The following is a 57671-nucleotide window of genomic DNA, read 5'->3' on the forward strand; positions in this document are numbered from 1 at the left end:
GCCTTGGCCAACGACATCACGACGACCCCCGCGGCCTGATTCACCTGATCGCGCGCGACCAGCAGGCGCGTATACGGTTCGGCCAGCGCGCGATTGGAGTCCGACACCCTCGCGACTTCCTCGACCGATCGCGCTTCCGGCGACGCCGCATGCGGATTGGCGGCCGCGATCGCCGACATCGGGGCGAACAGTTCGGCCATCGACCGCGCGTAGTCGGCGCGGGACAGTCCCCGATGGTGCCGCCGCGCGTTCTCCAGCAGTGCGTACTGGGTGATCGGCTCGAGGAGCCCATGTCGCGCCTCCTGCACCGAGGTGAGGCCCTTGAGCCCGAATCCGCGGTCTTCGTGATCGCCGGGCACCGTCTCGGAGAAGTCGGGGCGCGCTTCGGCGGGGAGAGACTTGAGCGCGTGCCGAACCGTCGACATCACCTCCGAGCCGAAGATCAGCACAGCGTCAGCATTGCCGTCGGCGATGGACTGCGCGAACTCGTCGACCAGTTTCTGCGGGCTCTGTCCGCCGACCACCTCGGTGACCGCGCGCCGCGGCGTGACCCCGATCCGGCCGGCGACCGCGCGCGGCATGTTGTCCGGACGGCCCAGCGGCGACGACGAGAGCGGACTCGACACCTCGAAGGATCGCACCGCGACGACGGTGTCGACGGCCCGTGCCACGTCGGTGGGTCCGACGCCGGTGTCGGTCAGCGCCGCATCGAGCGCGCGGGCGGCCAGATCGGCCTCACCCAGACCCCGGTAGTCGTCGTCGGTGATGCGTTCGGACGCCTGCCCGACGCCGACGATGACGGGGGTGCGCGGATCGAGGTCGTGAAGCTGGGCCCCGTGGGTCATGCGGTGTCCTCCCGGTCACATGAGACATGTGCTCACCATCGTTCCATGTGACCAGGCGGCGCTACCGATGCGCCTGTGAGAATGCACGATCGACGGGCCGTGGGGAAGGGCGTGACCGTACGCCGCGGCAACCCCTCTGTGCCGCGGCGTGCGGGGCCGTGATGTGGATCGCCCCGCGGTCAAGCGCCAGCGTGCGGCTGTTTGTCGGCTGCCGGTCGACGACATGGCACCCCCCGATGCCACGCCGATCACGTGCGGGAAATGGTCTCTGTCTCAGAGTCCACCCGAACGCGGTCAACCACTTGGGGTATTGACAACAATAGAATGACAAACGACGCTCATCGATATCGGATATGTTGTCTTCCAACAAGGCGACCTTGAGGGTGGGGCGAGAAAGGCGGTAGGCCGGTAATGCGCGATCTCGATCTTCGACGGCTGCGGATGTTCATGGCGGTGGTCGATGCCCCGTCGTTGCGGGTGGCGGCCGAGCGGCTCTACATCTCCCAGCAGGCGCTTTCTGTCGCCATTCGCGAACTCGAGCGGCAACTCGACGTCGAGTTGTTCTCTCGGTCGCGACGAACTCTGACGCCCACGCCGGCCGGGGTTGCGCTGTACGAGGGGGCAATCCCGTTGCTGGCGGGCGGGTCGAATCTCGCGGCCGAGGTCAAGATGATCGACGACAACAAGCCCGACCCGTTCTCCATCGGGCACACGCCGGGGTTGGCGCCGTCTGAGGTGTTCCAGGTCATCGAGGGTGCTGTGTTGGCCGATCCGTCGTTGCTGATCACGGTCAAGCCGCTGTGGCCGGGTGACATCCGTGACGCCATCATGTCCGGCGATGTCGACATGGTGCTCGCCCGCTCGCACACTGCGCCGACCGATCTCGCCGGTGCCATCGCCACTCGGCACGAGCTACGGCTGGCGGTCAATGCCGACAATCAGCTGTCGAAGAATCCGACGTGTGCGATGCGCGATCTCGCCGATCATCCGATCGTGGTGTCCGAACTCGAGGACGACTACAAGAACATGATCGTGTCGTACTGTCGCCGAGCCGGTTTCGAGCCGGAGATCGTCGTGTCGAATCTGCGTGGCACCCCACCACACATGTCGGTGATCACCCATCCGGATGCGTGTGCGTTCGTCACCAATCAGCCGGGATGGTTGTACCAGAACCAGATTCGCGTCGTCTCGTTCGACGATCCGCCGATGACCCCGGTGATGGCCATGTGGCTGCCCAACACCGCGTCGAGGATCCGTAACGCCATCCTCGACGCGGTCGGGATCACTGACGAGACAGAATGAGCTCCAGGTTGGTGCCGGTGGGTAGGGCCCCGTACTCGAATCCGCGGTCGGTGCCGAGTCGCGCGGCGATGAATGCCTCGGCGACCTCGGTCGGTGAGAACCGCACGAGCAGAGACGCCTCCAGTGCCAGCGCCATCGATTCGATGACCCGTCGCGCGTTGCGCTGAGCGGCTGCGGCATCGAGTCCGGCGAGTTCGCCGAGCTGGGTGCGCAACCGGTCGAGGTGGGCGTCGAGGTCGGCGTGCGCACCGCGTGCCAGGTTCACCTCGGCGTCGAAGGCGCCGACCGATTCCGGTTCACGGGTCATGGCGCGCAGCACGTCGAGGGCGATGACGTTGCCCGAACCCTCCCACACGGCCATCACCGGTTGTTCGCGGTAGCGCATGGCGAGTGGGAAGTCCTCGGTGTATCCGTTGCCGCCCAGGCATTCCAGGGACTCGTAGGCGTGATGCGGGCCGCGTTTGCAGATCCAGTACTTGGCTACAGCGGTCGCGAGGCGGCGGAAGGCACGTTCGGTGTCCGAGGCATCCTCGTCGTGGGCGCGCGCCAGGCGCATCGCGGTGACCGTGGCCGCCTCGGATTCCAGTGCGAGATCGGCCAATACGGCCATCATGGCCGGCTGGTCGGCCAGCGTCGCACCGAATGCCGCGCGATGGCGGGCATGCCACACCGCTTCGGCGACGGACTGTCGCATCCCGGCGGCACTGCCCAGCACGCAGTCCAGTCGGGTCTGGGCGACCATCTCGATGATGGTGCGCACTCCGCGGCCAGGCTCGCCGACCATCAGCGCGACGGTGCCGTCGAGTTCGATCTCACTGGACGCGTTGGACTTGTTGCCCAGCTTGTTCTTCAGCCGCTGGATGCGGAAGACGTTGCGGGTTCCGTCGGGCAGAACGCGGGGGAGCAGGAAGCACGACAGTCCCTCCCCGCCGGGGCCCTGGGCCTGCGCAAGCACCAGGAACGCATCCGACATCGGCGCCGAGCAGAACCACTTGTGTCCGGTCAGCAGGTACTCCGCGCCCGGGCCGCCCGCGCCGACCGGTCGGGCGACGGTGGTGTTGGCGCGGACATCCGACCCGCCCTGCTTCTCCGTCATCGACATCCCGAAGATCGCCGATGTTTTGTCGGCGGACAGTTCGGGAGAGTAGCTGCGTGACAGTGCTTTCGGTACCCAGGCGGCAGCGACGTCGGGTTGCAGTTCCAGTGACGGGATCACCGCATGCGTCATCGATACCGGGCAGGCATGGCCCGGCTCGATCTGACCGAAGAGCATGAACACCGCGGCTCGGGCGACATGCGAGCCCGGCTGCGGGTCGGCCCAGCAACGGGTATGGGCGCCATGGGAAATCGACGCGGAAAGGATGCGGTGATACGACGGGTGGTACTCGACCTCGTCGATGCGGTGGCCCCACCGGTCGAAGGTGTGCAGTTCGGGGGTGATGGTGTTGGCCAAGTGCGCGTCGTGCTGGAACTCCGCGCTGCCGACGAGTGCGCCGACCGCACGCAGCTCTGCCTCGGCCCATCCCGCGTCGTGACGCACAACAGCCTCTTGCAGAACAGTATTCAGCTCGTACTCGTTGACGTCGACGCGTGGTGTGGACTGATTGAAGACCGTGTGGGTCAGATGTGGCTGAGGGTGGGCCGATTCGGTGGTGGCGCTCGGGTCGGTAGTGGTCGGGTCGGTCGAGGTCACGGCGATGCCTTTCCGGTGGGGGTCAACGGCTGGTCGAGCACGCTGTCGGGGATACCCATGTTGGTGAACAGAACAGTGACGGCCTCGGCGACGGATGTCCCCAATTCGTCTCCGGTGGCGGCATTTTGGACGGTCAGACCGAAAATCGCCGACCAGAAGGCCCGGGCCTCGACGCCGATCTCGGCCCGCAGCTGCCATCCGGTGCGGACCAGGGTGTCGAGGAGTGCGGCCTCGCCGCTGTCGTGCAGGGTGGACAGCGTTTCGGTGATGTGGGGGCGCAGATCGGTGCGACGTGACACCAGCAGCATGGCGGTGGTGAACAGCTCGACGTTGCGCGACTGCGGTCCGAGGAGCGTCTCGACGAGGGTGCGGGTGTAGTCACGCACCGTTGTCGCCGACGCCGCGGCATGCTCGGCATGGCGACCAGCGCGCAGCACCGCCGCACACGCCACCTCGACGAACAACTGCTCCTTGGACCCGAAGTAGTAGGTGACCTGGTTGGGAAAGGCGTCGGCCCGGGCGCAGATCTGCGCCACCGACGCGGTTTCACCGGACTCGGCGAACACCTCGCCGGCCGCATGCAGCAGTGCGCTGCGGGTGGCCTTGCCCGCCTCCCGGCTGGCTCGACGTGTGGCGGCCATGGCTTCTCCCTGATGTTTGTATGAAAAACAATAAATAGGTGAGACAAATCCTGCAAGCGTGGATGCGATGAGAGTCGGCGGCGGCGCTCCAGTGGACCACCTCTGCACACCGAACTTGATTGTCGCTACAGCGCGGCGAACGCCTCGTCGAGGAGTCGACGCGACTGGAGCGCCTCGATGGCAACGCCGTTGAGAAGGTCGTCGAGTCCGCGTTGGAAGATTCCGTCGAATGTCACATATGCCAACGATTCCGACATTCTCGAAGGCTCGCCGCGCAACTCGCAGTAGCGGTCGATGACGTTCCAAATCATTTGTGCACGACGGGTTTCGATCTCGGCAACCTCAGCCTGCAATGAGGACTCGAACCGTGTCTGGTTGCGGAGGTCATACCACAGACGATGCAGATGTGATTCCGAGGCGAGCGTGGTGAAGAACATCTCGGTGAACTGACCACGCAATTCTTCGGCTGTCGCGGAGGTGGCAACAGCCTCGTCGTAGCGTGTGACGCACATCGCCTCGAAGATGGTCACCGCTTCGGCAATGAGGTCCAGCTTGTCCTGGAAGTAATAGTGCAGGACGCCGTGGGAGTAGGGGGAGTTCTGGGCGATCTCACGCAGGCTCGTGCGCGCGTATCCCAGCTCCGCCAGGGTCACCAGAGTTGCGTTTGCCAGCTCGCTGCGGCGCGCCTCGAACTTGTCTGTACCACGCACGCCAGAACGCGACTCGGAACGCGCGGTCGTGGTCGTCATCACTCGATCCTACGGCTCATTCGGCACCCAGTCACGGTGGGGCATGGCTCTCCCATCAGGGCTTGACAGTTGTCCAAGAAACTCTTGACACCTGTCCAATGTCTTTCGTACTGTGATCCACATCGCATTACGGCGACCCGGTCATCAGTGACCCGGGATGTGACTTCCCGATTGAAAGGCAATGAGATGACGAGCTATGACCTGAGTGGCCGGATTGCACTTGTTACCGGTGCAGCGCAGGGCTTGGGTGCCGGAATGGCCTCAGCCCTGGCCGCCGCGGGAGCTTCGGTGGCTGTCGCCGACATCAACACCGACCTGGGACAAGAGACCGCAGACAACCTGCGCGCCGCGGGTGCCAAGGCTGAATTCGTCCACCTCGACGTCCGGCAGGAATCGGACTGGGAGACCGCTGTAACCTCGGTCGTGGGCGCCCTCGGCGGCCTCGATATCGTCGTCAACAACGCCGGCATCGAGATCACCGAGTTGCTCGTCGACTTCGACCCCCGCGCCGCATCCGACCTGCTCGCGATCAACGTCCTCGGCACCGCGCTGGGGATCAAGCACGCGTTCCGCGCCATGCGCCCAGGCGGACCGGCCGGAGTGGGCGGCGCGGTTGTCAACATTGCCTCAGTGGCTGCGACCATCGCCTTCCCCGGCATCTCCCTTTACTCCGCATCGAAGTCCGCCATTGACCGGCTCACCCGCGTCGCGGCCGCCGAGTCCGGCAAACTCGGCTACGGCGTGCGTGTCAACTGCATCTACCCGGGTCTTACTCCGACCGCCATGGGCAACAAGCTTGCTGTGGAGACCGCGGGCCTTGGATTATTCGAATCCCCCGAGGCCGCCGCTGGTGCGGTCGCCGAGCTCACTCCGCTGGGCCGACTCGGCCAGATCGATGACATGGCCGACGCGGTGGTCTTCCTTGCGTCCGACGCGGCGAAGTTCATCACCGGTGCGGGTCTGCCCGTCGACGGCGGAATGGGCATGTGATCGCGTGACCCTCGCCTTCTATCTCGACAAGGGTGCTTCCCTCGGTCCAGATGCGCCATGCCTGACATTTCACGGAGAAAGCCGGTCCTATGGTGAGGTCGTCGAACTCTCATACTCGGTGGCCAAAGCTCTGCGCCGCTCAGGAGTTCGCCCGGGAGACAAGGTAGGGATCCTCTCGGCCAATCATCCGACCTCGTTCACATGCGTCTTCGGCATCGCCCGCGCAGGCGCGGTCTGGTGTCCGATCAATCCCCGCAACGGGGTTGCCGAGAACGCTGAGTTGATCGATCGATTCGACTGCACCACCCTGATTTACCAACCCTCCTTCGATCCGCTCATCGCCGAGATTGCGCCCACGCTCCCGTCACTGGTGAACCTCATCCGACTCGGTGAAAGTAACGATATCGCAGTCGGATTCGACGAGTGGATCGCCGCGGCGAACGCCGACGATCCGATCGACGACGAGCCGCCCGATGACGTGGTTGCCCTCGTCGGAACCGGCGGCACCACCGGCCGGCCCAAGGGGGTGATGCTCACCAGCCTCAACCTGCAGACCATGTCGTCGGTGGTGCTCATGCGCTACCCTTTCGCCGGCCGTCCCCGCTACCTGGCGCTGGCTCCGCTCACCCATGCCGCCGGCGTGCTGTGCTTCCCCATCCTGGCGCTCGGTGGCGAGATCGTCGTGATGGATCACGCCGATGTCGGCGATTTCCTGGAATTGATTGCACTGCATAGGATCACACACACCTTCTTGCCACCGACGTTGATCTACATGGTGCTCGGTCACCCGTCGCTCGACACCACCGACCTCTCGTCGCTTCAGTGTTTCTGGTACGGAGCCGCCCCGATCTCAGCCGACCGGCTGGCTGAAGCCCTCGACCGAATCGGTCCGATGGGGCAGTTGTTCGGACAGTCTGAGGCGCCGATGATGATCTCCACACTGGCACCTGCCGATCATCGATCCCCCGATGGCAGTATCGATCGCACACGACTGGCCACCGCCGGAAAGCCGTCTCCGTTGGTGACTCTCGCCATTCTGGACGAGAAGGGTGCGCCCGTCGCTGACGGTCAGCGCGGAGAGGTCTGCGTACGCGGGCCATTGGTCATGAAGGGGTACTACGACAACCCTGAGGCGACGAAGGAAGCGTTTGAATTCGGTTGGCACCACACCGGGGATATCGGATTCCTTGACGAGGCCGGCTACCTCCACATTGTCGACCGCGCCAAGGACATGATCATCTCCGGCGGTTTCAACGTCTACTCGGCAGAGGTCGAGCAAGCGCTCATGGCCCACGACGCGGTCCGCGACTGCGCCGTCGTCGGCCTCCCCGATGACAAATGGGGAGAACGCGTCACCGCGGTGATCACCACCGCGGACGGCGCCGACCTCGACACCGGCGAACTCATCGACTTTGTCAAGGCGCGCATCGGAAGTGTCAAGGCTCCCAAGCAGATCGAGATCTGGCAGGACCTCCCGCGATCCGCTGTTGGAAAGATCCTCAAGCCCAGCATTCGCACCACGCTCACCGCCACCTGAAACGACATGGTCTCAACAGAAGGATTCATCATGGAACTTGCCCTGTACCTGCCCAACTTTCGCGAGCAGATCACCGTCACCGAACTCGAAGAACTCACCGCCTTGGCAGAAGATCTCGACTTCTCCTCGGTGTGGACGCTCGACCGTGTCATCGTCCCGGAATCCTCGGACCGAGCGGAGATGGAATACGCGTTCGGAATGATGCACGAACTTCCCAAGCAACTCCCGGTGTCCTCTCGCGGTCAGTTTCTGCAGGGATTCCCTCTGCTTCCGTGGCTGGCGGCCAAGACTTCCAAGGTTCGGATCGGGATGAGCATCATCGACACCCCTTACCGTGCACCCGGCGTGCTCGCAGCCGAGCTGGCCACCATCGACCACCTCAGTAATGGGCGCCTTAATGTCGCGCTCGGATCAGGCTGGATGCCAGAGGAATTCGCCGCCTCCAGCGCAAGTCACATCTTCCCCAGACGCCATCAACACCTTCGCGAGACGATCGAGATCCTGCAGGGGATCTGGGCGAACGGCGTCTTCGAGTACCATGGCGAGTTCGCCGACTTCGGTCCGAGCGGATTCGGCGCCAAGCCATTGCAGGCTCCGCGACCACCGATGTACTTCAGTGGGCTCAAGGATGCCAAGCGGGCCGCGAAGCGAGTCGCCACGTATGGGCTCGACGGCTGGATCGGTATCCAGGACTCCCCGGAGGAGATCGCTCAGTGGCGCGCGGGTATCGCCGGCGAGCTCAGCGAGCTTGACACCGACCGCAGCATCGATGATCTCGACATCGCCACCATGATCTGGACGGTGATCACCGATGTCGACATGGATCAGACCCCGGCAGGCAAGGCGAGCAACCTGCTGGTCGGTTCCGAACGGCAGGTGACCGACATGCTCAAGCGCTACCGCGAGGCTGGCCTGACCACTCTGCTGCTATGGCCGCCGTTCGCCGACGTACCGACCGCAAAGACCATGGACGACATGAAGCGACTCAAGAACGACATCCTCCCCACCATCGAAGCGATGTGACCCACGCCGGAATCGACGCCGTGGGACCTCGATTATTACAACCAACGTGACCGGCGACTTCGACGCTGCTCTGGGGCTGCGCATACAGGGGCTTCTCCGAAATGATCGCGCAACAGAAGCGACGCTCGGTTGGCCGCGATTCGCTCGGAGTTGACCGGTGAACCCGGTCGCCGAAGCGACGAAACCGCGCCCGGGCGGTCCGGAGTGCTGGCACCGGGCGATCGTCAGTCAGCACAAGTGCGCGTGCCGAATCCTTGCATGCTCCTGGTGAATTCCAGCGATTCGTTATTCGCGAAAGTGTCGGGCGAGAATGCCGGGTCGGTCATCACACCCCAAGCTCGGCGGCGTTGCATGGCAAGGTTTCCGGCATCGTAGAGGGGAAAGACGATAGCTTCCCGGTAGAGCTTGGCCAGGGGAAAGCGGCGGTCGAGGGCGTTGACGCCGACAACGCGCATGCAGTCGTACACCACGCTGTGCATCAGGTCGCCGCAATAAGTCTTGTTCATTCCCGCGATGGCATGGCCTTGCCCTGGGTGGGTGTCCATATAGTGGGCAGTCTTCCAGCTGAAGTATCGCCCGGCTTCAATGCGGGCCGCGATCTCGGTGAGAAGGTTGCCGACTGCTTGGTGATGGATGATGGGCGCGGTTCCTCCGCCGGTGTAGGTTCTGGCCCACTTGAGCGTGAAGTCGTATGCGCTGCGCGCAACAGCCACTGCGGCGATGCTCGCGATGGGTGCCGACCAGGTGAAGTTGCGATGTATGAGCAGGTCACCGTTGGTGGCGGTCAGTATGTTCTCTTCAGGGACGCGAGCGTTGCGAAAGGTCATGGTGACGTTCTGGCATGTGCGATGAGCCATCTTGTCGATGACCTCGTAAGTGATGCCCGCGGTGCCGCGCTCGACCACGAAGACACCGAGTGCGTCGACGGCGCCGCGGGTGGTGTCGGTGCGTGCGACACACACATTGATATCGGCTCCTCGGAGGTCCCATCCGCCGGCGTTGGCCGGCCAGTGCTTCTCTCCGTTCACCATGTACTCGCCATGGCGTGCTTTGTGTTCAGCGAGAAGTTGTATGCCTGCAATGGGATTGGGATGGTCGAAGTTGGCGGTGCCGCCACGTTCGCTGACGACCCAGCCGGCGAGGAAACTGCCGGTCTTGTCCTCGGTCGCTTTGGTGATCCAGCGTTCGCGTTGTTCTTCGGTGCCGAGCCACAAGATCGGCATGAGCGCGAGCCCGTTGACGAGCAGAATCGTGGGGAATCCCGGGTCGGCGGCGCAGAGTTCTTCGATCGCGACGAGAAAGTCGACGTTGCTTGCGCCGCCACCGCCGTACTCGCGAGGCAGAAACATTGAAGTGAAGCCGTTCTCGGCGGCGATCCGATAAATCGGCTGCATCGCGCGGAACGCCTCGTGCGGATCGGCGATCGTGTCGGCGTGCTCGGCAGCGGGACGCAGAACGTCGACGGCGAACTCGCGCGCACGCGCTTTGAGTCGCTGTTGCTTCTGCGTCAGGTCGAACCCGATAGCCACTTACTACCTCCGAAGGGAGCCATCACAACACGGACGGCAGATGGGTCGGGGAGAGAAGGCGCGGTGACGTCTAGGTCAAGCGGTCACGCGACCGGGGGTCCACTGTGCGTCATGCCGAGCGCACCGAGCAAGCCGTAATCATTGGTGGCGATGTCTGCCAGCGTGGCCCGATCGAGGACCTCGAAATACGCATCGAGAGCTTGTGCAAAGACACTACGAGCCCCGCACACTCCCGCGATGCGGCAGTAACGCACCGGTCCCAGACACTCCACAACGGCGAAGTCGGACTCCATGATTCGCATGATCTGCCCGACAGTGATGGTGGCCGGATCTCGCACCAGATGCACTCCACCGCCCCGGCCTCGTGTCGTCTCCACAATCGCGGCGCCGGCCAGCTTCTGGACCACCTTGTCCAGGTGGTTACGCGAAATGTGGTGGGCCGAAGCGATGTCGGCGACTGATCCACGACGTTCGGGTGCGACACGCAGATACAGCAACACCCTCAGGGCGTAGTCGGCGTGGCTCGTGTGCTTCATGGTGGCCTCCAGCGGCAACGTGTTCACCGATCGTACCGGCCACCAGCGGTCGCCGCGGTTCGCACGAGTGGGGGTGCGGCGGGGCCGGGCCGTCGGACCGCTTGCACCGCACCCCCGTGTGCGTCAGCCTGCGATGGTGCCGATGCTCTCGTGGTGCTTGCCGAACTTCACGTATTCGTCCTCCATGATGGCGCGCGGATTGAAGGCAGGATCTGCGATGATGCCGTGGACGCGGCGACGTTGCATACCCATGTTGCCGCCATCGTAGATCGGCAGGACCGCAGCTTCGCGCAACAGTTTTCCGAATCCGTACTTCGTTTCCAGGCTGTTGACGCCCACGATCTGCATGCACTTGTAGACGCAGTCAAACATCATCTCGGTGACCTGGATCTTGTTCATGGCGCCGACCAACTCCGCATGCTGGTCGTGCTTGTCGAGATAGTCCGCAGCCCGCCACGAGAATGAACGGGCCATCTCGATCTTCGATGCCACGTCACCGAGCACGTAGCCCACGTTCTGGAAGCCGATGATCGGCTTTAGTCCACCTGCTGTGTTCGTCTTGGCCCAGTTCAGCGCGGTTTCGTATGCAGCGCGCGCCATCCCGACTGCAGCAATGGCCGCCACCGGGCCGGACCAGGCGAAGTTGCGGTTGATGACCAGATCACCGTTCCCGGCTGCGCCGGGCAGGAGATTGGCGGCGGGGATTCGCGCGTTGTCGAACACGATCTCGGCGTTGGAAGCGAGTCGGTGGCCGATCTTGTCGAGATGGCGGTAGCTGACACCGGGAGTGTTGCGTTCGAGGATCAGGGCCGACAAGCCCTCGGTGCCGCCCTTGTCCGAATCGGTGCGAACGATGAGCGTTCCGGCGTTGGTGCCCCGTTCATCCCACCCAGCCGAAGAGGGCCAGTACTTGCGGCCGTTGACGATGTAGTCGTCACCGTCGCGCACTGCGGTGAGCCCCACGCCCGCCGGGCGCGACAGCTGGATATCGAAGTTCGCCGTGCCGGCGGGGTGTCCGGGCGGCTCGCTGGCCGTCCACCCACCGAGGTACTCGCCGGTGGGATCGGATGTCGCCGCGGAGAGGAACTTCTCCTTCTGCTCGTCGTTCCCGTACCAGGCAATCGGCATGAGTCCCAACCCGTTGCATAGCACCGTGCAGGCGAAGCCGGGATCGACCACGCAGATCTCCTCGGCGGCGATGACCAGGTCGACGCAGGAGACGCCGCCCCCGCCGTACTCGGACGGCAGCATGCACATGGCGATCCCGGCGCGGTAGGCCTCGATGTAGGCGGGCTTGGTGAGTTGAAAACCCTTGAGCGGATCGGGTTCTGCGTCGGCTTCGATGATGATGGGTGCCAGGACGTTCTCGGCGAATTCGCGGACCTCGTGCTGCAGTGTGCGCTGCTCCGAGGACATTGTGAAATTGATGGACATTGGGTGTCTCCAGTTCTGCAGGGTTTTCACAGACGACCACTGCTTGGCCCCGTTGCACGAGCTGCGATCGACCATGACAATCCCAAACCGGTATTTCCGATACCGGTTTAATTCTGTTACCGGCGGGCTACCGCGCGTTGCCGATTCCTCACCGCGCAGTTGGGCGACTGTGAGATCTGAGAAACTCCCGGATGCGTTGCGGCCGTCGGTGCTGATCGACGTCGCGGCGTGGGTTGCCGATATCGCAGCGGGAACTGGTGGCGAGGAGGTCATGGGCCTGCAGCCCATCATGTCGGGGCCGCGTCCGGGCCGGTCGGGCTGATCGACGACGTCGGGCACCTTCGATAGTGTCGATGGAGTCGTTCTAGGGCCTGGTGCGCGATGCCACTGCTCTACAGACTGCCGGGCCGGACCGAGCGGGTCGGTGTGGTGGGGTTGAGGTTCGCTTGTTCCGAGAGCGCCGCCACAGAAGTCGAGTTCGCTCGTCATATCGGTACTGCACGAGCCGCGGCCGGTGTCGCATGCCCCAGGATCTCGGTGCTGCGATCAGCGTGCCGTGGCCGATTGTGCTGCTCAGATCGCGGACTCCACGTCTTCGTTGGCAGGCGTCGGTGTGCCGATCGTCGGCCGGGCCGTGGTCCGTGCACGCTTTCGGAATGTGGTCTTACCGGAACGAACGAATTCTGTGGGGCGGATCGAGTGCTCGTACAGTCCTCGCGTCTCGGTGGCCACCACCATGACGTGATTATTGCGACCAGCCTGTTTCGCCTCGAGTAGAGCATTGTCGGCGGCCGACATGGCATCGTCCAATGACGCCGGTGAGACACTGAACTCGCCATAAGCCACTGCCCCGACACTGACGGTCACGGGAATACCGCTCTGGATCTCAAGTGGCAGATGGATTCGTTGGATCAGTGCGCGCGCCTGATCTGCCGGCATCCGCATGACGGCGGCGAACTCGTCACCTCCGATGCGTCCGATGGCGGCGTCGGGCAGGGCGAGGTCCGCGATCCGTCGAGCGAGGTCGCACAGGATGCCGTCTCCGACTGCATGCCCGTGCTCATCGTTGATGTGTTTGAACCGATCGACGTCGATCATGATCAGCGTCACCGGACGCTGAGAGCGGAGGATCTCCGAGGCCGCGATGGAGAAACTACGACGGTTCATTACGCCGGTCAGCGGGTCGGTGTTGGCCCAATCTGTCTGCATGGCCAACGCTTTTTTGAACGTGGATGAGTACGACCGCAGCAACATCACGACCCCGTTCGCGGATATGAGTGAGGCTGTGGCTAGCAGGACGGATGTGCCGTCGTGGGCTCCATGCCGGATGGCGCCCACTGCTAGCCAGATGATGATCGAACTGCTTGCCAGGATATGGCCGAGAATAACGCGTAAGCGGACAAAGTGCGCGACGTAGGCCCCGATGATGGCGAAGAGCACGGTCGCCAGTAGCGCGGTCAATGGATTTCGTAGTAGCAGAAGTGTGATGATCATTCCGACATCGGCGTACGCGACGAAGAGATTGTTCATCGAGGTCGGTCGATGAGCATGCGGTTCCACCGACCACCACGAACGAGCAACCCGCAAACGGGTGATCAGGGCCGCGGCGGGTACTGTGGATACAGCTATTGCCAGAACAGCGACACTCCGCGAGGTCGATCCCTGTGTTCCGTCCGGCGTCGTGGTGGTTAAGAGAGCTAAGATGCCGAAACACACTGTCAGCGCGGCGATGCCCCACCGGGCGACGTAGACGCTGCCGCCACTGAGTGCGATCGATCCACGTGCTGCAGTCCAGACGCTTTTGTCGCGAGATGTTGTGCCGCGTGCGAGGGTGTCGTCCTGCGCCGCATCCTCAGGCGCACTACTGTTCTTCTGGGTGAGCAATCGAAGCACACGCGATGGCACCGTCGGGTTACCTCTCCTTATTGCAGTTGGCGCTGCAATTCTGGTTTCTACACCCCCGATTAGACCTTCTGTATGGTATCCATTCTCGCGCCGCACTTCATGTCTGGTGCGAAAGAATATTCGAGATGATTCTCAAGCAGAAAGTGTCAAACGTCGGCAATTATCGTTGATGGTGCGACATACGTGGAGTGTGCCCAGGGGCTTGCTGATCAACGGCGCACGGTGTACGGCGCCGTCGGTCGTGGGCCGAGCGTTTGCGACGTTGATGAGGAGCGGATAGGCCCGAAAACTCGAGTCTTCGATCGCGCATTTGGGTGCGGAAGCGTATCTGATTGCGGTCGTACAGCCAGGTGCTGGCAGTCTCGGGCGATAGGGCTTGTGCTCACGATTGGCGACTCTGAACCCCGGTGGGGAGTGCTCGGCCCCGGTGCCCTGACGAGGTCTGGGTCGTAGGTGGCGGCGGCCCGGCGGGACCGTGCGGCGCGGACGGATGTCCGTTGATGTCCCGCCGATGTCGGTGACGGCGGCGGGCGTGATCGTCGCGGACAGCATCCGGCCGTCTAGCATCGGAGCCGATCACGAACACACAGCAACCGAACGCTCGTAGACGATGGGGAGGGGCAATGGGCCAGGCCACACCGGTGTACGCCCGTTCGGCCGTGGCCGTTCCCGTCGACGACTGGCGGCACTATCCGCCGCTGGCTCTGCCGAAGATCCTCGACGTCGCCCTCACACAGATCGTCGAGCACGGCTATGACGCCACCAGTGTGCGCACCATCGCCGCCGAGGTCGGCGTGACGGTTCCGGCGCTGTACTACCACTACGAGAACAAGCAGGCGATCCTCGTCGCGCTGTTCGACCACGCGATGAGCACGGTCAGCGCCCACATCGACGCCGCGCTCGCCGAGGCCGGCGACGATCCGGTGCGCCGGCTCTCGGCGCTGGTCGAGGCGACCGCGTTGTATATGGCCAACTACCGGGACCTGGCCTTCTTGGACTCCGAGCGCCGCTCACTGACTGCTGAGAACGGCCGATGGTATCGTGAGCATCGCGACACCATCGACGGACAGTTGCGTGACGCAATCGAAGACGGTTGCCGCGCCGGGGTTTTCGCGACGTCGGTGCCCGACTCTGCGCGGCGGGCGATCTTGTCCATGTGTCAGGGGATCGCGAGCTGGTATTACCCCGACGGGCCCAAGACACCTGCGGAGACGGCAGCGGAGTATGTGCGGATCGCGCTCGCCGCAGTAGAGTTCGGCGCCGCCGACGACAGCTGAGATCCAGGGTTCGGTCAGCCGGTCGACACCTGCTCGACCACTTCGGTCGTCCGGTGGACCGGACATCCGGGGGCGAAGGTACCGAGCTTATCGACCTCGAAGCCGTTGGGGTAGCTGCGGATTCGTGGCATGTTGCGGACCAGGCGGGGTGCGCGCCGGGAGGGCAGCAGTGCGACGACGCGGGCGCGCACGCGGAGTCCGGCGACAGAGAGCTTGCGCGCCAACGCATTCGGCTTGTGGTAGTGGAATGCCTGCAACAGCGGGTCGTCCATCACCGACCGGCTGAAGATGTCGATGAGGGGCGCCGCCGGTTTCGGGTAGAAGGTCGTCATCAGGTGCATCGTCGAGTCCGCGACGCGCCGTGCCCCGGCGTCGAAGGCGAAGTGCGCGGCCTCGTAGTCATCGAGCAGGCGTGCGAAGCCCTCGTAGGTTTCCGGGATGCCGGTGATCCCCATGTGCTTTCCGAGCGAGCGGTAATAGAGCACCGACGCGCGCACTTCCTCGTAGGTCATCCGGCGCCACCCGTAATCATCGATCCACCGTTTGGGAACAACGACGAATGTTGCCAGGACATAACGCATGTCGTCGTTGGTGATGTCGTACATCTTGTGCATCTGGTTGATGCGGCGAATGGCCGCCTTGCCTTGCGGACTGGAAATCCCCTCCAGTAGAGGAACTTCCAGGAGTAAGCCGGTGTCGTCGTAGCGCTTTTGCACGCGTTTGGTGAACTCGCCGGTCTCGTCGAGCAGTCGTCCGATACTCGGTACGGCGTAAGTGCGGAAGAGGGCGAAGCTCAGTGCCTGGTTCATGTCCCAGGGGAACTCGTAGGTGACGAGATTGCGGTAGATCTCGCCGAAGTCGGTGTCGGGGTCGAAGCCGTGGTTGCGGTCGATCCTGAGCATGACTGCCTCCTTGCGTCGTGGCATCGACTATAAGACGACTTATAGTTTTGTGCAAGGGGTCACACAAGGCGCGGGGTGTGGCTCAGCCGGGGAGTCCGAAAGGACGGGCAGAAGTCAGTGGCCGGGGGGCTGGGGTGGGGTCCTGGCCGCGTCGCCGAGTTCGCCGAGCGGACCGATCGCGCTTTGCAGGAACATCCGAAATCCCAGGTCGAGGGCCTCGTAGGAGCGCAGCGTCCCGCTTTCGTATCCGACGAGCAGATACATCGAGATGGTGGCGTACTCCTCGGCGGCGAAGTCGTCGCCGAGGGCCTCGCGGTAGGTCTCGGCGATGAAGTCGCGCCGTTCGAGGTCGACTTCCTCCTGATGCTTGCGGACCTCCGGATCCTGGGCGGCCCATACACGGATGGCCCGCTCGGAATCGTGGGGCAGGGTCAGGCCGACGTCCATCAGTGCCGTGAGGCGTTCGACCGGGTCGGTGACCTTGCGCGCTTCGGCGATCGGCCGCTGGCTCTTCTCCTCGCGCCAATAGGTGATCAGCGCCGAGGTGAACTCGGACCAGTTGTCGAACGCGTGATAGAAGCTGCCGGTGGTGGCGTCGGCGCGGGCGCAGACCGCCGCGAGTTTGAGCGTACCGAATCCGTCCTCGGCGAGGACGGTGAGACCCGCCTCGAGGAACCGCACGCGCGCGTATCGCGACGGCGTCGATCTCCTCTCGCGGGCCATAGGGTCCGATCCTAGTAGCGCCGATCATGTACGCCGTCCGAACATCCAGACGCGGGTGGTGGACCGTCGGCGTCGGCAAACTCGCGGGCCGTCCGGGCCTGCGACATTGTTGATCTGCATCACACCGCCGTGTTACAAACTTAGCGAACGATCAGTCGGTGGTTTGGGTTCTTGCGTGGGCGCACACGCCTCGCCGCAACCCGGGCGCCGTGAATCCTCCGGAGGTTCTCCCCATGCCCGAAGCCGTCATCGTCGACGTCGTCCGCCTTGCCTCCGGCAAGGGCAAGCCCGGCGGCGCACTCTCGCAGACCAAGCCCGTCGAGCTGCTCGCGCACGTGCTGCGCGCACTCGTCGAGCGCAACGACCTCGACCCGGCCCTCGTCGACGACGTCATCGGTGGCTGCGTCGGCCAGGCCGGGGAACAGGCGCTCAACATCTCGCGCACCGCACTGTTGTCGGCCGGATTCCCCGAGTCGGTGCCCGCGACCACCGTCGACCGGCAGTGCGGGTCGAGTCAGCAGGCGGCGCACTTTGCCGCGCAGGGCGTCATCGCGGGTGCGTACGACATCGTGATCGCCGCGGGCGTCGAGTCCATGAGCCGGGTACCGATGGGCTTCACCACCGTCGGGCAGAGCCCGTACGGACCGAGCATTGCCGCTCGTTACCCCGAAGGGCTTGTCGGCCAGGGTATTTCGGCGGAGCTGGTCGCGGCGAAGTGGAAGTTCGACAGGGATGCGGTGGATGCGTTCGCTGCCGAGTCGCATCGACGTGCCGCGCAGGCCGCCGCGGATGGTTTCTTCGCCAAGGAGATCCTGCCGATCGAGGTCGCCGACACCGACGGCAACCGGGTCACCCACGCCGTCGACGAGACGGTGCGCGCACAGACCACCCAGGAGGGTCTGTCCGGACTGAAGTCGTCGTTCTACAGCCCCGAATACGCCGAGCGCTTCCCCGAGATCAACTGGCACATCACCCCCGGCAACTCCTCGCCGCTGACCGACGGTGCCTCCGGGGCGCTGATCATGAGCGACACCATGGCCGCCAAGCTCGGCCTGACGCCGCGTGCCCGCTTCCACGCCTTCTCGCTGGCCGGCGACGACCCGATCTTCATGCTGACCGCGCCGATCCCGGCAACCCACAAGGTGCTCAAGCGCTCGGGCCTGTCGATCGGCGACATCGACGCCTACGAGGTCAACGAGGCTTTCGCGCCGGTGCCGATGGCGTGGGCGCACGAATTCGGCGCCGACCCGGCCAAGCTCAACCCGCGCGGCGGGGCGATCGCCCTCGGCCACGCACTCGGGTCGTCGGGCACCCGACTGCTCTCGACGCTCGTCAATCATCTCGAGGCCACCGGCGGGCGCTATGGTCTGCAGACCATGTGTGAAGGCGCCGGAATGGCCAACGCCACCATCATCGAACGGATCTGAATCCATGAAACGTACAGTCTTCGAGGCCGAGCACGAGCAACTGCGCGCATCCGCCCGCGAATTCCTCGCCCGCGAATGCGCGCCCAACGTCGAGAAGTGGGAGGCCGCAGGGCAGGTCGACCGCGAGGCCTACAAGAAGGCCGGCGACGCCGGACTTCTCGGCTTCAACATCCCCGAGGAGTACGGCGGCGGCGGGGTCACCGACGACTTCCGTTTCAATGCTGTCATCGTCGAGGAATTCGCCCGCTTCGGTAGCGCCGCACCCGGTCTGAGCCTGCAGAACGACGTTCTCGTCCCCTACTTCCTGCACCTGGCCAACGAGGAACAGCGCGCTCGATGGATGCCCGGGATGGCCACGGGCGAAACGATTCTCGCGGTCGCCATGACCGAGCCCGGCGCCGGTAGCGACCTCGCCGGGATCAAGACCTCGGCCCGCCTCGACGGCGACCACTACATCCTCAACGGCTCCAAGACCTTCATCTCCGCCGGCATCAACTCCGATCTGGTGGTGGTCGTGTGCCGCACCAATCCTGATCCGGGCGCCGGCCACAAGGCATTCTCGCTACTCGTCGTCGAACGCGACATGGAGGGCTTCGAGCGGGGCCGCAAGCTCGACAAGATGGGCCTCAAGGCAGCCGACACCGCCGAACTGCACTTCACCGACGTCCGGGTGCCCCGGGAGAATCTCCTCGGCGAGGAGAACAAGGGCTTCTACCACCTCATGCAGAACCTGCCGTCGGAGCGGCTCTCGATCGGCATCGGGGCCATCGCCGGCGCTCGTGCCGTCTTCGAGGAGACGCTGCAGTACACGAAGGACCGCAAGGCTTTCGGGCAACCCATCGGTGCGTTCCAGGCGAATCGGTTCTACCTCGCCGAGATGTCGACCGAACTCGACATCGCCGAGCAGTACATCGACCGCTGCCTGCGCGCCGTCCTCGACGGTGACCTGACCGCCGTCGACGCCGCCAAGAACAAGTGGTGGTGCACCGAACTGGCCAAGAGGGTCATCGACCGCTGCGTGCAGCTGCACGGCGGCTACGGATACATGAATGAGTACAAGGTGTCTCGCACCTACACCGACTCGCGCATCCAGACGATCTTCGGTGGTACCACCGAGATCATGAAGGACCTCATCGGCCGGGATATGGGCCTGTAGGCCCTTCCCCTGGTGGTCGAGGTGCCCGGCGCTCCAGGCGCCGGGCCTCGAGACCTCTTGCGCCGATGCTGGTTTCGTACCAGCGTCGGCTGTCGGTGGTCTCGAGGTTCCTCGCCCCAGGGGGCTCGTCACACCTCGACCATCGGACCAAAGTCCGCCCGGCTCGATCGTGGACCTAACCCACCACGATCCCCGCGACGAGGTTGATCGTCGTCGCCAGGATGACTGCTCCGAAGACGTAGGACAGCAGGCAGTGTCGTAGGGCTACCGACCGGATCTCGCGGTCGGAGACCGAGGTGTCCGATACCTGATAGGTCATTCCGAGGTTGTAGCTGAAGTAGAAGAAGTCGCGAAAGGCCGGCGGGTCGTCGGAGTTGAAGTCGATCCCGCCGGCTTTTCCCTTGGCGTAGTAGAGAAATGCGTATCGGGTTGCGTACATCAGGTGCAGACTCGCCCAGGACAGAAACACCCCCAGTAGGGCGATCGCCGCGGGTATCCAGTGGGCGTGCGAGCCGCCGTCGATGAGTAGTCCGACGATTCCGCCGAGCGCCGAGAGTGCCGCGACCACCACGATCACCTCGTCGACGATGGGACGGAAGTCCTCCCGTCCCACGTGCGCTCGGGTGTCGGCGGCGTCCATGGGCCACAACGCCACCCAGCCGAGAAGGACGAAAACCCCGGCGGTCGTCGCGATTCCGGCGAGGACGCCATGCCCGGCATCCCGGGCGAGTAGGCCGACCCCGACCCCGAGGGCGGCGCCGCACACCACCGACACCAGGACCCGGGGCGCAGCTGTGTTCGGAACGAAGCGCATCACCCCACCATCAGTAGCACCACTGCGTCTGCGCCACTGGCACAACCCGCGACGCCTTCGATGTCACCCGCAACCCGTCCGGTCACGTCGGGTTCGGGATGGGCATTCATCGCGGCACCTCGCCGACCCCACCCACCTGACCATCCCGCCCGGACCACCGGGCACCCTGTAGCCATGTCCACCTGGGAGCTCGTCGCCGTCCTCGTCGCGGGAGTGGGGGCGGGTGCCATCAACGCGCTGGTCGGCAGCGGCACGTTGATCACCTTCCCCACACTCGTGTCCTTCGGGGTGCCACCGGTGACGGCCACGATCTCCAACGCGATCGGTCTGGTCGCCGGCGGGGTGTCGGGAACCTGGGGCTACCGCCGCGAACTGCAGGGACAGTGGCCTCGGCTGCGCTGGCAGATACCCGGCTCCTTCCTCGGCGCATTGCTGGGGTGCTTCCTGCTCCTACATCTGCCGGAGACGGTGTTCGAGAAGGTCGTGCCGGTCCTGCTGGTCGGGGCGCTGATCCTGGTCGTCGCAGGACCACGCATCCAGCGATGGTCGCTGAGTCGATCAGGGATCGTCGGGCATGCCGGAGCCGTCACCGAGGCGTTTCCGCTGAGCCCCACCAGGATCGCAGCAATGACCGCGGCGACCTTCGTGGTCGGCATCTACGGCGGGTACTTCACCGCCGCGCAGGGCATCCTGCTGATCGGGGCGCTCGGCGTGATCGCCCCCGACGACCTCCAGCGCCTCAACGCCGCCAAGAACCTGCTCTCGCTGATCGTGAATGTGGTTGCGGCGGTGACCTACACGATCGTGGCCTTCGACCGCATCGATTGGACCGCGGCCGGGTTGATCGCCGTCGGGTCGCTGGTCGGTGGGGTCCTCGGCGCCCGATACGGGCGTCGGCTCCCGCCGACGGCGTTACGGATCCTCATCGTCGTGGTCGGGCTGATCGGGCTGTGGCGGCTGCTGGCCTGAGCCTGTTCTGCAGCAGTCTGTTCCACATCAGTTCTGTTCCGCTGCGCCGCGATCCGGCGTAGCGTCATTCTTCGATTGTGTTCGACGAGACGAAGGTGAGTGACGACGATGTCCGCAGTGATCGTGGTGGCAACGATTTCCCCGCAACCCGGTAAGGAAGAGGAGGTCCGTGCGGCCATCCTCACCGCCATCGACAAGGTGCACCAGGAGCCGGGCTGCGAGCTGTACGCGCTGCACCAGTCGGCCACCGGCAACGAGTTCGTGATGATCGAGAAGTGGGAATCCGCCGAGGCGCTCCAGGTCCACGGCGGCGCCCCCGCGCTGACCGAGCTCGGAGGCGCGATCGGCGGATTGCTGGCCGGGCCGCTCGACGTCAAGACCTTCACCGCTGTGCCCGCGGGTGATGCGGACAAGGGCGCCCTCTGACCAGGTCCCGCTGACCGCGCCGACAGCGCTCAGTATCCCGCCGACAGCGCCCGTCAGAGCGCTCTCGACGCCCAGCTGGGCGCTGTCGGCGTTGTGACGGGCGCTGTCGGCGGGTTTCGGACGCTCAGTCGCGGGCTGGGACCCGGTCCTCGGCCGCTTCATCGATCACTGCCTCGGTCTGCATGATCTCGGTTTGCACGGCGGCGAATTCCGACGAGCCGGCCTCAGCGTCACGCGCCACGCGTGCGCGCAACCCCAGCACCGAGTGTCGACGACCGTAGAGGGCGTAGACCACGATCCCGACGAGCATCCACACCACGAAACGAATCCAGGTCTCGACGGACAGATTGATCATCAGCCAACCGCAGGCCACGATCGCGACGATCGGCACGAACGGGCTGCCGGGCACCCGGAATCCGCGTTTGAGATCGGGGCGGGTCTTGCGCAGGACGAGGACGCCGGCGCACACCAGGACGAAGGCGAACAGGGTACCGATGTTGACCATCTGCTCCAGGGTCTCGATGGGGAACACCGCGGCGATCACGGCGACGACGACACCCACGATCATGATGATACGCACCGGGTTCCCGGATTTGTTGGTGGTGCCCCACGACCGCGGGATCAAGCCGTCGCGCGACATCGCGAACAGGACTCGGGTCTGCCCGAGCATCATCACCATGACAACGGTCGTCAGACCGGCGAGCGCACCGACGTTGATGGCGGTCTCGGCCCACGTCACCCCATGTGCCTCGAAAGCCGTTGCCAGGGTCGCACTTCCGTCGCTGACCAGCGGGCTGCCGGTGCGCAGTTGCTGATAGTTCACCATGCCGGTCAGCACGATGGTGACCGCCACGTACAGCACGGTGACGATCGCCAGAGAGCCGAGAATGCCACGGGGAATGGACTTCTGCGGGTTCTTGGTCTCCTCGGCGGTGGTCGCTACGACGTCGAATCCGATGAACGCGAAGAACAGCAGGCTCGCCGCCGCCAGCAGGCGTACCACCCGTAGTTGCTGCCGTCGGATCCGCTCAGCATGGCGAACAACGTCTGGTGCAGACCTGACGCCCCGCTCGTGTTTGGTTCGGCGGCAGGCACATACGGACGGTAGTTGTCGGTGTCGATGAAGAAGGCGCCGACGATGATCACCAGCAGCACGACAGCCACCTTGATGGCGGTGATGATGGTGGACACGCGCGAGGACAGTTTCACGCCGAAGGTGAGGGTCAAGGTGATCGCCGCGATGATCAGCACCGCGCCCCAGTCGGCCTTGAACCCGCCGATCGCGATGGTGGTCGACGTGCCGATGAAGTCGGCGAGGTAGAGCGACCACCCCTTGGCCACCACCGAACTGGCCAAGGCGAATTCGAGGATCAGGTCCCAGCCGATCATCCACGCGATGAACTCGCCGAAGGTGGCGTAGGAGAACGTGTAGGCGCTGCCGGCGACGGGCACCGTGGACGCGAACTCCGCATAGCACAGGGCGGCCAGCCCGCAGGCGACCGCGGCGAGGATGAAGGCCAACGAGACCGATGGTCCAGCCAGGTCGCCCGCGGTGCGGGCGGTGAGCGTGAAGATGCCTGCGCCGATGACCACGGCGACGCCGAAGGCGGTCAGGTCACGTGTCGTCAGATCCTTGCGCAACTTGCTGCGCGGTTCATCGGTCTCGGCGATCGATTGCTCGACGGATTTTGTCCGCCATATCCCGGTTCCGGGCATGGGTGTCTCCTCACAGCGGGTTCGCTAGGCGCAGAGCGCATCTGGCTACCGACCCCCAGGGGTGGGCTGTCGGGGCGGGGCGCGCGGGGTCACCGCGTGCACTGTCGCCCGGTCTCGTCGGACAGTCGGAAGCCGGTAGTGCCGTTCATGCAAGCAGTGTGACGTGGGACACGTCGAGAAGAATCGTCGAATCCGCTCGTGAACGCAAAAGATTCAACGAATCCGGGTGATCAGTTCATGTTCTTTGCGCTCACCGATGCCAGGAGCCGAGCACGATCATGGTCTTCGTGCCGGTGGCCTTGCCGCCGCGGCGCAGGTGATTGATCACCTGCTGGAGGTGGCTGTGGTCGCGTGCGCGCACCTTGACGAGCATGTCGGGATCGCCCGCGATCGTGTAGACGGCCTCGACCTCCGGGATGCGCGTCATCTCGGCCATCATCTCGTCGGGCTGCGACGTCCCGACATAGCGGACCTCGGTGAACGCCTCGACGGGTCGGCCCAGCGCCGCGTGGTCGATGGTGGCGGTGAATCCGGTGATGACATTCTGGGCCCGTAGCCGGTCGACGCGACGTTTGGTCGCGGCCACCGACAGATTCACCCGTGACGACAGATCGGAGAAGGTGGCGCGGCCGTCGTCGGACAGCAGTGCCAGCAGCTGAAGATCCACATCGTCGAGCTCGACCATACGCAACAATTTATCGCAGCTGCGGCATAGCTGACAAAGATTTGCGTTGTGAGCGGTAGTTTGCGCCAAGTCCTTGTGGGCCCGTTGTCTGGCTCACTACCGTCCTGCGCCATGACCACAGCATCTTCGGCAGACATCCTCGACGACTTCTCCAACCGCGACTTCGAGCAGATCGTGCTCTGCCGCGATCCCGAAGCCGGCCTCGAATCGGTTATCGCCGTGCATGATACGACCCTCGGCCCATCGCTCGGCGGTGTGCGTATGCGCGCCTACCCCACACAAGCCGACGCGATCGCCGACGCGATGAACCTCGCGCAGGCGATGACCTACAAGGCGGCACTGGCCGGGTTGCCGCTCGGTGGCGGCAAAAGCGTGATCAACGTCGATCCCCGCGTGGCCAACCGTGACGAAATCCTGGTAGCCCACGCGAAATACATTGCCGCCCTGGGTGGCCGCTACATCCCCGGCGTGGACATGGGCACCTCGGTGCGTGATCTCGAACTGATCGGACGCCACGTCGAGGTGGTGTCCAGTCAGCGCGGCGACCCGTCGTATTTCACCGCTCGCGGAGTGGTCCGCAGCATCGAGGTGGCATTGGAGGCATCCGGCCGGTCGGTCGACGGGGCGCGTGTCGCCATCCAGGGTCTGGGCAATGTCGGTCTGCACGCCGCACGCATGCTGGCCGGTGCCGGGGCCCAGGTGTTCGGCGCCGACATCGATCCGCAGCGTGTACGCGGCGCCATGGACGAGATCGGCATCACCGCAGTCGATCTCGACGAGATCCTGCTCTCCGACGTCGACGTCGTCGCACCGTGCGCCGGTGGCGGGGTGATCGACGAGCGGGTGATCGCCGGGATGCGCGCCTCGATCCTGGTGGGAGCCGCCAACAACATGCTCGCCCATTCGGCGCTCGCACGGGACCTGCGCGACCGGGGAATCGTCCACGTCCCCGACTTCGTCGCCAACGCGGGCGGGCTGCTCGCCGTCGAGGCCGAGATCCACGATGGGGAGCAAGGACTGGAAGGCCGGGTCGACGCGATCGCCGACACCGCCCGCGACATCCTTTCTCGCGCAGCATCGACCGATACCGACAGTGTGAGCGTCGCCCTCGCGATGGCCATCGAGATCGTCGAGGGCAAGCGGAAGTACCGGCCGTACTTCGCCGCCGCGCGGTAGTCGCCACCTTCCGATGGTGGCCGTGGCTACCTTCCGATGGCCGAGGTGCACCGAGTCAATTTCGGTGGCCGACGTGCACGTCCGGCCGTGAGTCTGGTTATGTCGATGTCAGAGGTGCAAGCCATGTGACCTCGGAAAGGACTCGCCATGACTCCCGCGCATGATGTCGAAGCAGCACAGATCTCCGTCGACACGGGGCCGCTGACGATCGTCGGCGACCGGTGGGGCGCTCGGGGTGAGTCGGCTCCGATCGTCATGCTCCATGGTGGTGGTCAGACCAGGCATTCGTGGGATCGGAGCGCGAAAGCGCTGGCTGAGCAGGGGCGCGAGGTGTACACCTTCGATTCCCGGGGGCATGGTGACAGTTCTTGGGCGCCCGATGGCAACTATGCGCTCGACGGCTTTGTCGACGATCTTGTCGCGATACTCGCCACCCTGCCGGCCAAGCCGGTGCTGATCGGCGCGTCGCTGGGCGGGATCACCAGCCTGTGCGTCGCCGGCGAGCATCCCGACCTCGCCTCGGCACTGGTGATGGTGGATGTGGTCGTCGACGTCGAACCCGAGGGGATCGACCGGATCAAGACGTTCATGACCGACCACATCGACGGCTTTGCGTCGTTGGAGGAGGTCGCCGACGCGATCGCCGCATACAACCCGACGCGTCGACGCCCCAAGAATCTCGACGGGCTGCGCAAGAACGTCCGGCTGCGTGAGGACGGCCGCTGGTACTGGCATTGGGACCCGGCGTTCATTGCCTCCGATGACGATGAGCCGCGCCGGCACACCGATCCTGCTCGACTCACCGCGGCGGCACGCCAGGTCACGATCCCCACGTTGATCGTGCGCGGCGGAAAGTCGGACGTGGTCAGCGATTCCGGAATCGAGTCCATGAAAGCCCTTGTCCCGCAGGCGGAGATCGCCGACGTCAGTGCGGCCGGACACATGGTCGCCGGTGACGACAATCAGGTGTTCGCCGGGGCGATCGAGGAGTTCTTGGTGCGGCATCAGCTCTGAGAGACTGCACACCGTCCCCTACTCGGCGGTCGGAATCAGTGATTCGATCTCTCCCGCAAGCCGATTCATTGCCTGCTCCAGCGCCGCGGTGTCGGATCCGAGGTTGCTCTGCTCGAAGCCGACGAGCAGATAGACGGCCCAGTGCGCGAACAGATCACCGGCGTCGCGGTCGCCGGTGATCTCGGCGACCGCGGATGCCACCGCATCGAAACGTTGTCGGTCCACGTCTGCCTGTACTCCGCGGACGGCGGTATCGAGGCGACTCCACGTCCGAATGGCGGCTTCGGCGCCATGGGGGAGTGACACCCCGATCTCGATGATGTGTCGCAGCCGAGCCCACGGATCGGGTTCGCTGTCCAAGCCGGCGATCAACCGCACCGTCCGATCCTCCCGCCAGTACTCGATGAGGCCGGTCGTATAGGCCGACCATTTCGGAAAGTAGTGATAGAACGACCCGGAGGTGACGCCGGATCTCCGGCATACCTCTGCGAGCTTCAGGCCGCCGAAGCCCAGGTCGGAGAGGATCGCGAGCCCCGTCTCGTAGTACGCGTCGGGGGAGTGATTTGTCGACACCGCGGCTCCTCGTGTGTTCGGCCCGAGATCGGGGCTTGTCCATAAGTGAACTTATGCTATGGTCTTTGTGACTCAGCTCATAGTCAAGCCCTGAAGATTTCCGCAGCGCAGGGACGGTCTGTGGACTGTTTTGAATCGAAGTTATATTTTAATCAGGAGGACAGAGTCATGGCGTTCGCAGACGCGGCAGAGGTCAGGAAGTACATCGGCGGGATCTTTGAGACCGCATTCGACGATGCGGAGATCGGGCCGAAGCTCGTCGACAGCGGGCTGGTGTTCGCCTTCGACTTCACCGCACCGGAGGCGGTGGTGGTCGTCGACGCGGTGAACAAGAAGGTCTATGACGGTTTTGAGGGAAGCCCTGAGCCACACGCCACCATGGCGATGCCCGCCGACACGGGGAACGCCTACTGGCAGGGCAAGGTGAATCTCCCGCTGGCCATGGCCAAGAAGAAGATCTCGGTCAGTGGCAACGTCGCGAGTCTGCTCAAGCTGGCTCCGCTCGGCAAGAAGCTGTTTCCGGTCTACATCGACAACCTCACGACCGACGGCCGCAAAGACCTTCTGGTCTGAGAGCGCCCACCCGAGGTCATCGGTGGCGAAACGGTCGAGTTGCAACAAGGAGGAATCTGAATGTATCCCGGCACTCATGCTGCGGTGAATCCCGACAAGCCGGCGATCATCATGGCGGGTAGTGGACACACCGTCACCTACGGCGAGCTGGAACAACGGTCGGCGGCACTCGCGGCAGCACTGCGCGACAATGGACTTGCCAAGGGCGACGTCATCGCCGTGCTCTCGGAGAACACCGCCGAGGTACTGGAGCTTTACTGGGCAGCGATCAGGTCAGGGCTCTATATCACCGCGGTGAATCGGCACCTCGCACCCGGCGAGGTTGCCTACATCATCAGCGACAGTGGTGCGAAAGTGCTGTTCGCATCGGCGAGGCTGGGTGAACTGGCGACCAAGGCGGTGGCCGAGGTCGGCGAGACGGATCTGGCGACGTTCGCCTTCGGTGGGCAGATCGACGGTTTCGGACGGTACGACGACCTGCTCGTCGCCGACGTGAACCCGTTGGTCGATCAGCCCAGAGGCTCGGAGATGCTGTATTCGTCCGGAACGACCGGCCGACCCAAGGGGATCAAGCCCACCTTGCTTCCCATCCAGGTTGACCAACCCGGCGACCCGATCACCGGCCTCGTTCAACACGTCTTCAAGGTCACCGACGCCGACGTGTACCTCTCGCCGGCCCCGATGTATCACGCTGCCCCCCTGAAGTGGTGCGGAGCGGTGCATGCGCTGGGTGGAACCGTGGTGGTGATGGAGAAGTTCGATGCGGAAAAGGCGTTGGCGGCCATCGAGAAGTACCGGGTCACCATCACCCAGATGGTGCCGACGATGTTCGTTCGGATGCTACAACTACCGGCGAGAACGCGTGATGCCTATGACATCTCGAGTATGCGGGTCGCCGTCCACGCCGCTGCACCGTGTCCGCCCGAGGTGAAGCAGTCGATGATCGACTGGTGGGGTCCCATCCTGGTCGAGTACTACAGCGCCACAGAGCAACACGGCACCACGATCATCACCACTCAGGAGTGGCTGACCAAGCGGGGTTCGGTGGGCAAGTCGGCGCTCGGCCCGGTGCACATCTGCGACGACGGCGGCAACGAGCTGGCGACCGGAGAAGTCGGCCAGGTGTATTTCGAACGGGAGACGCGGCCGTTCACGTATCACAATGATCCCGAGAAGACCAGAGATGCGCAGCATCCGGAACACGAGAACTGGACCACCGTCGGCGATCTCGGATATGTCGACGAGGACGGATATCTGTTCCTGACCGATCGCAAGGCGTTCATGATCATCTCCGGCGGCGTGAACATCTACCCGCAGGAGATCGAGAATGTCCTGACCCTGCACCCGAAGGTCTTCGACGTCGCAGTGATCGGCGTGCCCGACGCCGAGATGGGCCAACAGGTCAAGGCGGTGGTCGCACTGCGCGACGGTGAAGTTCCTTCCGACGATCTCGCCGCCGAGATCATCGAGTACACGCGAGAACGGATCGCACATTTCAAGGCTCCCCGATCGGTCGATTTCGTCGACGAGCTGCCGCGAACCGCCACCGGAAAATTGATCAAGCGGGATATCGAAAAGAACTACCTCGTGGAAAGTGGTGCGTGACATGACCAGTACTCTGCACAGCCCGGCTCGGCCCTATGACGAACTGAGTATCTCGGGTCTCGACTTCTGGGCGCAGACCGCCGAGGAACGAGAGAAGACGTTCGCCCTCTTGCGGGCGCAGCGCCCGATCAGTTGGCACGCACCGCTCGAGGGGGCCATCATGCCCCCGGAGAACGACGGCGTCTGGGTGGTTACTTCCCACGAACTCATCTCCGAGGTGAGCAAGCATCCGGAATTGTATTGTTCTGGACAGGGTTTCCAGTTCGAGGAGATACCCGACGACGTGCTGTCGGCTGCGGGTTCGTTCCTGGGTATGGACGACCCGCGGCATGCGGCTCTGCGCAAGCTGGTCAGCTCGGCGTTCACGCCCAAACAGGTCAAGAAGATTCACGAGCAGATCAAGAACCAGTCGCGAATCATCGTGGACCAGTTGATCGAGAAGGGCGAGGGCGACTTCGTCGACGTCGTGTCCAAGCGTCTACCCATGTGGACCATCTACGAAATGATGGGTCTGGAAGACCTCGACAAGCGTGAAGAGGCCGCTCATCATGCCGATGGCATGGTGTCGTGGGCCGACGAGGACGTCGCCGCCGGACGGGAACCGGGAGAGGTTCTCAACGAATCCCTGGTCGGGCTGCTGTCGATGGGATTCGAATTCGCCGAAGAGCGCCGCACGCATCCGAAGGCCGACCTCATGACCGGGCTCGTGCAGGCCGAGGTCGACGGCGAAGCACTCACCGACGAGGAGATCGCCTCGTTCTTCGTGCTGTTGTCGGTGGCAGGCAACGACACCACACGCAACACGATCAGCCTCACCACCAAGGCCTTCCAGGACTTCCCCGATCAACGTACGTACTTGCTCGACGATTTTGCGGGACGCATCAAGCCGGCGGTCGAGGAGTTCGTGCGGTGGGCTTCGCCGGTGATGACCTTCCGTCGCACGGCCACTGAAGACACGGTGCTCGGCGGTCAGGAGATCAAGGCGGGCGAGTGGGTGGCGATGGTGTACTCCTCCGGCAACCGTGACGAAGCGGTATTCGAGAACCCAAACCGGTTCGACATCAAGCGCTGGCCCAACCCGCACGTCGGGTTCGGTGGCGGAGGACCACATTTCTGCATGGGCAGCTTCGTCGCGAAGATGCAGTTGACCGAGCTCTTCGATCAACTGCTGCACCGTGCGCCCACCTTGCGCGTCGGCGAGCCGGAGTACCTCACCGGCAACTTCGTCCGCGCGGTCAAGTCCATGCCCTACACCCTCTGACAGGAGTTCCTCTCATGACCGATCTCTCCAACAAACGAATCGTGGTCACCGGAGCGGCATCCGGAATCGGTGCCGCCACCGCCGAGCGACTTCTGGGTGCCGGCGCCGAAGTGCACAGTCTCGATCGCAACACTCCGACGGTCGCGGTCACCAGCCACACCGAGGTGGATCTCGCCAATCCCAACAGCATCGATGCCGCTCTGGAAAAGCTGGACGGCTCCTTCGACGGTCTGTTGAACATCGCCGGTATCCCGGGAACCGCCCCGTCGGATCTGGTTCTGGCCGTGAACTCGCTCGCTGTTCGCCACCTGAGTGAGGCCTTCTTCGAACGCCTCAACCCCGGTGGATCGGTGACCATCGTGAGCTCCACCGCCGGCTTCGGCTGGGCCGATCGTCTCGAGCAGATCCGAGATCTGCTGGCCACCGACACCTTCGAGGACGGCGTCGCCTGGTTCAAGGAACACCCCCAGCAGGGCAACACCTACAACTTCTCGAAGGAGGTCACGACCGTCTACACCATGTCGATGGGATTGGCCTTCGCGGAGATGGGATTCCGCATCAATGCCGTGCTTCCCGGCCCCGTGGAGACACCGATCCTCGTCGACTTCGAGGAGTCGATGGGCAAGGACACCCTCGACGGCTTGCGAAACCTGTTGGGACGACACGCAGAACCGGGTGACATCGCCGACGTACTGGTGTTCCTGGCGTCAGACGATGCCCGATGGATCAACGGGCAGGCGATCGCCGTCGACGGCGGTGTGACAGGTGCCGTGCTCTCCGGCGTGGTTCCGGCGCCCGAGATCTGAGACGCGACATGGCCACTCCTCTCACCGCCCGACAGTCCACCGCATCCCCGGTTGCCGAACAGGTCGACGCCTTGCGTTCGACGTTCGCGTCCGGCACCACACGTCCCTATGCTTGGCGTATCCGGCAGCTCGAAAGCATCGAGCGGTTGCTCGCCGAACGTGAGTCCGACATCGCCGCAGCGCTGGCCGCCGACCTCGGACGCAGCGCCGAGGAGGCATGGCTCGGCGACATCGCCTCCACGGCCGGAGAGGCGTCCTACGCACGCAAGCACCTCAAGAAGTGGATGAGGAAGCGGCGAGTGCGCTTGCCGCTCAACCAGTTGCCGGGGCGCGGATGGGTGCAGTACGAACCACTAGGCGTCGTTCTGGTGATCGGCCCGTGGAACTACCCGGTGTATCTCACCCTAGGTCCCTTGATCGCGGCAGTCGCGGCAGGCAACTGCGCGGTGCTCAAGCCGTCGGAGCTGGCGCCGGCGACATCGGCTTTGCTGGCTTCGCTGGTTCCCCTGTACCTCGACCCGTCCGCGGTGAGTGTCATCGAGGGTGACGCCGCGGTCACCCAGGAGCTGCTCTCACTCGGCTTCGACCACGCCGTCTTCACCGGTGGTACCGAGATCGGCAAGAAGATCATGGCCGCGGCGGCGCCCACATTGACACCGGTAACCCTCGAACTCGGGGGGAAGAGTCCGGTGATCGTGGCCGAGGACGCCGATCTGGACGTCGCGGCACGACGCATCGCATGGGTGAAACTGCTCAACTCCGGGCAGACCTGTATCGCACCGGACTACGTTCTTGCGCATCGGTCGATCGCCGAGCAACTGATCGCGAGAATCACCGCAACGATTGCCGAATTCCGCTCGGACGCATCGGATGACACTCTGCCGATCGTCAACGAGCGACAGCATGCGCGTCTGACCGGCTATCTCTCGCAGACCAGCGGTCGGGTCCTCGGCGGTGCCGCTGACGAATCCCGACGCCGACTCCAACCCACGGTGGTCGTCGATCCCGATCCGCAAGAACCACTGATGACCGACGAGATCTTCGGACCGATCCTGCCCGTTCTGACCGTCGACTCCATCGATGCCGCAGTCGAATTCGTGAACGCCAGGCCCAAACCGCTGGCGATGTACGCGTTCACGTCGTCGAAGCGGACTGCGTCACACCTGACGGAGTCGATCTCCTCCGGCGGTGCGGTCATCAATCACATCGCCATGCACTGTCTGGTGCCGGCATTGCCGTTCGGTGGGGTCGGTGACTCGGGAATCGGTGACTATCACGGTAGTTGGGGATTCGAGCGACTGAGCCACCGCAAGGCGGTGCTCTCGAAGTCGGCCAAACCCGATCCGCGCCTGGTCTATCCGCCCTACTCGGCGCGTGACCTCAAGCTCATGCGCAAGCTGTTCTGATCCCAGCGCCGGCCGCTCAGACGCCGTCCACTCAGCCTGCGTCCAAGGAGGAATCAATGAAAGTACATCTCGACAGAACCAAATGCACCGGCCTAGGAATCTGTGAGTCGTTGGCACCCGAATTCTTCGAAATCGGTGATGACGGAACGCTGTTGATACTCAAGGAGGAGATCTCCGATGTCGAGCTACAGGAAGTCGAGGAAGCCGTGGCCGGCTGCCCCACCGAAGCCCTCCGGATTGACAAGGACTGAGAGATGCTGAGTCTTGATGGGCGCGTCGTCGCAATCACCGGGGCCGGCGGCGGCCTGGGCCGGGAATATGCGCTGACCGCGGCAGCGCAGGGTGCTCGCGTGGTGGTCAACGACCTCGGTGGCGCGCGGGACGGATCCGGCTCCGGCTCGTCGATGGCGGATACCGTGGTCGAGGAGATCCGCTCCCGCGGCGGGACGGCGGTTGCCAACTACGACAACATCGCGACCCATGAGGGTGGCCTCGCCTTGATCGGTACCGCTCTCGATTCCTTCGGCAGCATCGACGGCGTCGTCCACAACGCCGGCATTCTTCGCGACAGCAGCTTCGCGAAGATGACGGAGGAGAACTGGGATGCGGTACTCAAGGTGCACCTGTACGGCGGCTTTCACGTGATCAGTGCGGCGTGGCCGCACTTCCGGAGTCAGAAGCACGGCCGGATCGTGGTCGCGACGTCGACGAGCGGGCTGTACGGGAATTTCGGGCAGGCCAATTACGGAGCAGCCAAAGCCGGGCTGTTCGGTCTCGTCAACACCCTCTCGATCGAGGGTGCCAAGTCTGGCATCACCGCGAATGCCGTTGCACCGCTGGCCGCGACCCGCATGACGGCCGACGTCGCACCTGCCGAGGTGCTGGACAAGCTCCCGCCTGCGCACGTGGCGCCGGTGGTGGTGCACCTGCTCGGAGATGCGTGCACCGACTCCGGAGAGGTGTTCGTCGTCGGGGGAGGTCTGGTCCAACGAGTGGAACTCTTTGCGAACAAGGGAGTCACCTTCGCCGAACCCCCGACCGTCGACGAGGTCGCCGCGAGGTGGGACGAGATCACCGACATGAACGAAGCCGTCCCGGGAACCAATCCACTCGGGTGAGGTATGCCCGCCAATCGAAAAGGAAGATCAGTGACAACAGCAGTGAAGAACACGGCCGACGTCATCGTCGTCGGCGCCGGGCACAACGGCATGGTGTCCGCGGCATACCTGGCTCAAGCAGGACTCGACGTGCTCGTGGTGGAGGCCTCACCGACGATCGGTGGCATGACCTCGACCAACCCCTTCGAGCCGGAGGCTCCGGGATACACCATCAACGAGGCATCGATGCAGGCGTCGCTATTCCGTACGACGACCATCGACAAGGACCTCGGTCTCTCGTCGAAATTCGGCCTACGGCAGACCGTCATCGATCCCGCGCATGTCCAACTCAATTACGACGGAACATCATTGGCGTTGTGGCGTGATCCCCGCCGTACCGCCGATGAGTTGCGGTACTTTTCTCCGTCGGACGCCGAGGCGCTCATCGACCTCTATCGCGTGATCGACGCGGCCGTTGAGATCGGGCTGCCGTTGATGCAGACCAGCCCGGTGACGCCCGACATCAAGAAGGTGTTACAGGCGGCCAAGGGCATGGCGAAGAACCGCAAGGAACTCGCCGCGATCGGCCGATGGATGGCGTCCTCGCAGGTCGAGGCCATAGAGGACAGCTTCGAAAGCGACGCCATCCGGGCGCCGTTGACCATCGCCCTGCCGTTCATGCCGTTCGACGCCGATCTCTCGGGATGGTCACTGATCTACCTCGGGGTTCTCAGCAAATACGGGGTCTCGATGTTCCACGGCGGAACCGGCGCATTCCCGGCGGCACTGGCCAAGAGCGTGAAGTCCCACGGAGGCCGTATCCGCACCAGCGCGCCGGTCGAGCAGCTACTCGTGCACAACGGAAAGGTGACCGGGGTGCGACTCCGGGGTGGTGAAGAACTCCTGGCACGACGTGCCGTCCTCACCGCGTGCAGCCCGAAGACGACGCTGACCCGGTTGCTGCCCGACGGTGTCCTGCCCCGGGTGCTCAAGAACAAGGCCGAGAAGATCCCGACCCGCAGGCGCGGTATCGCCGACTACAAGCTCAATGTCGCTCTGAGCGGCAAGATCTCGATGGAGAAGCACGAGAAGTGGCGCGGTGACGGGATCGATCTCCGACTCGGATGCAACTCATTCAACACCTATCAGGAGAGCCTCGATGCGGCCAAGGCGTGCGTGCGGGGCGACGTACCGGACCACATTCCCGGGCTCGGTCACGCGACAACGGCTTTCGACAAGGGCTTCGCCCCGGATGGCTGTGACATCTTCTGGTTCTGGACCGGACTGACCCCTACGGACCCGCGGATCGGCTGGGATGAGGCGAAGAAGCAGATCACCGAACGCGTCATCAACGATGCGTCCCACTACTATCAGGGAATCGAATCGCTGGAGGTGGCGCGCCGAGATCTCGCGCTCCCCGATATCGAGGAGAGGTTCTGGGCGATCGACGGCAGTGTGTACCACGTCGATCCGGTGATCTCGCGATTCGGGCCGCTCAAGCCGGCAGACAAGTTCGCGGGGTATCGCACGCCGATTCCGGGGCTCTACCTCACGGGCGCAGGCACACACCCGGTGGCGGGAATCTCCGGTATGCCCGGCCAGAATGCCGCGCACACGATGCTCAAGGACTTCCGTAACGAAGACAACGGAAGCCTCGGTGACCGCGTGCGGTCGGCCGCGCTCCGCGAGAACACACTCGCTGCGCGTTATGAAAAGGCTTCTGTCGCAAGCCAGTAGGTAGACACGCAAGTGCCGAGACGGTGGTGTCCCCAGGTGGGCGCCGCCGTCTTGGTTTGTCCGCCAACGGGTCCGAGTGATGGTCGCGAAAGAGATGTTGTTGAACCGGGTTGACCATATGTGGACTTATGCTAAGGTCCCATGTGACCCGGGACACACAGGGGATCGATATCCACGAAATTTAATTGAAAGTCAATTAACCGGCCAGACGTCCACGAATGGCCGGCTCAGGGGAAGAGGTGAGGATGCAAGGCCTCAGCATGGGCGCGTCAGAAGCGGTGGCCCCGCCACCGGTGCTGACGGGTGCCGGTGACGTGGTGGCACGCGCCGGCAGAAGCATTGTCCGCTATGTCAAGACCGTACCGGCCAAGTCGTTGGCGACCATCGGCCGCGCGGCTCGGCTGGCGGTCGAAGTGGTGTGGTACGCGATCACCGGCGTGTTCCGTGCACGCATCCCGATGGTGGAAACACTCGAACAGGCGTGGTTCCTCCTCACCGTGACCGCCCTGCCCGCAGTACTCATCGCGCTGCCGTTCGGGACCGAGATCTCGATCCAGGTCGGCGCGGTGGTGAACCAGGTGGGCGCCAAGTCCCTGGCCGGTGCGGCCAGCGGAATCGGCGTGATCTCGCAGGGTGCTCCCATCGCCGCCGGACTCCTGATGGGCGGAGCTGCTGCCTCGGCAATCGCCGCCGACCTCGGCGCGCGTTCGATTCGGGAAGAGATCGACGCGATGCGGGTGATGGGCGTCGATCCGGTTCAGCGGCTTGTTCTTCCGCGCTTCCTAGCAATTCTCATCATCTCCCCGATTCTCTGCGTCATCATCGTCGCCTCGGCTGTGGCAGCGGGCTTCTCCCTGGCGATCACGATCAACGGGGTGATCCCGGGCAGCTTCTGGCAATCGTTCGGCGCCTTCGCGACACAGACCGACTTCTTCTTCGCGATCATCAAGACGATGCTCTTCGGGATGGAGGTCGTCATCATTGCCAGTCTCCGCGGGCTCGAGGCGAAAGGCGGGCCGCGCGGCGTCGCCGACGGTGTGAACGCCTCGGTGGTCCTGGGGTTCGTCGCGGTGTTCATCACCAACCTGATGACCACCCAGATCCAGTCCATGTTCTTTCCGAGTCAGGTCGGGTGAGGCGAGGTGACCGCTCCGAGTTCGTATTCGACTCAGCGCCTGCTCGCCCGCGGTGGACGCCTGCTGAGCACGAGCGTCTTCAACGTCGGTGAGGGAATCGGTCGGTGGACTCTGTTCACCGTACAGACGATCATCTCGATCCCGTTCACCCTCAAGCACTATCGCAAGCAAACCGTCCGCACCATGAACAGCATGGCCTGGGGACGCGGATCGATCATCGTCGACGGCGGGGTCATCTCCCTGCTCGTCGTCCTGGGTGTGGCCATCGGGATCGCCGTTGCCATCGAGGCCTACAACACCCTGAACCTCATCGGCTTCGGACCATTGACCGGCGTGATCGGCGCCTTCCTCAACATCCGCGAGATGGGCCCGATCATGACCGGTATCGGTTTTGCCGCCCAGGTGGGGTGCCGCATGACCGCCGAGATCGGGTCGATGCGTATTGCCGAGGAGATCGACGCCACCGAGACACTCGGCATCCGGTCGATCCCCTTCGTCGTCGGCACCCGTCTGATCGGCGGCATGCTCTGCGTGATCCCGGGATACCTGCTCAGCCTTGCCATCGGATTCCTCACCGCGGGAACGTTCGTCAAGGTGGTCCAGGGCGCGCCGGCTGGAACCTACGACCACTACTTCAGCCAGTTCCTCGATCCGGTCGAGGTGTTCTACTCACTGGTCAAGGCCGTGACGTTCTGTGCGGTGGTGACGATCATCCACTGCTACTACGGATTCTTCGCCTCCGGTGGACCGGAAGGGGTCGGGCGTGCGTCCGGGCGTGCGATCCGAGCCAGCCTGGTGTTGATCATCGTGATGAATCTGTTGATGACGATCGTGCTGTGGGGTCTTCATCCCGACCTGGTGTTCAAGGGGTGATGATCGATGGTCTCAGGATTTCTCATCGGCTCCGAGCAACATCGGAAGCACGTGCTTCGCAAGACGGGTCTGTTCGTGGTCATCGCCGTGGTGATTGTCGGGGTGATTTTCGGATACATCGTGCCTGCCCTGACCCCGCGTGACCACAGCCTCATGAGTGTCACGATCGATGTTCCTGCGGTGGGCCCGGGCGTCGAGGACGGCACCGAGGTCGTGCTCCGGGGCGCCCCGATCGGCAAGGTCACCGGGTTGCACGTGAACAGCGACGGAACATCGTCGATCACAGTGGATCTCGAGCGCTCGCTCGCACAGGGTATGGGCCAGGACTTCGTCGTTGACTTCCGGCCGAAGAATTACTTCGGCATCACGGGTATCAGTGTGGTGAATCCCGGTGACCCGGCCTCCGGTGAACTGACCGACGGCGACCATGTCACCCGACGCGATATCGGCGACTACACGATGTCGACGATGATCGAGCAGGGATCCGACGTCGCCAACGGAACCCTGATGCCCGACACCATGAATGCGATCAAGAGGGTATTGGTCTACACCGCTGCGTTCCAACCGCTGATCCACACGGGGGTCGTGTTCGCCGACGTGGTCGCCCGTACCCAGCAACAGACCCCGGCATATCTCCTCGACCGCTACAACGACATCGTCACTGCGCTACCACCTTTCGCCGACGGTGCCTTGTCAGCGATCGACAGCTTCTACAACAGTGCGCTGCGTCCGGCAGGCGACGAGGTACAGAACAACTTCACCATCACCCTCAAGGCCATCTCCGACAACTTCTTCTCGATGGTCGGTCGGCTGTTGAAGTCCAACCAGGGCAACCTCACCCCGCTGGTCGACACGATCACCTCGGCGGCGAGTGTGCTCCCGGCAGTGGGCGAGGGCGTGGTCACTCCGGTCACGGTCAGCGACCTGGTCTCCCGGCTCGACGGTGCCTTCACCCAGGGCGCAGACGGGCAGCAGGTGCTCAAGATCAAGCTCGCGTTGCAGAGCCTGCCCGCCATGGCCGGCCCGATCGCCGGCCTGCCGACAGGAGGGCGTTGAGCGATGAGACATCGACTGATGAGCGCCTCCCGAATCATCAAGCCGCTCTGGAAATTGGTTGCGGCGGCAGCGGTGGCACTGGTCCTGTTCGTCGTGATCATCAACGGGATCAAGAGTCCCGTCGACACACCGACGAGTGCGTACACCGCCGAGTTCACCGACGCCTCCGGCTTGCGCCCCAACGCCGATGTACGCATCCGGGGTGTCAAGGTGGGCAAGGTGACGGCGATCGACTTGTCACAGAACAGCGACAACGTCGCGGTGGCCACGGTGAGCTTCACCCTGGCCGCTGACCATCACCTGACCGACAAGTCCAAGGCCGCGGTCAAGTACGCCAACCTTTCCGGCGTGCGTTATCTCGACGTTTCCGGCGCCGACGACTCCGGCGCGCAGGTGCGAGACCTGGGGGTGGACAACACCATTCCCTCATTCGACATCACCGAGTTGTTCAACGGGTTGCAGCCGGTATTGCAGACCTTGAGTCCCCAGGAGATCAACGAATTCTCCAACAACGCGGTCACGTTGATGCAGGGTGATGGCAGTGGGTTGGGTCCGATGCTCGAGAGCATCAACACCTTGAGCCGCTACACGGCGGATCGCAGCAAGATCATCTCCACGCTCGTGACCAATATGTCGCGGATCTCGGAGACGCTCGGGGGAAAATCACCCCAGATCATCGAATTCCTCCACGACATCGAGCGGCCGGTGGATTCCACCTTGACGGTCCTCGACGAGTTCCGGAAGGCCAGTCTGTACGGACCGGCGTTCACCGGCACGGTGAACTCGATCTTGTCCGGGCTGGGAATAGAGCCGACCACCAACATCGACGGTGAACTGTCCAAGGCCTTTCCGACGGTGGACAGCTTGTGGAAGTCCCTACAGATGCTGCCCACGGTCTTCGAGGGCCTTCAGGTGCCCGCCTCGAGCCCGACCAACACCTGTTCGCACGGCGAGTTGCCGCTGCCTGCCCTCGGCAAGGTCCTGATCAACGGAAGTGGGGTGATCGTATGTCGCAGCTGAGGAGATTCCGCGAACGACTGGCCGAGAACGACCTGCTGGCAGGCTTGATCGCGGTGCTGGTGATCGCAGCGGTCGTGGCCGGTGTGGCGTACTACTACCTGTCGCCTCCCGGACGACAAGAGATCAGCTTCACGACCCGCGATGCGTCGTCGGTCGCCGGCGGCGAAGACGTCCGTGTTGCGGGAGTGTCGGTGGGCAAGGTCGAACGAGTCTCACTCGGCGACAAGAACGTCCAGGTCACCCTCGACGTCGACAGCAAGGTGCACATCGGAGACGCCACACGGGTCAAGGTGCAGTTGCTGACCGCAGTCGGAGGCTACTTCGTCAGTCTGATCCCCGGCGGAAAGGTGACCGACGACTCCAGCACCATCGCGGCCGATCGGGTCTCGGTGCCGTACACCATCGCCGACACCCTCCAGGAACTGCCACGCATCACCGACAACGTGAACGGAAAGCCGATCGATCAGTCCCTGCAACAGGTGGCGGACGGGCTGAGTCAGGCCAACCCGTCGATTCGCAACGCGATCGACGGACTTCAGACCTTGTCGACCGTCATGGACGATCAGAAGGTCCAGGTAAGGTCCATCCTGGACATGGCGAACGAATACCTGACGACCTTCGACAACAGTCGCGACTTCGTCTTCGAGCTCGTCCGGAAGGTGAATATCGCTCTGTCGCAGTACTACACCTATCGAGCCGGGTTCTCCCAGGCGTACAAAGGGCTTGGTGGCGTACTCGAACGTGTCGGCGTGCTGGCGCAGTTCTACCTCAATCACACCGATCAGGTGTATCCGGCGGTCGTGGCCGCCCGTGACACGCTGAGGCGCCTCAACGACACCACCTCCGGGTTCATCAATCAATTGGTACCGCTGCGTGATCAGTTGATGCGGCTGATCGGGCCTGCAAATGCGGCCGACCAGAATGCCGGGTTCGTCCTCGACGCCACATCGATGTGTCTACCGGTTCCGGGAAGGGCATGCTGATGAAGCGAAAAGTGTTGTGGTCATTGATCGTTCTGGTATGTGTCGCTCTGGTGGTCGTCGGTGGCGTGACGATCGGCCGCGGTGACGCCAAGAGCTCCACAGCTCAGTCGGGGTATTGTGCGATCCTCCCCGACACAATCGGACTCTATGCCGGGAATCTCGTGACGACGATGGGTTATCCCATCGGCAAGATCACCTCGATCACACCGTCGGACAGTGGGGTGCGCGTGGAATTCTCCCTCGACGGGTCCCATTCGGTCCCCGCGGACGCCAAGGCGGTCACCCGGTCGAAGTCGATCCTCGCCGATCGATCCCTCGAACTGATCGGGGACGGCAACGGACCCGCTCTGTCGCCGGGACAATGCATTTCGATCTCGAACGCCTATACGCCGAAGAGTATCTCGCAGATCACCGGTTCGGCGGCCGACCTGATCGACCAGATCGCACCGAACGGGAACACTCGAGCCGTCGAGGGATCGATCGATCAGATGTCCACTGCGGTCGCCGGCACCGGACCCGACGTCGCATCGTTGATGACGACGGCTGCGGCCGCCGTGCAGTCGCCGGAACGGATGATCTCCGATATCGGCTCCATCATCACCTCCACCGCACCACTCACCGGTGATGCGTTGGCGCGGTGGTCGGACGTCGCCTCCATCATCAACAAGTTGCCGGCGGCGACCGACACCGGTGCACGAGTGCTGTGGCCCGGCGCGGTCCACATGATCTACGGGATGACGCCGGTGCTGCAAGCCATCTATGACTTCGTCCCGAAGTACGGCCCAGAGTTCTTCGCACTTCTCGACTTCCTGCCCGGTCCGATCCACATCGCGGCAACCAGTGTCGGCAGCATCCAGAAGGCGTTGACCGCGCTGCCGGTCCTCGCCTCAACCGCGACACTCGTCTCCCGACGTGACCAGGGCGCCGGAGTGCAGGTGGCCGCGCCGTGGGTGCGAGTCCGCAGCGCGGACGCAAACCTGCTCTGCCGCAACCTCAACGCTCAACAGAAAGGCAGCTGCGTGGTCGACGACGGCCAGGCTCGTACCGCCCGCATCGGGGCACTCGATCTCCTCATGGGGGTGGCGCGATGATCGCGAATCCGCGCACGGCGCGAACTGTTGGTCGGATCACGTTACCGGCGGTGCTCGTGGTGTTCATGATGGTGGTGGCCGGGTGCTCGTTGAACCCGGGTGACATGGCGTCGGCGGTGCGGTCGGCCGGATCGGGAACGCCGATCACCGTCCAATTCGACAACGCACTGAACCTCCCAGAAGGAGCCGACGTCACACTGAACGGTTTGCGAGTCGGATCGGTGACCACCGTTGCACTCAAGGGTGATCACGTCGACGTGGGGGCGCGGGTGCAGAGCGACTCGCACGTCAGTGCCGACGCCACCGCGTCGATCCGCCAGAACACGGTCCTCGGCGATCCGTATCTCGCGATCGAATCCCAAGACAGCGGACAAACGCTCGCCGCCGGCGACGTGATCCCGTTGTCCCGCACGACATCACCGCCGCCGCTCGAGGACACGTTGGCCGTGCTCTCGAACTTCGTGAACGGCGGGAGCATCCAGAACATGCAGGACGTCATCCGCTCGGTCAACAGTGCACTGCCTCAACACGCCCAAACCCAGCGGGTCGCCGACATCGCTGCGCGAGACTTCCGGAGCCTGGCCACCGACACGGGGCGGATCGACACGATGCTGGACGGTCTCAACACCACGAGCGAGGCCGTGATCCCGCACCTCCCGCTGTTGACCGAGGAGCTTTCGGCGCCGGGGATGCACTATTGGAGCCAACTCTCGGCGCTCTTCTCCGGGATCGGCATCGTGCTTCCCAGTATCGGTAGCGTGTTCGCCGGCGGGTTCTGGCTGATGCCCTTGCTGACGTCGGTGGACGGATCGATCCACACCGTTCGCGATGGGATCGACGCTGTCGGCCAGAATGATCAGGCAATCCGTTCGTTCCTGTCCGACCATCTCTTCCCATTTCTGCAGAAACCCAGTCTGAACATCGTCTCGGCCACCTCGCCGCAGGGCGAGGAGATGATCGGCGACATGACGCGGCTGCTGCGCATGATGGGAGCGATCCGATGATCCGACGATTCACTGCAGCCGGCGCCCGAACCATGGCGTCGATAGTGGCGCTGCTCGCACTGGTGGCTGCCTCACTCATCTACCTGGGTTCGGTGGGTCTGAGCGTGACCGACAATTACGGCGTCCGTACCGCGTCGATGACCGTTCCGGAGACGAACGGTCTCGTCGTGGGATCGAGAGTGCTGTTCCGGGGGGTCGCGATCGGAAAGATCACCTCCGTACAGCCCTCGGTGTCGGGTGTCACAGTCGACTGGAATTACAAGGACCAGTACGAGATTCCGGTCAATTCCACCTATCGGGTGGATAACCTGTCGGCCCTGGGAGAGACGTACCTCGGTATCACTCCCAACGTCAGCAGCGGCCCGACTCTCGGCGATGGTGTGACGCTCACGGCGACGAAGGTCGAGGTACCGACGACCATCGATGAACTCTCCGCACGATTCACCCGTCTACTCGAGCAGGTGAACGCCAAGAAGGTGCGAGGCATCATCGGCGAGATCAACACCGGATTGGTTGCAGATCAGCAGGTACTGAACAACATCGCGAACGCCAGTGCACTGCTGGAGACGACGATCCTGACCACTCGCGGCTCACTCACCGACCTGCTCAACAGATTCCAGCCACTCCTGCAACGCGGGTCGGAGGTGAGCGATTCGATGGCGGCCTCGGGTGATCCGGTCGCACGGTTCGCCGATGGTCTCGCGCTGTTCCTCACCGAGGGCGGCAAGAAGGCCGGCAGCGGAAGTCCGGACGGGAAAGACGGTTTCATCGTCTCGACGCACTCGCCGGACTCATTGAACAACCAAGCAAAGCCGTTGCTGGAAAGCGTGCAGCGATTCCTCGACCGGAGCGGTCCGGACCTGAAAGTGCTCGGTGATGCGGCCTTCCCGGCAGTGAGTTCGGCGTCGGCGACCTTGCGGACCGCCGACCTGAGCAATCTCATGCGCACGGCGCTGGCGACTGCGGGAACCGGAGACGGCCTCGTGGTCCGGGTCGGTGGTCGGTGACATCCATCCCCGCGACGACCGGACCGGCATAACATTTGTGAGACAAGGAGACTCGACATGAGCACCAAGATCATCGACACCGATACGCATCCCGAAACCCGAGAAGTGCCCGACGATACGCGTGATACCGCTTCCGCCACCGAGGACGCCTCCGCCGCGACACCGGAGGAGTCCAACGACGACACTGCCGAGACGGATACCAACGAAGCAACATCGCCCGCGCAACGGAGCACGAAAGGTCGGACCCCGGTAGGGACGCGCGTGTTGCGGGGTCGGCGGGCGCTCGTTGTGTCGGCTGTCGCGGTGGTCGTCGTGGCGCTGGCAATCGCGACCGGCATCTTCGCCTACCTGTATCACGACAAGAGCAACGAGTTCGATGCCGTGCAGTCGTCGGCGGCAGACACCGCACACGCCGAGAAGATCGCGCTCGACTACGCCACTGGCGCTGCACAAATGGGATATCAGGACCTTGATGCCTGGAACAAGCGTCTCACTGCGGGTACATCACCCGAGCTGGCCTCGAAGCTGACGAACGCCTCGACGGCGATGCAGCAGGTGATCGTTCCGCTGCAGTGGAATTCGACAGCGTCGCCCATTGCGGCCCAGCTGAAATCCCATGACGGCAACACCTACGTCGTCACGGCGTTCGTGAGCGTGATGACGAAGAATGCGCAGGCTCCCGACGGCGTACAGTCCACGGCGAGTTACACCGTCACGATGGACAGCTCGAAGAATTGGCTGATCACCGACGTCGGTGGTCTGGACGGCGCGGTCGCGCCCAAGTAACCGCGGGATCAGTGAGAGGACACACCAATGGGTGTCGAAGTGAGCGTCGCCAACCTCACCAAGTCGTTTGGTTCGCAGAATATTTGGCGTGATGTGTCGTTGACCTTGCCGGAGGGTGAGGTGTCGGCGTTGTTGGGTCCGTCGGGTACTGGTAAGTCGGTGTTTTTGAAGACGTTGATCGGGTTGTTGCATCCGGAGCAGGGGTCGGTGATCATCGATGGCACCGATATCACCCAGTGTTCGGCCAAGGAACTGTATGAGATCCGCAAGTTGTTCGGTGTGTTGTTCCAGGACGGTGCGTTGTTCGGGTCGATGAGTTTGTATGACAACATCGCGTTCCCGCTTCGTGAGCACACGAAGAAGAAGGAGAACGAGGTTCGCGACATCGTGATGGAGAAGATCGACTTGGTCGGTCTGGCCGGTGCGGAGGACAAGCTGCCGGGTGAGATCTCTGGTGGTATGCGTAAGCGTGCCGGGTTGGCGCGGGCGTTGGTGTTGGATCCGCAGATCATCTTGTGTGATGAGCCGGACTCGGGTTTGGATCCGGTGCGTACCGCCTATATTTCGCAGTTGTTGATTGATATCAATGCGCAGATCGATGCGACGATTCTGATCGTGACGCACAACATCAACATCGCTCGGACGATTCCGGACAATATCGGGATGTTGTTCCGGAAGGAGTTGGTGATGTTCGGTCCGCGGGAGCAGTTGTTGACCTCGGAGCAGCCGGTGGTCAAGCAGTTCCTTTCCGGTGATCGGTTTGGTCCGATCGGTATGTCGGAGGAGAAGGACGAGGCGGTCCAGAAGCAGGAAGAGGCGATGCAGGCCGCGGGTATCGGTGGTGGCGGCACCAAGGACGACTTCTCGGAGATCATCCCGCAGGTCCAGCCGAATCCGGGTATGCCCGAACGCAAGGCGGTCGGGCGGCATCGTCAGCGGGTGTTGGAGTTGTTGCCGTCGTTGCCGGAGAACGCCCAGCGCGCGATCCGTGAATCGATGGCGCAGGAGGACGAGATCCGCGTCCAGGCACAGGCCCACGGCGCCGATGTCGCGGACACGGCACCTATTCTGATCGACCGATAGCAGGCGGGCCGGGATACGTCGAGAGGGGTGCGTATCCCGGTGTGAGGCCGACTGGTTCAGTCGACGCGGAAGAATGTGCAGCGCGCCCGGGCGTAGACCGAGGAGTGCGCCGGATCGCCGATCGTGACCTCCACCGAGACCAGGCGCCGGCCGGATCGGACCAGCATCGCGGTCCACGCGATATCGAGATCGGGCTGCGGTGAGGCCAACAGGTCGACCGCGACATCGCCGAAGCTCAGCTGCTGGTGCGGAGCGCGCACGAGCGTGGCCGCCAGTGACGCGGCTTCGGCGGCCACCGCGAACACGATCCCGCCCTGCACGGAGCCGAGCGGATTGGTCATCCACGTCGCGGGTAGCCACCGCCCGGTGACCCTCGACTCGTGAATCCCGGTCACCGTCATCCGCAGCGTCCGTGGCAGCGGTGCAGGTAGTGACGTCCCACCGATGCACGCGTCGAGTTGTTCGCGACCGGAGACGCCGGGATCGATTGGCGCACTGCCGATCGCATCGTTTGGGGCGAGAACACCGTGTTCGGTGGTGACGTCGGTTCGCGGGCGTTCGATCGGAACTGCACGACAGCTCGCCGTGGCCACCACCTGATTGTCGTCAGCGGAGCGAGACACCTGCGCGGTGACGACCACCGTGTCCGACACGGCATCGGTGAGGATCGACGTCGGACGTGCAATCAGCGCATCGCCGTCCCCGTAGTCGCCGACGAACGCAGCGTGCAGTGCGGATACGACGAATGTTCGCTCGGGAGTGTGGATGTAGGCCATCGCGCCGAGTACGGCATCGAGCAGCGGCCCCAGGGATGCTCTGGATATGTGGCCGTCCATGCCCGCGAACCAGGGTTGGGTCACCTGAATGAATTCGGCTCCGTCGGCGTCGAGTGCATCAAGGGTGATACCCATCGATGCACTCGCATTGTCGGCATCGAAAATTGTTAGCGCTCTGCGTAGTTCGGTTGTCGGTGGTTCGTCCATGGGTGATTCGTTTACAGGTGATTTGCTCATCGATCGAATGCTATCCACTTCGGTGGGACGGAGTTCGCCGAGGGTGCAATAGGAGTCGGGGCAGCGGTTGCTGCCGGCCGACTCCTGGTGAGTGTCGAGATCCGCTGATTCAGACCATCTCTGGCGTGTTGGTGCGTGCCGGCGGGGTGGGTCCGACCACGGCCTGCGCCGGATCCTCCGGGTCGCGGGCGAGTGTGGCACGCGCCTGCGGTCCGGCGTCGTCGAGCATGCGTTCCCACAGGCGCTGTCGGCTGGCCTTGCTGAAGCCGAAGCGTGAGTAGGCGAAGAGCCGCCACAGGTTCCATGCCGGCGCGGATTCGTCGTCCTTGCGTCCCACGAGTTGGTGCAATATGCACATCCAGCCGACCATCATGACCATCATGACCGCCGCGGCAATCCAGCGAACCCAGGTCGGCAGCGCCGAGTTGTGGGCGAGGATGTGCACCCAGCCGACGCCGAAGTAGGCGACCATCATGCCGAACGGTGCAACCAGAAGCAGCAGGAGCTTGGAGGCGCCGTGCAAGCGGGGCACCGCGAAGGCGAGGATCGCGCCGATGGTGACGAACGAACCACCATTGATGAAGCCCCACCAGTACGGGAACTTCAGGAACTCAAAGGGCTGGGTGCCGTAGTAGAGATAGACCCCGAGATTGATGCCGATTGTCTCCATGAGCGCGTCGGTGATGATGCCGACACCCAGCAACATGATGAAGTGACTGCGTCGTGCGCCGTTGCGGATGACGAAGTAGCAAAAATAGGCCTCGAGTCCGAGGAATGCGACGTAACACAGCGGGATCAACGCGGGCACGGTGATACCGAAGTTGGTGAATGCCGGCAGTAGGTTCCGGGCCCAGTGCAGGTGACCCAACAGATCGAGCATCGGCTCGAGCAGGCTGCAGATGAGACCGCTGCCCATCACGATCAGCGGAATGTAGTTCTTGCTCTTGACGGCGGCCCGGATGGCCCACGGCAGCGCGAAGACGACGACCAGTGCGCCGGCGACGAAGAAGAAGATGATCTCGGCCGTGAGGCTGGCATCGAACGGCCCGGGTGCCGGCTGCATATTGGGCGGCCAACCCTCGGTGGATTCCAGAATCCAGCCATCGGCCAAGGTCAGTGCGGATGACACGATGTGGTCCTTTCGGTCAGGTCGTGGACGGTTCCTTGACCGCCGGAAGCGGCTTTCGGAGTGTGTACTGCCTCACACTAACAGGATGGCCTGACAATGTGTATGGGTATTTGAAAATAAAATAAACGATACAGAGCAGGTTGCTCCGGGTCGTGTGGCCGTCGACGACGGTATCGTCGACGGCGTGGCCAACACGACCCGCTCCAAAGCGCGGCGCCAGGGGATTGCGCCGGTAGGGGCGCCGGTCGCCGACGAGATCTACGGCGCGATACTGCAGCTGATGGCCCGTAAGGAGTTCGGCGATCTCAGCGTCGCCGATGTGCTCGCCGAGGCGGGAGTGAGCCGTGCGTCGTTCTACTACTACTTCGAATCGAAGTTCGGTGTCCTCAGCGGACTGCTGTCGCGGGCAATGGACGACATCTTCGAGAAGGTGTCGCCGTTCCTGATCCCTTCCGACGGAACCGATGCGGAACGGGCACTGGAAACGAGCATCGCTGCGGTGGCCGATGCGTGGCGACGACACCGACTCGTCCTGCGGGCCACGAGTCGCCATTGGCACGAGGACGCAGAATTACGCGAACGTTGGCTGGCGATCGTGGAACGATTTGTCGCCGCCGGCGCCCTGGAGATCGACCGTGAGCGTTCCGAGGGGATGGTCAGTTCCGAGGTGGACAGTCGACTGCTCGCCACGTCGCTGTTCTGGGGCACCGAGCGGGTGCTGCATGTTGCCGGTCTGGGAGTCGAACCCGAATTGCCTGACGAGTCAGCGGCGGTCGCCCCGCTGGTGGCCATGTGGACCGGTGCCCTGTACGGACGGTGACCCTGCCCCAGGAGACGGCTCATCTGATGCTCACTCGAGCCACTGGGCGATGACCTTCGCGTTCTGCGCCGGCGTGCTGCCGTAGGTCGCTATCTCATCGGCCCCGGCCTCACGGAAGGCGCGCAGACGCTCGACGCACTCCCGAGATGTGCCGAATGCGCATGAGTCGCTCATCCACGAGTCGGGGACGCGATCCGCGGCGTCGAGGAGTTGTCGACGGTGAAAGGCGGTGTCGACCAACTCGTCGCCGGACGACTCCTGTGCCACGCGAAGTGCCGCCCGCAAGTGCGTGACCGGCTCGTGATCCCATTCGTTGACCCGGACCAGCGCGTCGCCGTACTCGGGTGCCTGCAGGTAGGTGACCGCGCGTGCATGAGCCAGTGCCCGTGTTTCACGCTCGTCGAGGTCCGGCGCGGTCACCACGCATTGCACGATCCGCAGGGTTGCCGGGTCCCGGTCGATCCGCTCGCACGCCGACCGCAGGCGGGCCACCGACCGTGATGTGGCCTCGGGGGTCATCATCGGCGGCAGGATCACGCCGTCGAACGAGCGCGCCACGGCGTCGGCGGCACGGGGCATACCGAATGTGCCGTACCAGACCAGTGGGTGCTCGCCCTCGTAGACATCGCCGAGTTTGATGTCGCGGTAGGTGCCTGCCGGGCCGTCGTAGGTGACCTTCTCGCCCCGCCAGAGTCGGCGCAGGATGTCGACGTAGTCGCAGATACCGTCGAAACCCGCGGTACGTAGACCCTCGTGGCGCAGGTACGCGTGATCCCCTCGTCCCAACCCGAGAATGAACCGGGGGCCGAAGGCGGCCTGCATGGTCGCGCCGAAGGCCGCCATGTGCAATACATGGCGGCGCGCCGGGGAGACCAGCCCGGTGGCGAGACCTACGCGGCCGGTGCGGGCACCGACCGCCCCGAGGATCACCGCGGCCTCCTTGAGGTTCCATCGTTCGGAGAGGAAGACGTTGCGGAAACCGAGTTCTTCAGCTTCGCTTCCGTCGGAAATCCCCTGTGCCACAGTCCGATAGTCGGTTTCAGAGGTGGCGTCGTCGGGTGTGCTGGAGGTGACCCGCCCGGCGATCAGGTAAGCACTGAGGTCATCGGCGGCGGGGGCATTCGAAGCGTGCACGTGGAGTCCTTTCGGGGAAGGGGTTCGTCAGTTCTCGCGCGCGGTCAACCACGCGATCGTCGAGTCCAGGTCGGCGGGTGACGCACCGTGATCGAGGAACCACGCACGGGCACCTCCGGGCCACCGGGTCACCTCGTCGATCAGAACATCGATGGCGACGTCGGGCGCCTGCGCCCACTCCGGTCGCATCAGGGTCGACGGAATGACGCCTGCGTCGTGTGCGCGTTCGAGGACGGCGGGCATGTTGTCCTCGGTCGCCCGGTAATCCCGTGCGACATCGGTGGGGTCGACGCCCACCAGGAGCAGGAGCGCGCCGACGGCCATGCCGGTGCGGTCCTTCCCAGCGGTGCAGTGGATCAGTGTCGCGCCGCCGTGGCCGAGAATCTTTGGTAACGCAGCGATTCGTGGCCTCGACGCCGCCAGCATGCCGCGATACAGCTCGGTGAGCGTCATGGCCGGCGAGAGCGAACCGAGGTCCCCGGCGTCATAGAGCGGGCGCCGGTGAACGGTGACCGTCGGAGACCAGCGATACGGCTGCCGGGCGGCTTCGTGCTCGGAGCGTAGGTCGATCACTGTCCTCACCGGTACGGCGTCGAGGATCGAGAGGTCGTCCCCGTCGTAGGGTGCATCGCTGCGCAGCAGTGCTCCCACCCGTGTGCGGCCACCGCCGACCACCACCATGGTGCCCAGGTCTCGGAGATTCACCGGGGCGCGGGAGGTCATCGAGCCGAGAGGATTTCGACGACACCGGTGGAACCATCCACGCGGACTAGCATTCCGTCGCTCAGATCTGTTGTCCCGCTACGGGTATTGGCCACGCAGGGCAGACCGAGTTCTCGGCAGACGATGGCCGCATGGCTCATCGCGCTGCCCACATCGGTCACCACCGCCACGGCCAAGGGGAACAACGACGCCCAACTGGGGTCGGTGGCCTTGCAGACCATGACGGTTCCATCGTCGAGATCGGCGTCGTCGAGGTCGGTGATGACCTTGACGACGCCCTCGGCGATCCCCGCACTCACGCCGAGACCACTGATCGACACCTCCGGCGCGACGCCGTCGATCGGCGGAGGTGTCGCTGTCACGGGTGTCGGCACACCACGCCAGACGTGCGGTAGCTCGATGCTCTGGTATGCCCGATGTTGCGCGCGACGGTGATCGACGAGTGCGGTGAGATCCTGCGAGTTGCGCTCGGTGAGTTCGTCGATGGTCAGGAAGAAGACGTCCTCCGGCCGGTGGAGTCGGCCGGACTCGGCGAGGCGGGCGCCGACGACACGAGCCGACGCGCGTGCGACGTCGACGCCGCGCAGAATGTTGGCCCGCCCGGTCTCACGCCATGCCGGAACATGCGAGGCGACTGCCAAGAGCACGTCGGCGACCCGGCGTCGTACCGGTCGCAGCCCTGCGTGCAGGCGGCGGACGGACTCGGCGTGCTCGGTGCGGCGTCGCGCAACGAGTGCATCGACGTCTTCGAAACCCTGTCGGTTGCGGTAGCGCTCCACGAGTGTCGTCACGGCCGTGGGGTTTTCCCGCCACGCCACCGAGTCCACCAATCCCTCGCGTGACCCGTGGTAACCGTGCGCATCGCAGAAGGTGGGGATGTCGATCTCGTCGCGGGAGAGCCGCCACAGGTCGCGGACGAGCTCGAATTCCGCTGTGCCCTCATCACTCTTGATGAGTTCGCCGCCCGAGGGGAGCCCGGCGGCAACGGCCATGTTCTCCACTTGGCCCATGAGCCCCTGGGCGGCCATCGAGAGCACCATGTGGACCGACAGTCCCCGCTCGAACATGGCGCGCGCCTCGACGAGCGTGGCCAGTGCCTCCTCGAGATTCGCCTCGGCCAGGTTGTTGACCGTTGTACGCCACCACTGCTCGGTCTCGGCCGCCATGAACCGGAATTCCTTGGTGGCGCGCCGCAGAGCGATCGGGAACTTGACGGCCACGATCGGATATCTGCGGACCTTTGCCCATCCGCGTGGTTCGGGGAGGCCGCCGGCCTGCACCGATCCGAATAGCTGTTCCTCCATCATCGCCGCGGATCCGCCGGGCACGCGCGCCGCCATCTGTCCCATGTTGTCGACGTTGGCGATTGCATGACCGAAGGCCACCGAAAGGAAACGGCGATCGACATCCTCGGGGATGGGGCGACTCGATCTCGGCATCACCCCGAGGTCGACCCAGCAGTCCCGCATGGTCTGCTCGGTCGGCGGAAAGTACAACGACCATGTGAGTGGGGTGACGATTCCCGGCAGTCCCTCGTCGACGTTGGCGGTGGTCCATCGCAGTGAGTGACCCGGTACGTGTACCGGACTGTCCGAGAAGTCATCGGAAACATGGTCGTTCGTAGGTGGAGTGGTGGTGTCGGTGGCATGTGATCGCGACATCGTGTCAGCGCTCCTCGGGAGAAGGTAGTTGGGAGGGACGGTAATCGCGCTCGATGACCCCATAACCGATGGCGCCGTCGGGACCGGTGACCCGAACCGTCGACTGGGTGACCACCAGTGCATCCGGCTCGGTGTCCAGGGCGACACCGTTGATGTTCTCGTTCGGTGCGAGAAAAGTCAGCGTGTAGCCGTGTAATCGGTGCGCCGCGAATTCCTGGAGCCCGTCGGAGCGGGTGATGAACACCGACATCCGTTGCGGCTCATGGGTCCGGAAGTCGGTGAGGCCGGTGCAGCGTGTCTGTGTACCGGTCTCGGCGGTGCCGGCGAGCTGGTCGGTGAACACACGATGATCCACAGTGCCGTCGAGCTGCCAGTTGATCAGCCCGTTGATCACCCGCGACGTCTCCGGGAACACGAAGACGAAGAAGTGCAGTCCACCGAGTCGGCTCACGTCCCGAGCACCGCTGGAGTGGTCGCGTACCGCAACACCCCCGATCGGCCACTCCTGGTCGACGGTGTGTATCCGGCCACGCGCGATGAATCCCTGCGTGTGGTGGAATGACGCCCACGAGAGGTTGTCGAAACCCAAGGCGCCGTGCATGTCCCACACCGGTGCGGCTGCGGTGATCTCGATGTCGAAACGGACGGCGACGGCCGGTCCGGCACCAGTCGCTCCGCTCACCATCCGTGCCAGATCGGTCGACTCGCCGGCACCGTCGAAGGCCAGGCGCCACCGGTGGTGCGGTTCGAGGCACTCGACCCGAAGGTTGCCGGTGGCCGGGCCCCGCCGGTCTGGCGCACGGCCCCAGGAGCGGTCGACCAGTAATTCGCCGTCCGGGAGCATGACGATCGTCTGGGCCCACCACAGTTCGAGATCGGCCGGCCATCGGCCACAATGGATGAAGACGCCCACCCCGTTCTCGGGCGACCAGACGTGGAAGAACATGGTCTCGCTCCACCCGGGGACCGACGACGGCGGGGAGTGCAGCAGGTCGGTGTCGGGATGGACCTGAAAAGGGTTGTTGCCCTCGATGATCCGTGTCTTCGTCGACATGGTGTCCGAGCTCGTCATGCCAGTACCGTGACCTCACCCTTGTCGCCATCGACGCGGATGTGCGCGCCGTCGGGTATGCGGTTGCTTCCCGTCTCGGTTCCGCACACGCAGGGCAGTCCGAGCTCGCGTGCCACGATCGGTCCGTGGCTGAGTAGTCCGCCGTAATCGGTGACCACCGCTCCGGCGACCAGGAACAGCGAGACCCAGCTCGGGTCTGTGGTCTCGCATACCAGCACGTCGCCGTCGTCGAGTTCGACCTCCGACGGGTCGTGCACCACCCGCGCACGGCCCTCGACGACACCGCCGCTGGCAGCCACTCCGCTCAGGGTTTGGTTGGGGCCCAGCAGTTCACCGCTGCCCTCACCGACCTTCACGATCTCCGGCGTACCCTGCCAGGCCTGCGGTAGCCGTAACTCGGTGCGCTGGGTGTACTCGGCGATTCGGTCGTTCACCAGTGCCCGCTGATCTCCTGACACTCCGGCGACCAGTGCGTCGTAGCGGAGATGGAAGACGTGTTCGCGGTCGGTGATGACGCCGTGGCCGACCATGTGGTCACCCAGCCGCCGGGCCGCGGCTCGCGCGACATCGTAGGTCATCAGATATCCGGCCTTGCCTTGCTCTCGGAGGGCGAGGAACCGTGCGGCCCAACGCACGAGCAGTGCCGTGGGCCGTCGCTTGACGGCCGGTGTGGCGTCGAGGAGCTGTCGTAGAGCGGAATCGCGGAGCGCCACTTGGGCCGAACTGCGAGACCGAGGTGCCTTCGGGCTACCGGCCGGGATGGATCGGTAATCATCGAGACGCTGCCGGACGGGCCCGAGATCCTCCCGCCACGTTCGGCCCGACAACTGCCCCTCGCCGGGCCCGTGATAGCCGTGCCGATCGACGAAGTCCTGTTCGGTGATCTCGTCGTGCGCCAGTGCCCACAGGTCGTGGGCGACCTCGTTCTCGTCCGAGCCGACACCGGACAGGAGGTGTTGTTCGAGTCCGGGGACCCCTGCAGCCGAAGCGAATTCGGCAACCTTGTCGGCGAGCGCCGAACTCACGAACGCCACGCCCATATGGATGGTCATGATGTCCTCGAATCGGCGACGTGCGTCTGCGAGGACGGCCAAGCAGGTCGACTCGTCGGCGATGCCGATCCCGGGAAGTTGGTCGAGTCTCCACCGTCGCAGGCCGGCGAACATGCTGTCGTGGCGTTTGGGGGTCGATGCCACCCACCGAGGTGCCTTGGCGAGGATCATCGGATAGCGGCGAATCGTGTTCGCATCGACGGTCTCCGGACGCACGTAACCGAACAACTGCGCTTCGATGGCCGTCGCGGAGGTGCCCGGAAGGACATCGGCGACTTGGCGGAACTTGTCGATGTTTCCCGCTCCCCGGCCGGCGAACAGGCTCCAGAAGCAGTCATCGACGGAGTCGGGGATCACGAGGTCGGCCGTGGAGAATGCGCCCAGGTCGTAGAACATACGCCGAAAGGCCATCTCCATCGGCTCGAAGACGAAACTGATGCCGAAGGCGGTGAAGACCCCGGGAAACGCCTCGGCGACGTTGCCGGTGGTCCACGTGGTCTCCGACGCGACCCCGGCGCTGTCGAGGGTGGTGAGCATCTGCTCTCGCGTCGTCATCGGGAGTCGCCTTCCGCGAGCCGGGTGTCGAGAAGGCCGGCAAGCATCTGCAGGTCGGCGGGAGAATCGTCACGAGCTCCGGCAACGCCGAGATCATCTGTGGCCCAAGTGAGAAGGCGGTGGAGTTCGGCCGACTCGGATTCGATGTGGAACGTCGGAACTTCTCCGTCGTAGACGACACCGTTGCCGGCGTCGATCGTCACCGTTCGTCCGTCCATCTCGGAGACCGTGTGCGCGCCGCACCCCACCACGCACGGGATGGCCATCTCCCGGCACACCACGGCCGCGTGTGACGTCGCCCCACCGAGTTCGGTGATCACCGCCTTCGCGATCGCCATGGCGGCAACGTCATCGGGGTCGGTGGTGGGCCTCGCCAGGATCACGTCGACACCGGAGTCGGCTGCGGCCTCGGCCCGATCGGTGTCGGTGTGCACGATTCCGACGGCGATTCCTGGTGCGGCCGGTTTCCCACGTGCGATGACAACGGCTTTCGCAGCGGCGGCCGGATCGAGGTGCGGGCGCAACAGTGCGCGTATCTGGTCTCCGCTCACCCGGTCCAGCGCCTCGTCCGGGGTGATCAGTCCTTCGTCGACCATGGTGACCGCGCAGTGGACCGCCGCCTCGGGTGTGCGTTTCGCCGCCCGGCACTGAAGCAGCCACAATCGGCCTTCCTGCACGGTGAACTCGATGTCCTGGATATCGCGGCCATGCTTCTCGAGGACGCCGGTGACCGACAGGAGTTGCTCGTGGACGCCGGGGAGGGTCTGGGCGAGACGGTTCAGGGGTAGTGCGTCCATCCGGCCCGAGACGACATCCTCGCCCTGCCCTCCGGGAAGCCATTCGCCGTAGATTTCCTTGCAGCCGGTCAACGGGTCGCGAGAGAACAGGACACCGGTACCGGAGGTCTCACCGAGGTTGCCGAAGACCATCGCCTGCACCGTCACCGCGGTGCCGGCGTCGTCATCGAGGCCGCGGGCACCGCGATAGGCAACCGCGCGTGGGCTGTGCCACGAGTCGAGTACCGATCGAATCGCCTGGCGGAGTTGCTCCCACGGGTCGCCCGGGGGCGGTCGGCCGACCACCGACGTGAACTGCTCGACGAATCTGCGGTGGGTGTCGCTCGCGTACTCGCGATCGCCGGATTGGCGGGCGAGTGCGGACTCTATCCCGGTGGTCATCCCGAGGTTCAGGATCGTGTCCATCATGCCGGGCATACTGGTCGCGGCACCGGAGCGCACCGACACCAGCAAAGGCTTCTCGGCGGATCCGAACTCCCGGCCGGTAGCAGATCCCAGCTGATTCAATTGTGCGCTAACGTGATCCCAGATGCGTTCGGGCACCTGACGATCGTTGGCGTAGTACTCGCGGCATACCGACGTCGTGATCACGAAGGCGGGCGGGACAGGAATGCCGAGCATGCGCATCTCCTGAACACTCCAGGCTTTCCCGCCGATCAGCGAGCGGTCGAGCGTGGTGCCCCCATCGAGCTCGATGACGTCGGCCTCGGCCTGCGGCTGCATGGTGGACGCACTCATAGCGCACGTCCGGCGGCGGCTTCGTCGGCTCGGGTGCGCCCCGCTGCGCCGATGAGGTCTTCATGCAGTTCGAACCACACCGTGTGATAGCTGTCGGCGAGCGGCTTGGCGAACCATGAGTGGTCGCCGTAGCCGATACGGGAGATCGCGCGGTCGAATCGTCCGGGGTAGTGCCCGAGTCGGGGAATGACGGTCACGATTCGCGCCAACAGCGGGGTGAACCGTTGGTGCAACGCCGTCAGGTCGTCGATGATGGCTGCGTCGTAGTTGGCGTCCGAGTGGTCGTTGGGGGTGTCCTCGGACTTGAGTTGCCATCGGGTCATCAGTGACTTCAGTTCGTCATTGTGGGAATCGAACTCGCGATAGAGCGTCTCGACCTCGGAGGTGTCGAGAACGGCGCGCTCCTCGGCGAGGAGTTGAGTCAGGTGTTCCCGTCCTTCGGGAGTCGCCCGGAGCCGGCCGTTTGTCTCGATGGCCCGCCCCTCGTCGATCAACGGACGAATCCGGGTCTCGCATGATTCCTCGGGAATGCCAAGGGATTCCGCGAGAGCGGCCACGGTGGTGCGCCCCTTGAGACGGAGCAATTGCAGAACGCTGATGGTGTCGGTCACTGTGGTCTCCTCACGAAACGCGGTGGACGATGCCTTGCTCGAAGAAGCCGGCTCCGGGTACGCCGTCGAGGTCGAGGGTCATGAAATCGTCGTAGGTACCGAAAGCGGGCCCCTCGGTCTCTACCCCCATCGGGACGAAGAACCCAGCTTCCCGACTGTGCATCGTGCATCGGCGGCTCGAACCGTCGTCGAAGGTCAAGGTGGCGGCGAGGAATTGGGCGGCTGCGGTCCGACGGAACGTCACATCGCGAAGATGGCGCGCTCCCTCGTGATCGATGAGGTAGCCGTCGGTGCCGAGTTGGCCGTCGGTGCCGAGGAACTTCATGGCGGTCAGGAATGCTCCGTCGAAGACGCAGACGAGACCGGCGTACTCGGCCCACTGAGCCGCTTCGTCGCGGAAACCCCATGTGCGGTCGCGCATTCCGAGCCCGTCGAGGTGATGCTGCGAGCCGTGCATAGTAAAGTCGCCGCGGATGTTGCACGCTTGCTGGAAGTGCTGCAACGGTTTCCCCGGAACCAGGGGCGGGATGAGCTCGTGGAGGGAGAAGTCCGCGGGAGTGTGCAGCGGCGTGTTGGTGAAGGACGCCTCGAGGTCGGGGTGTGAGACGGTGATGGTGCCATCCAGGCCGAAGGAGATGGACTCACTCGAAAACGATCCCCGATCGAGGGTCTCGATGATCTCGACCTCGTCGTGGCCGACGATCAGCGAGCAACGAGCACGGCGAGCGCCGTCGCCGTTCGGTGAGGTCGAGACGTGAAAGCTGCCGAAGATCTTCCGTTCGACGTCCCAGTAGGAGAGG

The 57671-nt window shown here is 64.1% G+C and carries 53 protein-coding genes and 1 pseudogene (2 of these 54 only partly in view); 30 read left to right on the forward strand and 24 right to left on the reverse strand.

Translation table 11 applies throughout. From position 1 onward, the window contains the following. Positions 1 to 845 carry the 5' end (the start) of an acetyl-CoA acetyltransferase gene (locus QNM97_RS26195; protein WP_283820984.1) on the reverse strand. The gene continues 1552 nt to the left of window position 1, outside the view, so the window shows 845 of its 2397 coding nt (coding positions 1-845); it begins with the start codon at positions 843 to 845; its stop codon lies off the left edge, out of view. Positions 846 to 1256: 411 nt separating this feature from the next. Here QNM97_RS26195 and QNM97_RS26200 point away from each other — a divergent pair, with 411 nt between their 5' ends. Beyond that, positions 1257 to 2147: a LysR family transcriptional regulator gene (locus QNM97_RS26200; protein ID WP_283820985.1), complete on the forward strand. Its 891-nt coding sequence runs from the start codon at positions 1257 to 1259 to the stop codon at positions 2145 to 2147. Here QNM97_RS26200 and QNM97_RS26205 read toward each other — a convergent pair. The 3 genes from QNM97_RS26205 to QNM97_RS26215 form a co-directional block, all read right to left on the reverse strand. Then, positions 2128 to 3840, reverse strand: coding sequence for an acyl-CoA dehydrogenase family protein (locus QNM97_RS26205; RefSeq protein ID WP_283820986.1), 1713 nt, complete (start codon positions 3838 to 3840; stop codon positions 2128 to 2130). The genes QNM97_RS26200 and QNM97_RS26205 overlap by 20 nt on opposite strands. Beyond that, positions 3837 to 4481, reverse strand: a complete 645-nt coding sequence (locus QNM97_RS26210) for a TetR/AcrR family transcriptional regulator C-terminal domain-containing protein (RefSeq protein WP_283820987.1) — start codon at positions 4479 to 4481, stop codon at positions 3837 to 3839. The genes QNM97_RS26205 and QNM97_RS26210 overlap by 4 nt, the downstream gene beginning before the upstream one ends. Before the next feature lie 125 nt (positions 4482 to 4606). Next, positions 4607 to 5230, reverse strand: coding sequence for a TetR/AcrR family transcriptional regulator (locus tag QNM97_RS26215; RefSeq protein WP_283820988.1), 624 nt, complete (start codon positions 5228 to 5230; stop codon positions 4607 to 4609). A gap of 186 nt (positions 5231 to 5416) precedes the next feature. Between QNM97_RS26215 and QNM97_RS26220 the strand changes: the two genes are divergently transcribed. The 3 genes from QNM97_RS26220 to QNM97_RS26230 are packed head-to-tail and all read left to right on the forward strand — an operon-like array spanning position 5417 to position 8780. Then, positions 5417 to 6220 (forward strand): SDR family NAD(P)-dependent oxidoreductase, encoded by an 804-nt coding sequence (locus QNM97_RS26220; protein ID WP_283820989.1) that lies wholly within the window; start codon positions 5417 to 5419, stop codon positions 6218 to 6220. Positions 6221 to 6224: 4 nt separating this feature from the next. Continuing rightward, positions 6225 to 7757 (forward strand): acyl-CoA synthetase, encoded by a 1533-nt coding sequence (locus QNM97_RS26225; protein WP_283820990.1) that lies wholly within the window; start codon positions 6225 to 6227, stop codon positions 7755 to 7757. 30 nt (positions 7758 to 7787) lie between these two features. After that, positions 7788 to 8780 (forward strand): LLM class flavin-dependent oxidoreductase, encoded by a 993-nt coding sequence (locus QNM97_RS26230; RefSeq protein WP_283820991.1) that lies wholly within the window; start codon positions 7788 to 7790, stop codon positions 8778 to 8780. Between the two features lie 224 nt (positions 8781 to 9004). Here the strand turns inward: QNM97_RS26230 and QNM97_RS26235 are convergent, their stop codons facing one another. The 4 genes from QNM97_RS26235 to QNM97_RS26250 all read right to left on the reverse strand — a co-directional run bounded on the left by QNM97_RS26235 (position 9005) and on the right by QNM97_RS26250 (position 14184). After that, a complete protein-coding gene (locus QNM97_RS26235; RefSeq protein ID WP_283820992.1) occupies positions 9005 to 10309 on the reverse strand; it encodes an acyl-CoA dehydrogenase family protein in 1305 nt (434 codons plus the stop codon). A gap of 83 nt (positions 10310 to 10392) precedes the next feature. Further along, on the reverse strand, positions 10393 to 10845 hold the full coding sequence (locus QNM97_RS26240; RefSeq protein ID WP_283820993.1) for an RrF2 family transcriptional regulator: 453 nt from the start codon (positions 10843 to 10845) through the stop codon (positions 10393 to 10395). A 123-nt stretch (positions 10846 to 10968) separates the two neighbouring features. Beyond that, on the reverse strand, positions 10969 to 12618 hold the full coding sequence (locus QNM97_RS26245) for an acyl-CoA dehydrogenase family protein (protein WP_283820994.1): 1650 nt from the start codon (positions 12616 to 12618) through the stop codon (positions 10969 to 10971). 234 nt (positions 12619 to 12852) lie between these two features. After that, entirely contained in the window at positions 12853 to 14184 is a 1332-nt protein-coding gene (locus tag QNM97_RS26250) for a GGDEF domain-containing protein (RefSeq protein WP_283820995.1), read from the reverse strand. 623 nt (positions 14185 to 14807) lie between these two features. Here QNM97_RS26250 and QNM97_RS26255 point away from each other — a divergent pair. Next, positions 14808 to 15461, forward strand: a complete 654-nt coding sequence (locus QNM97_RS26255) for a TetR/AcrR family transcriptional regulator (protein ID WP_283820996.1) — start codon at positions 14808 to 14810, stop codon at positions 15459 to 15461. 14 nt (positions 15462 to 15475) lie between these two features. Here QNM97_RS26255 and QNM97_RS26260 read toward each other — a convergent pair whose 3' ends face one another. Beyond that, positions 15476 to 16363 carry an oxygenase MpaB family protein gene (locus tag QNM97_RS26260; RefSeq protein WP_283820997.1) on the reverse strand — a complete coding sequence of 296 codons (888 nt, stop codon included), beginning with the start codon at positions 16361 to 16363 and terminating at the stop codon, positions 15476 to 15478. 114 nt (positions 16364 to 16477) lie between these two features. Beyond that, the gene (locus tag QNM97_RS26265) at positions 16478 to 17086 is read right to left on the reverse strand and encodes a TetR/AcrR family transcriptional regulator (RefSeq protein WP_283820998.1); all 609 of its coding nucleotides are present in this window, start codon (positions 17084 to 17086) and stop codon (positions 16478 to 16480) included. 233 nt (positions 17087 to 17319) lie between these two features. Here QNM97_RS26265 and QNM97_RS26270 point away from each other — a divergent pair, with 233 nt between their 5' ends. Continuing rightward, positions 17320 to 18513 carry a thiolase family protein gene (locus QNM97_RS26270; protein ID WP_020169823.1) on the forward strand — a complete coding sequence of 398 codons (1194 nt, stop codon included), beginning with the start codon at positions 17320 to 17322 and terminating at the stop codon, positions 18511 to 18513. 4 nt (positions 18514 to 18517) lie between these two features. Continuing rightward, positions 18518 to 19669 (forward strand): acyl-CoA dehydrogenase family protein, encoded by a 1152-nt coding sequence (locus tag QNM97_RS26275; RefSeq protein ID WP_283820999.1) that lies wholly within the window; start codon positions 18518 to 18520, stop codon positions 19667 to 19669. 175 nt (positions 19670 to 19844) lie between these two features. On the opposite strand, the gene QNM97_RS26280 is transcribed toward QNM97_RS26275, so the two are convergent. After that, a complete protein-coding gene (locus tag QNM97_RS26280) occupies positions 19845 to 20483 on the reverse strand; it encodes a DUF1345 domain-containing protein (RefSeq protein ID WP_283821000.1) in 639 nt (212 codons plus the stop codon). 174 nt (positions 20484 to 20657) lie between these two features. On the opposite strand from QNM97_RS26280, the gene QNM97_RS26285 reads away from it, so the two are divergent. Continuing rightward, entirely contained in the window at positions 20658 to 21452 is a 795-nt protein-coding gene (locus QNM97_RS26285; RefSeq protein ID WP_283821001.1) for a sulfite exporter TauE/SafE family protein, read from the forward strand. Positions 21453 to 21560: 108 nt separating this feature from the next. After that, entirely contained in the window at positions 21561 to 21878 is a 318-nt protein-coding gene (locus tag QNM97_RS26290) for a putative quinol monooxygenase (RefSeq protein ID WP_283821002.1), read from the forward strand. 124 nt (positions 21879 to 22002) lie between these two features. Here the strand turns inward: QNM97_RS26290 and QNM97_RS26295 are convergent. Together QNM97_RS26295 and QNM97_RS26300 are read right to left on the reverse strand one after the other, a co-directional pair. Next, positions 22003 to 23594 (reverse strand): annotated as a pseudogene (locus QNM97_RS26295) (APC family permease). A 250-nt stretch (positions 23595 to 23844) separates the two neighbouring features. Continuing rightward, positions 23845 to 24279: an Lrp/AsnC family transcriptional regulator gene (locus QNM97_RS26300; protein WP_020169830.1), complete on the reverse strand. Its 435-nt coding sequence runs from the start codon at positions 24277 to 24279 to the stop codon at positions 23845 to 23847. Between the two features lie 111 nt (positions 24280 to 24390). Between QNM97_RS26300 and QNM97_RS26305 the strand changes: the two genes are divergently transcribed. Together QNM97_RS26305 and QNM97_RS26310 are read left to right on the forward strand one after the other, a co-directional pair. Then, positions 24391 to 25455 (forward strand): Glu/Leu/Phe/Val family dehydrogenase, encoded by a 1065-nt coding sequence (locus QNM97_RS26305; protein ID WP_283821003.1) that lies wholly within the window; start codon positions 24391 to 24393, stop codon positions 25453 to 25455. 147 nt (positions 25456 to 25602) lie between these two features. Next, on the forward strand, positions 25603 to 26469 hold the full coding sequence (locus QNM97_RS26310; protein ID WP_283821004.1) for an alpha/beta fold hydrolase: 867 nt from the start codon (positions 25603 to 25605) through the stop codon (positions 26467 to 26469). Positions 26470 to 26487: 18 nt separating this feature from the next. Here QNM97_RS26310 and QNM97_RS26315 read toward each other — a convergent pair whose 3' ends face one another. Next, complete coding sequence (locus QNM97_RS26315) at positions 26488 to 27042, reverse strand: TetR/AcrR family transcriptional regulator (protein ID WP_283821005.1); 555 nt, start codon at positions 27040 to 27042, stop codon at positions 26488 to 26490. Between the two features lie 168 nt (positions 27043 to 27210). On the opposite strand from QNM97_RS26315, the gene QNM97_RS26320 reads away from it, so the two are divergent. From QNM97_RS26320 to QNM97_RS26405, 18 genes are all read left to right on the forward strand, one after another. Next, complete coding sequence (locus QNM97_RS26320; protein WP_094601224.1) at positions 27211 to 27615, forward strand: SCP2 sterol-binding domain-containing protein; 405 nt, start codon at positions 27211 to 27213, stop codon at positions 27613 to 27615. 60 nt (positions 27616 to 27675) lie between these two features. Next, complete coding sequence (locus QNM97_RS26325; protein WP_283821006.1) at positions 27676 to 29220, forward strand: acyl-CoA synthetase; 1545 nt, start codon at positions 27676 to 27678, stop codon at positions 29218 to 29220. Position 29221: 1 nt separating this feature from the next. After that, positions 29222 to 30481, forward strand: coding sequence for a cytochrome P450 (locus QNM97_RS26330; RefSeq protein ID WP_283821007.1), 1260 nt, complete (start codon positions 29222 to 29224; stop codon positions 30479 to 30481). Between the two features lie 14 nt (positions 30482 to 30495). Continuing rightward, positions 30496 to 31287 (forward strand): coniferyl-alcohol dehydrogenase, encoded by a 792-nt coding sequence (locus QNM97_RS26335; protein ID WP_283821008.1) that lies wholly within the window; start codon positions 30496 to 30498, stop codon positions 31285 to 31287. Between the two features lie 8 nt (positions 31288 to 31295). Continuing rightward, positions 31296 to 32693 carry an aldehyde dehydrogenase family protein gene (locus tag QNM97_RS26340; RefSeq protein WP_283821009.1) on the forward strand — a complete coding sequence of 466 codons (1398 nt, stop codon included), beginning with the start codon at positions 31296 to 31298 and terminating at the stop codon, positions 32691 to 32693. Between the two features lie 56 nt (positions 32694 to 32749). Then, entirely contained in the window at positions 32750 to 32944 is a 195-nt protein-coding gene (locus tag QNM97_RS26345; RefSeq protein WP_283821010.1) for a ferredoxin, read from the forward strand. Between the two features lie 3 nt (positions 32945 to 32947). Further along, complete coding sequence (locus QNM97_RS26350) at positions 32948 to 33811, forward strand: SDR family oxidoreductase (RefSeq protein WP_094601219.1); 864 nt, start codon at positions 32948 to 32950, stop codon at positions 33809 to 33811. 3 nt (positions 33812 to 33814) lie between these two features. Continuing rightward, on the forward strand, positions 33815 to 35527 hold the full coding sequence (locus tag QNM97_RS26355; protein ID WP_502874964.1) for a phytoene desaturase family protein: 1713 nt from the start codon (positions 33815 to 33817) through the stop codon (positions 35525 to 35527). A gap of 245 nt (positions 35528 to 35772) precedes the next feature. Continuing rightward, positions 35773 to 36663, forward strand: a complete 891-nt coding sequence (locus QNM97_RS26360) for an MlaE family ABC transporter permease (protein ID WP_283821011.1) — start codon at positions 35773 to 35775, stop codon at positions 36661 to 36663. A 6-nt stretch (positions 36664 to 36669) separates the two neighbouring features. Next, positions 36670 to 37536, forward strand: a complete 867-nt coding sequence (locus tag QNM97_RS26365) for an ABC transporter permease (protein WP_496167919.1) — start codon at positions 36670 to 36672, stop codon at positions 37534 to 37536. 6 nt (positions 37537 to 37542) lie between these two features. Further along, the gene (locus QNM97_RS26370) at positions 37543 to 38592 is read left to right on the forward strand and encodes an MlaD family protein (protein WP_283821012.1); all 1050 of its coding nucleotides are present in this window, start codon (positions 37543 to 37545) and stop codon (positions 38590 to 38592) included. A gap of 18 nt (positions 38593 to 38610) precedes the next feature. After that, a complete protein-coding gene (locus QNM97_RS26375) occupies positions 38611 to 39612 on the forward strand; it encodes an MlaD family protein (protein WP_165776312.1) in 1002 nt (333 codons plus the stop codon). Next, positions 39600 to 40595, forward strand: a complete 996-nt coding sequence (locus tag QNM97_RS26380) for an MlaD family protein (protein WP_283821013.1) — start codon at positions 39600 to 39602, stop codon at positions 40593 to 40595. Before QNM97_RS26375 ends, QNM97_RS26380 begins: the two co-directional genes overlap by 13 nt. Continuing rightward, entirely contained in the window at positions 40595 to 41686 is a 1092-nt protein-coding gene (locus QNM97_RS26385; protein ID WP_283821014.1) for an MlaD family protein, read from the forward strand. Before QNM97_RS26380 ends, QNM97_RS26385 begins: the two co-directional genes overlap by 1 nt. After that, positions 41683 to 42690, forward strand: coding sequence for an MlaD family protein (locus QNM97_RS26390; protein WP_283821015.1), 1008 nt, complete (start codon positions 41683 to 41685; stop codon positions 42688 to 42690). Before QNM97_RS26385 ends, QNM97_RS26390 begins: the two co-directional genes overlap by 4 nt. Then, a complete protein-coding gene (locus QNM97_RS26395) occupies positions 42687 to 43697 on the forward strand; it encodes an MlaD family protein (RefSeq protein WP_283821016.1) in 1011 nt (336 codons plus the stop codon). The genes QNM97_RS26390 and QNM97_RS26395 overlap by 4 nt, the downstream gene beginning before the upstream one ends. Before the next feature lie 57 nt (positions 43698 to 43754). Further along, a complete protein-coding gene (locus tag QNM97_RS26400) occupies positions 43755 to 44483 on the forward strand; it encodes a hypothetical protein (RefSeq protein ID WP_283821017.1) in 729 nt (242 codons plus the stop codon). A gap of 27 nt (positions 44484 to 44510) precedes the next feature. Further along, positions 44511 to 45566 (forward strand): ABC transporter ATP-binding protein, encoded by a 1056-nt coding sequence (locus QNM97_RS26405; protein ID WP_283821018.1) that lies wholly within the window; start codon positions 44511 to 44513, stop codon positions 45564 to 45566. A 56-nt stretch (positions 45567 to 45622) separates the two neighbouring features. Here the strand turns inward: QNM97_RS26405 and QNM97_RS26410 are convergent, their stop codons facing one another. Then, complete coding sequence (locus QNM97_RS26410) at positions 45623 to 46579, reverse strand: PaaI family thioesterase (RefSeq protein ID WP_283821019.1); 957 nt, start codon at positions 46577 to 46579, stop codon at positions 45623 to 45625. Positions 46580 to 46688: 109 nt separating this feature from the next. Next, complete coding sequence (locus tag QNM97_RS26415) at positions 46689 to 47642, reverse strand: hypothetical protein (protein ID WP_123932484.1); 954 nt, start codon at positions 47640 to 47642, stop codon at positions 46689 to 46691. A 346-nt stretch (positions 47643 to 47988) separates the two neighbouring features. Here QNM97_RS26415 and QNM97_RS26420 point away from each other — a divergent pair, with 346 nt between their 5' ends. Further along, the gene (locus QNM97_RS26420) at positions 47989 to 48528 is read left to right on the forward strand and encodes a TetR/AcrR family transcriptional regulator (RefSeq protein ID WP_094602098.1); all 540 of its coding nucleotides are present in this window, start codon (positions 47989 to 47991) and stop codon (positions 48526 to 48528) included. Positions 48529 to 48558: 30 nt separating this feature from the next. Here QNM97_RS26420 and QNM97_RS26425 read toward each other — a convergent pair whose 3' ends face one another. The 8 genes in view from QNM97_RS26425 to QNM97_RS26460 are tightly spaced (at most 27 nt apart) and all read right to left on the reverse strand, a layout consistent with a single transcriptional unit that may run on beyond the window. Continuing rightward, on the reverse strand, positions 48559 to 49662 hold the full coding sequence (locus tag QNM97_RS26425; protein WP_283821020.1) for a TIGR03857 family LLM class F420-dependent oxidoreductase: 1104 nt from the start codon (positions 49660 to 49662) through the stop codon (positions 48559 to 48561). 27 nt (positions 49663 to 49689) lie between these two features. Continuing rightward, the gene (locus QNM97_RS26430; protein WP_283821021.1) at positions 49690 to 50385 is read right to left on the reverse strand and encodes a tyrosine-protein phosphatase; all 696 of its coding nucleotides are present in this window, start codon (positions 50383 to 50385) and stop codon (positions 49690 to 49692) included. Continuing rightward, positions 50382 to 52046: a PEP-utilizing enzyme gene (locus QNM97_RS26435; RefSeq protein ID WP_283821022.1), complete on the reverse strand. Its 1665-nt coding sequence runs from the start codon at positions 52044 to 52046 to the stop codon at positions 50382 to 50384. The genes QNM97_RS26430 and QNM97_RS26435 overlap by 4 nt, the downstream gene beginning before the upstream one ends. Before the next feature lie 4 nt (positions 52047 to 52050). Beyond that, on the reverse strand, positions 52051 to 53118 hold the full coding sequence (locus tag QNM97_RS26440; protein WP_283821024.1) for a DUF7064 domain-containing protein: 1068 nt from the start codon (positions 53116 to 53118) through the stop codon (positions 52051 to 52053). Continuing rightward, positions 53115 to 54725: a PEP-utilizing enzyme gene (locus QNM97_RS26445; RefSeq protein ID WP_283821025.1), complete on the reverse strand. Its 1611-nt coding sequence runs from the start codon at positions 54723 to 54725 to the stop codon at positions 53115 to 53117. The genes QNM97_RS26440 and QNM97_RS26445 overlap by 4 nt, the downstream gene beginning before the upstream one ends. After that, positions 54722 to 56260, reverse strand: coding sequence for a pyruvate, phosphate dikinase (locus QNM97_RS26450; protein WP_283821026.1), 1539 nt, complete (start codon positions 56258 to 56260; stop codon positions 54722 to 54724). The genes QNM97_RS26445 and QNM97_RS26450 overlap by 4 nt, the downstream gene beginning before the upstream one ends. Further along, positions 56257 to 56871 carry a winged helix-turn-helix domain-containing protein gene (locus QNM97_RS26455; protein WP_283821027.1) on the reverse strand — a complete coding sequence of 205 codons (615 nt, stop codon included), beginning with the start codon at positions 56869 to 56871 and terminating at the stop codon, positions 56257 to 56259. The genes QNM97_RS26450 and QNM97_RS26455 overlap by 4 nt, the downstream gene beginning before the upstream one ends. 10 nt (positions 56872 to 56881) lie before the next feature. Then, positions 56882 to 57671: the 3' portion of a DUF7064 domain-containing protein gene (locus tag QNM97_RS26460; protein WP_283821028.1), read on the reverse strand. Its footprint extends 65 nt past the window's final position; 790 of the gene's 855 nt are visible here — the last part of the coding sequence; its start codon lies off the right edge, out of view; the stop codon is at positions 56882 to 56884.

This window comes from Gordonia sp. L191 (genome assembly GCF_030077625.1).
Classification (GTDB): Bacteria; Actinomycetota; Actinomycetes; order Mycobacteriales; family Mycobacteriaceae; genus Gordonia; species Gordonia polyisoprenivorans_A.

Coding starts and splice junctions, on each gene's coding strand:
- QNM97_RS26410 (WP_283821019.1), bottom strand. CDS start 46,579: ATGAGCAAATCACCTGTAAACGAATCACCCATGGACGAACCACCGACA.
- QNM97_RS26360 (WP_283821011.1), top strand. CDS start 35,773: ATGCAAGGCCTCAGCATGGGCGCGTCAGAAGCGGTGGCCCCGCCACCG.
- QNM97_RS26210 (WP_283820987.1), bottom strand. CDS start 4,481: ATGGCCGCCACACGTCGAGCCAGCCGGGAGGCGGGCAAGGCCACCCGC.
- QNM97_RS26375 (WP_165776312.1), top strand. CDS start 38,611: ATGAGCGCCTCCCGAATCATCAAGCCGCTCTGGAAATTGGTTGCGGCG.
- QNM97_RS26430 (WP_283821021.1), bottom strand. CDS start 50,385: ATGACCTCCCGCGCCCCGGTGAATCTCCGAGACCTGGGCACCATGGTG.
- QNM97_RS26445 (WP_283821025.1), bottom strand. CDS start 54,725: ATGACGACGCGAGAGCAGATGCTCACCACCCTCGACAGCGCCGGGGTC.
- QNM97_RS26340 (WP_283821009.1), top strand. CDS start 31,296: ATGGCCACTCCTCTCACCGCCCGACAGTCCACCGCATCCCCGGTTGCC.
- QNM97_RS26335 (WP_283821008.1), top strand. CDS start 30,496: ATGACCGATCTCTCCAACAAACGAATCGTGGTCACCGGAGCGGCATCC.
- QNM97_RS26215 (WP_283820988.1), bottom strand. CDS start 5,230: ATGACGACCACGACCGCGCGTTCCGAGTCGCGTTCTGGCGTGCGTGGT.
- QNM97_RS26310 (WP_283821004.1), top strand. CDS start 25,603: ATGACTCCCGCGCATGATGTCGAAGCAGCACAGATCTCCGTCGACACG.
- QNM97_RS26380 (WP_283821013.1), top strand. CDS start 39,600: ATGTCGCAGCTGAGGAGATTCCGCGAACGACTGGCCGAGAACGACCTG.
- QNM97_RS26290 (WP_283821002.1), top strand. CDS start 21,561: ATGTCCGCAGTGATCGTGGTGGCAACGATTTCCCCGCAACCCGGTAAG.
- QNM97_RS26345 (WP_283821010.1), top strand. CDS start 32,750: ATGAAAGTACATCTCGACAGAACCAAATGCACCGGCCTAGGAATCTGT.
- QNM97_RS26355 (WP_502874964.1), top strand. CDS start 33,815: ATGCCCGCCAATCGAAAAGGAAGATCAGTGACAACAGCAGTGAAGAAC.
- QNM97_RS26450 (WP_283821026.1), bottom strand. CDS start 56,260: ATGAGTGCGTCCACCATGCAGCCGCAGGCCGAGGCCGACGTCATCGAG.
- QNM97_RS26305 (WP_283821003.1), top strand. CDS start 24,391: ATGACCACAGCATCTTCGGCAGACATCCTCGACGACTTCTCCAACCGC.
- QNM97_RS26400 (WP_283821017.1), top strand. CDS start 43,755: ATGAGCACCAAGATCATCGACACCGATACGCATCCCGAAACCCGAGAA.
- QNM97_RS26435 (WP_283821022.1), bottom strand. CDS start 52,046: ATGTCGCGATCACATGCCACCGACACCACCACTCCACCTACGAACGAC.
- QNM97_RS26230 (WP_283820991.1), top strand. CDS start 7,788: ATGGAACTTGCCCTGTACCTGCCCAACTTTCGCGAGCAGATCACCGTC.
- QNM97_RS26385 (WP_283821014.1), top strand. CDS start 40,595: ATGAAGCGAAAAGTGTTGTGGTCATTGATCGTTCTGGTATGTGTCGCT.
- QNM97_RS26280 (WP_283821000.1), bottom strand. CDS start 20,483: ATGCGCTTCGTTCCGAACACAGCTGCGCCCCGGGTCCTGGTGTCGGTG.
- QNM97_RS26275 (WP_283820999.1), top strand. CDS start 18,518: ATGAAACGTACAGTCTTCGAGGCCGAGCACGAGCAACTGCGCGCATCC.
- QNM97_RS26285 (WP_283821001.1), top strand. CDS start 20,658: ATGTCCACCTGGGAGCTCGTCGCCGTCCTCGTCGCGGGAGTGGGGGCG.
- QNM97_RS26270 (WP_020169823.1), top strand. CDS start 17,320: ATGCCCGAAGCCGTCATCGTCGACGTCGTCCGCCTTGCCTCCGGCAAG.
- QNM97_RS26200 (WP_283820985.1), top strand. CDS start 1,257: ATGCGCGATCTCGATCTTCGACGGCTGCGGATGTTCATGGCGGTGGTC.
- QNM97_RS26440 (WP_283821024.1), bottom strand. CDS start 53,118: ATGACGAGCTCGGACACCATGTCGACGAAGACACGGATCATCGAGGGC.
- QNM97_RS26255 (WP_283820996.1), top strand. CDS start 14,808: ATGGGCCAGGCCACACCGGTGTACGCCCGTTCGGCCGTGGCCGTTCCC.
- QNM97_RS26220 (WP_283820989.1), top strand. CDS start 5,417: ATGACGAGCTATGACCTGAGTGGCCGGATTGCACTTGTTACCGGTGCA.
- QNM97_RS26405 (WP_283821018.1), top strand. CDS start 44,511: ATGGGTGTCGAAGTGAGCGTCGCCAACCTCACCAAGTCGTTTGGTTCG.
- QNM97_RS26350 (WP_094601219.1), top strand. CDS start 32,948: ATGCTGAGTCTTGATGGGCGCGTCGTCGCAATCACCGGGGCCGGCGGC.
- QNM97_RS26300 (WP_020169830.1), bottom strand. CDS start 24,279: ATGGTCGAGCTCGACGATGTGGATCTTCAGCTGCTGGCACTGCTGTCC.
- QNM97_RS26415 (WP_123932484.1), bottom strand. CDS start 47,642: ATGCAGCCGGCACCCGGGCCGTTCGATGCCAGCCTCACGGCCGAGATC.
- QNM97_RS26320 (WP_094601224.1), top strand. CDS start 27,211: ATGGCGTTCGCAGACGCGGCAGAGGTCAGGAAGTACATCGGCGGGATC.
- QNM97_RS26420 (WP_094602098.1), top strand. CDS start 47,989: ATGGCCCGTAAGGAGTTCGGCGATCTCAGCGTCGCCGATGTGCTCGCC.
- QNM97_RS26395 (WP_283821016.1), top strand. CDS start 42,687: ATGATCCGACGATTCACTGCAGCCGGCGCCCGAACCATGGCGTCGATA.
- QNM97_RS26390 (WP_283821015.1), top strand. CDS start 41,683: ATGATCGCGAATCCGCGCACGGCGCGAACTGTTGGTCGGATCACGTTA.
- QNM97_RS26260 (WP_283820997.1), bottom strand. CDS start 16,363: ATGCTCAGGATCGACCGCAACCACGGCTTCGACCCCGACACCGACTTC.
- QNM97_RS26325 (WP_283821006.1), top strand. CDS start 27,676: ATGTATCCCGGCACTCATGCTGCGGTGAATCCCGACAAGCCGGCGATC.
- QNM97_RS26370 (WP_283821012.1), top strand. CDS start 37,543: ATGGTCTCAGGATTTCTCATCGGCTCCGAGCAACATCGGAAGCACGTG.
- QNM97_RS26265 (WP_283820998.1), bottom strand. CDS start 17,086: ATGGCCCGCGAGAGGAGATCGACGCCGTCGCGATACGCGCGCGTGCGG.
- QNM97_RS26240 (WP_283820993.1), bottom strand. CDS start 10,845: ATGAAGCACACGAGCCACGCCGACTACGCCCTGAGGGTGTTGCTGTAT.
- QNM97_RS26330 (WP_283821007.1), top strand. CDS start 29,222: ATGACCAGTACTCTGCACAGCCCGGCTCGGCCCTATGACGAACTGAGT.